This window comes from Alphaproteobacteria bacterium (assembly GCA_041396705.1).
Taxonomy (GTDB): Bacteria; Pseudomonadota; Alphaproteobacteria; order CALKHQ01; family CALKHQ01; genus CALKHQ01.
Map to the genome: position 1 here is coordinate 1 of JAWKYB010000020.1, position 55140 is coordinate 55140.

Annotated in this window: 56 protein-coding genes, 1 tRNA gene and 2 pseudogenes; 34 read left to right on the plus strand and 25 right to left on the minus strand. The window is 71.0% G+C overall.

Annotated elements, in window-relative coordinates; all coding sequences use genetic code 11:
* The 4 genes from R3F55_22855 to R3F55_22870 all read right to left on the minus strand — a co-directional run.
* Positions 1–885 (minus strand): Gfo/Idh/MocA family oxidoreductase (locus R3F55_22855; GenBank protein MEZ5670214.1); only part of this gene is annotated, 885 nt, incomplete at its 3' end.
* A gap of 52 nt (positions 886–937) precedes the next feature.
* The gene (locus R3F55_22860; protein ID MEZ5670215.1) at positions 938–2215 is read right to left on the minus strand and encodes a TRAP transporter large permease; all 1278 of its coding nucleotides are present in this window, start codon (positions 2213–2215) and stop codon (positions 938–940) included.
* Positions 2212–2724, minus strand: coding sequence for a TRAP transporter small permease (locus tag R3F55_22865; protein ID MEZ5670216.1), 513 nt, complete (start codon positions 2722–2724; stop codon positions 2212–2214). Before R3F55_22865 ends, R3F55_22860 begins: the two co-directional genes overlap by 4 nt.
* A 73-nt stretch (positions 2725–2797) precedes the next feature.
* On the minus strand, positions 2798–3781 hold the full coding sequence (locus R3F55_22870) for a C4-dicarboxylate TRAP transporter substrate-binding protein (protein ID MEZ5670217.1): 984 nt from the start codon (positions 3779–3781) through the stop codon (positions 2798–2800).
* 177 nt (positions 3782–3958) lie between these two features.
* Here R3F55_22870 and R3F55_22875 point away from each other — a divergent pair, with 177 nt between their 5' ends.
* Entirely contained in the window at positions 3959–4627 is a 669-nt protein-coding gene (locus R3F55_22875) for a GntR family transcriptional regulator (GenBank protein ID MEZ5670218.1), read from the plus strand.
* A gap of 168 nt (positions 4628–4795) precedes the next feature.
* Positions 4796–5494: pseudogene (locus R3F55_22880) on the plus strand (bifunctional D-altronate/D-mannonate dehydratase).
* Between the two features lie 126 nt (positions 5495–5620).
* On the opposite strand, the pseudogene R3F55_22885 reads toward R3F55_22880, so the two are convergent.
* A pseudogene (locus tag R3F55_22885) lies at positions 5621–5977 on the minus strand (transposase).
* Positions 5978–6185: 208 nt separating this feature from the next.
* On the opposite strand from R3F55_22885, the gene R3F55_22890 reads away from it, so the two are divergent.
* The 7 genes from R3F55_22890 to R3F55_22920 all read left to right on the plus strand — a co-directional run bounded on the left by R3F55_22890 (position 6186) and on the right by R3F55_22920 (position 12715).
* Positions 6186–6836, plus strand: coding sequence for a glutathione S-transferase family protein (locus R3F55_22890; GenBank protein MEZ5670219.1), 651 nt, complete (start codon positions 6186–6188; stop codon positions 6834–6836).
* A 94-nt stretch (positions 6837–6930) separates the two neighbouring features.
* On the plus strand, positions 6931–7788 hold the full coding sequence (locus R3F55_22895) for an alpha/beta fold hydrolase (protein ID MEZ5670220.1): 858 nt from the start codon (positions 6931–6933) through the stop codon (positions 7786–7788).
* Positions 7789–7830: 42 nt separating this feature from the next.
* On the plus strand, positions 7831–8121 hold the full coding sequence (locus tag R3F55_22900; GenBank protein ID MEZ5670221.1) for a Dabb family protein: 291 nt from the start codon (positions 7831–7833) through the stop codon (positions 8119–8121).
* 416 nt (positions 8122–8537) lie between these two features.
* Positions 8538–8843: a hypothetical protein gene (locus R3F55_22905; GenBank protein ID MEZ5670222.1), complete on the plus strand. Its 306-nt coding sequence runs from the start codon at positions 8538–8540 to the stop codon at positions 8841–8843.
* A gap of 10 nt (positions 8844–8853) precedes the next feature.
* Positions 8854–10071, plus strand: a complete 1218-nt coding sequence (locus tag R3F55_22910) for a hypothetical protein (protein ID MEZ5670223.1) — start codon at positions 8854–8856, stop codon at positions 10069–10071.
* A 467-nt stretch (positions 10072–10538) separates the two neighbouring features.
* Positions 10539–10982, plus strand: coding sequence for a glycosyltransferase (locus R3F55_22915; protein ID MEZ5670224.1), 444 nt, complete (start codon positions 10539–10541; stop codon positions 10980–10982).
* Positions 10979–12715 (plus strand): glycosyltransferase family 4 protein, encoded by a 1737-nt coding sequence (locus R3F55_22920; GenBank protein MEZ5670225.1) that lies wholly within the window; start codon positions 10979–10981, stop codon positions 12713–12715. The genes R3F55_22915 and R3F55_22920 overlap by 4 nt, the downstream gene beginning before the upstream one ends.
* Here R3F55_22920 and R3F55_22925 read toward each other — a convergent pair.
* From R3F55_22925 to R3F55_22965, 9 genes are all read right to left on the minus strand, one after another.
* Positions 12701–13450, minus strand: a complete 750-nt coding sequence (locus tag R3F55_22925; protein ID MEZ5670226.1) for a class I SAM-dependent methyltransferase — start codon at positions 13448–13450, stop codon at positions 12701–12703. The genes R3F55_22920 and R3F55_22925 overlap by 15 nt on opposite strands.
* A gap of 197 nt (positions 13451–13647) precedes the next feature.
* Entirely contained in the window at positions 13648–14640 is a 993-nt protein-coding gene (locus R3F55_22930) for a Gfo/Idh/MocA family oxidoreductase (GenBank protein MEZ5670227.1), read from the minus strand.
* A complete protein-coding gene (locus R3F55_22935; GenBank protein ID MEZ5670228.1) occupies positions 14637–15524 on the minus strand; it encodes a sugar phosphate isomerase/epimerase family protein in 888 nt (295 codons plus the stop codon). Before R3F55_22935 ends, R3F55_22930 begins: the two co-directional genes overlap by 4 nt.
* 58 nt (positions 15525–15582) lie before the next feature.
* On the minus strand, positions 15583–16362 hold the full coding sequence (locus R3F55_22940; protein ID MEZ5670229.1) for a carbohydrate ABC transporter permease: 780 nt from the start codon (positions 16360–16362) through the stop codon (positions 15583–15585).
* Positions 16363–16415: 53 nt separating this feature from the next.
* Positions 16416–17327, minus strand: coding sequence for a sugar ABC transporter permease (locus R3F55_22945; GenBank protein ID MEZ5670230.1), 912 nt, complete (start codon positions 17325–17327; stop codon positions 16416–16418).
* Positions 17328–17385: 58 nt separating this feature from the next.
* Complete coding sequence (locus tag R3F55_22950; GenBank protein ID MEZ5670231.1) at positions 17386–18609, minus strand: sugar ABC transporter substrate-binding protein; 1224 nt, start codon at positions 18607–18609, stop codon at positions 17386–17388.
* Complete coding sequence (locus tag R3F55_22955) at positions 18597–19595, minus strand: alpha/beta hydrolase (protein ID MEZ5670232.1); 999 nt, start codon at positions 19593–19595, stop codon at positions 18597–18599. The genes R3F55_22950 and R3F55_22955 overlap by 13 nt, the downstream gene beginning before the upstream one ends.
* On the minus strand, positions 19592–20305 hold the full coding sequence (locus tag R3F55_22960) for a GntR family transcriptional regulator (GenBank protein ID MEZ5670233.1): 714 nt from the start codon (positions 20303–20305) through the stop codon (positions 19592–19594). The genes R3F55_22955 and R3F55_22960 overlap by 4 nt, the downstream gene beginning before the upstream one ends.
* A 95-nt stretch (positions 20306–20400) precedes the next feature.
* Positions 20401–20796, minus strand: a complete 396-nt coding sequence (locus tag R3F55_22965; protein ID MEZ5670234.1) for a GFA family protein — start codon at positions 20794–20796, stop codon at positions 20401–20403.
* A 583-nt stretch (positions 20797–21379) separates the two neighbouring features.
* Here R3F55_22965 and R3F55_22970 point away from each other — a divergent pair.
* The 5 genes from R3F55_22970 to R3F55_22990 all read left to right on the plus strand — a co-directional run bounded on the left by R3F55_22970 (position 21380) and on the right by R3F55_22990 (position 26096).
* Entirely contained in the window at positions 21380–22561 is a 1182-nt protein-coding gene (locus tag R3F55_22970; protein MEZ5670235.1) for an extracellular solute-binding protein, read from the plus strand.
* A gap of 54 nt (positions 22562–22615) precedes the next feature.
* Positions 22616–23485 carry a sugar ABC transporter permease gene (locus tag R3F55_22975; protein MEZ5670236.1) on the plus strand — a complete coding sequence of 290 codons (870 nt, stop codon included), beginning with the start codon at positions 22616–22618 and terminating at the stop codon, positions 23483–23485.
* Entirely contained in the window at positions 23485–24309 is an 825-nt protein-coding gene (locus R3F55_22980) for a carbohydrate ABC transporter permease (GenBank protein ID MEZ5670237.1), read from the plus strand. The genes R3F55_22975 and R3F55_22980 overlap by 1 nt, the downstream gene beginning before the upstream one ends.
* Positions 24310–24337: 28 nt before the next feature.
* The gene (locus R3F55_22985) at positions 24338–25180 is read left to right on the plus strand and encodes a TauD/TfdA family dioxygenase (protein MEZ5670238.1); all 843 of its coding nucleotides are present in this window, start codon (positions 24338–24340) and stop codon (positions 25178–25180) included.
* Positions 25181–25253: 73 nt separating this feature from the next.
* Entirely contained in the window at positions 25254–26096 is an 843-nt protein-coding gene (locus R3F55_22990) for a TauD/TfdA family dioxygenase (GenBank protein MEZ5670239.1), read from the plus strand.
* A gap of 55 nt (positions 26097–26151) precedes the next feature.
* Here the strand turns inward: R3F55_22990 and R3F55_22995 are convergent, their stop codons facing one another.
* Positions 26152–26844, minus strand: a complete 693-nt coding sequence (locus R3F55_22995; GenBank protein MEZ5670240.1) for a class I SAM-dependent methyltransferase — start codon at positions 26842–26844, stop codon at positions 26152–26154.
* 83 nt (positions 26845–26927) lie between these two features.
* A tRNA-Ser gene (locus tag R3F55_23000) sits at positions 26928–27017 on the minus strand.
* A 241-nt stretch (positions 27018–27258) separates the two neighbouring features.
* Between R3F55_23000 and R3F55_23005 the strand changes: the two genes are divergently transcribed.
* On the plus strand, positions 27259–28512 hold the full coding sequence (locus R3F55_23005) for a calcium-binding protein (GenBank protein MEZ5670241.1): 1254 nt from the start codon (positions 27259–27261) through the stop codon (positions 28510–28512).
* Positions 28513–28533: 21 nt separating this feature from the next.
* Here R3F55_23005 and R3F55_23010 read toward each other — a convergent pair whose 3' ends face one another.
* A complete protein-coding gene (locus R3F55_23010) occupies positions 28534–29436 on the minus strand; it encodes a polyamine aminopropyltransferase (GenBank protein MEZ5670242.1) in 903 nt (300 codons plus the stop codon).
* Positions 29437–29879: 443 nt separating this feature from the next.
* On the opposite strand from R3F55_23010, the gene R3F55_23015 reads away from it, so the two are divergent.
* The 12 genes from R3F55_23015 to R3F55_23070 all read left to right on the plus strand — a co-directional run bounded on the left by R3F55_23015 (position 29880) and on the right by R3F55_23070 (position 41679).
* A complete protein-coding gene (locus R3F55_23015) occupies positions 29880–30137 on the plus strand; it encodes a DUF1344 domain-containing protein (protein MEZ5670243.1) in 258 nt (85 codons plus the stop codon).
* Between the two features lie 313 nt (positions 30138–30450).
* Complete coding sequence (locus R3F55_23020) at positions 30451–30705, plus strand: DUF1344 domain-containing protein (protein MEZ5670244.1); 255 nt, start codon at positions 30451–30453, stop codon at positions 30703–30705.
* A 113-nt stretch (positions 30706–30818) separates the two neighbouring features.
* Positions 30819–31736, plus strand: a complete 918-nt coding sequence (locus tag R3F55_23025; protein MEZ5670245.1) for a TraB/GumN family protein — start codon at positions 30819–30821, stop codon at positions 31734–31736.
* 114 nt (positions 31737–31850) lie between these two features.
* Positions 31851–33875 (plus strand): lysylphosphatidylglycerol synthase domain-containing protein, encoded by a 2025-nt coding sequence (locus tag R3F55_23030; protein ID MEZ5670246.1) that lies wholly within the window; start codon positions 31851–31853, stop codon positions 33873–33875.
* 64 nt (positions 33876–33939) lie between these two features.
* Positions 33940–35373 (plus strand): glycosyltransferase, encoded by a 1434-nt coding sequence (locus R3F55_23035; GenBank protein MEZ5670247.1) that lies wholly within the window; start codon positions 33940–33942, stop codon positions 35371–35373.
* A gap of 10 nt (positions 35374–35383) precedes the next feature.
* The gene (locus R3F55_23040; protein ID MEZ5670248.1) at positions 35384–36127 is read left to right on the plus strand and encodes a class I SAM-dependent methyltransferase; all 744 of its coding nucleotides are present in this window, start codon (positions 35384–35386) and stop codon (positions 36125–36127) included.
* Between the two features lies 1 nt (position 36128).
* Complete coding sequence (locus R3F55_23045) at positions 36129–37499, plus strand: glycosyltransferase family 39 protein (protein MEZ5670249.1); 1371 nt, start codon at positions 36129–36131, stop codon at positions 37497–37499.
* Positions 37500–37642: 143 nt separating this feature from the next.
* Entirely contained in the window at positions 37643–38317 is a 675-nt protein-coding gene (locus R3F55_23050) for a 50S ribosomal protein L21 (GenBank protein ID MEZ5670250.1), read from the plus strand.
* 3 nt (positions 38318–38320) lie between these two features.
* Positions 38321–38587 carry a 50S ribosomal protein L27 gene (gene rpmA / locus R3F55_23055; protein MEZ5670251.1) on the plus strand — a complete coding sequence of 89 codons (267 nt, stop codon included), beginning with the start codon at positions 38321–38323 and terminating at the stop codon, positions 38585–38587.
* Between the two features lie 122 nt (positions 38588–38709).
* Entirely contained in the window at positions 38710–39762 is a 1053-nt protein-coding gene (obgE, locus tag R3F55_23060; protein ID MEZ5670252.1) for a GTPase ObgE, read from the plus strand.
* Positions 39755–40915, plus strand: a complete 1161-nt coding sequence (proB, locus tag R3F55_23065; protein MEZ5670253.1) for a glutamate 5-kinase — start codon at positions 39755–39757, stop codon at positions 40913–40915. Before obgE ends, proB begins: the two co-directional genes overlap by 8 nt.
* Positions 40912–41679 carry a phosphatase PAP2 family protein gene (locus R3F55_23070; protein ID MEZ5670254.1) on the plus strand — a complete coding sequence of 256 codons (768 nt, stop codon included), beginning with the start codon at positions 40912–40914 and terminating at the stop codon, positions 41677–41679. The genes proB and R3F55_23070 overlap by 4 nt, the downstream gene beginning before the upstream one ends.
* A gap of 10 nt (positions 41680–41689) precedes the next feature.
* Here R3F55_23070 and R3F55_23075 read toward each other — a convergent pair whose 3' ends face one another.
* The 3 genes from R3F55_23075 to R3F55_23085 form a co-directional block, all read right to left on the minus strand.
* Positions 41690–42250, minus strand: a complete 561-nt coding sequence (locus R3F55_23075; GenBank protein ID MEZ5670255.1) for a hypothetical protein — start codon at positions 42248–42250, stop codon at positions 41690–41692.
* Positions 42251–42323: 73 nt separating this feature from the next.
* Positions 42324–43655, minus strand: a complete 1332-nt coding sequence (gene glcF, locus R3F55_23080) for a glycolate oxidase subunit GlcF (GenBank protein ID MEZ5670256.1) — start codon at positions 43653–43655, stop codon at positions 42324–42326.
* Between the two features lie 2 nt (positions 43656–43657).
* Complete coding sequence (locus tag R3F55_23085; protein MEZ5670257.1) at positions 43658–44917, minus strand: FAD-binding protein; 1260 nt, start codon at positions 44915–44917, stop codon at positions 43658–43660.
* Between the two features lie 238 nt (positions 44918–45155).
* Between R3F55_23085 and ihfB the strand changes: the two genes are divergently transcribed.
* The 5 genes from ihfB to R3F55_23110 all read left to right on the plus strand — a co-directional run bounded on the left by ihfB (position 45156) and on the right by R3F55_23110 (position 48996).
* A complete protein-coding gene (ihfB, locus tag R3F55_23090) occupies positions 45156–45437 on the plus strand; it encodes an integration host factor subunit beta (GenBank protein MEZ5670258.1) in 282 nt (93 codons plus the stop codon).
* A 112-nt stretch (positions 45438–45549) separates the two neighbouring features.
* Positions 45550–45903 carry a lipopolysaccharide assembly protein LapA domain-containing protein gene (locus R3F55_23095; protein ID MEZ5670259.1) on the plus strand — a complete coding sequence of 118 codons (354 nt, stop codon included), beginning with the start codon at positions 45550–45552 and terminating at the stop codon, positions 45901–45903.
* 27 nt (positions 45904–45930) lie between these two features.
* The gene (locus R3F55_23100) at positions 45931–46869 is read left to right on the plus strand and encodes an ornithine cyclodeaminase family protein (protein ID MEZ5670260.1); all 939 of its coding nucleotides are present in this window, start codon (positions 45931–45933) and stop codon (positions 46867–46869) included.
* Positions 46859–47989, plus strand: a complete 1131-nt coding sequence (locus R3F55_23105) for an FAD-dependent oxidoreductase (protein MEZ5670261.1) — start codon at positions 46859–46861, stop codon at positions 47987–47989. Before R3F55_23100 ends, R3F55_23105 begins: the two co-directional genes overlap by 11 nt.
* 146 nt (positions 47990–48135) lie before the next feature.
* Positions 48136–48996, plus strand: coding sequence for a hypothetical protein (locus R3F55_23110; protein ID MEZ5670262.1), 861 nt, complete (start codon positions 48136–48138; stop codon positions 48994–48996).
* 50 nt (positions 48997–49046) lie between these two features.
* Here R3F55_23110 and R3F55_23115 read toward each other — a convergent pair whose 3' ends face one another.
* Both R3F55_23115 and R3F55_23120 read right to left on the minus strand, forming a co-directional pair.
* A complete protein-coding gene (locus R3F55_23115) occupies positions 49047–49655 on the minus strand; it encodes a hypothetical protein (GenBank protein ID MEZ5670263.1) in 609 nt (202 codons plus the stop codon).
* Positions 49656–49847: 192 nt separating this feature from the next.
* Complete coding sequence (locus R3F55_23120) at positions 49848–50513, minus strand: hemolysin III family protein (protein MEZ5670264.1); 666 nt, start codon at positions 50511–50513, stop codon at positions 49848–49850.
* Here R3F55_23120 and R3F55_23125 point away from each other — a divergent pair.
* Positions 50458–51369, plus strand: coding sequence for a phosphoribosylanthranilate isomerase (locus R3F55_23125; GenBank protein MEZ5670265.1), 912 nt, complete (start codon positions 50458–50460; stop codon positions 51367–51369). The two genes, R3F55_23120 and R3F55_23125, sit on opposite strands and share 56 nt — an antisense overlap.
* Positions 51370–51389: 20 nt before the next feature.
* On the opposite strand, the gene R3F55_23130 is transcribed toward R3F55_23125, so the two are convergent.
* Together R3F55_23130 and R3F55_23135 are read right to left on the minus strand one after the other, a co-directional pair.
* A complete protein-coding gene (locus tag R3F55_23130; protein MEZ5670266.1) occupies positions 51390–51614 on the minus strand; it encodes a hypothetical protein in 225 nt (74 codons plus the stop codon).
* Between the two features lie 140 nt (positions 51615–51754).
* Complete coding sequence (locus tag R3F55_23135) at positions 51755–52492, minus strand: SDR family oxidoreductase (protein ID MEZ5670267.1); 738 nt, start codon at positions 52490–52492, stop codon at positions 51755–51757.
* Positions 52493–52669: 177 nt separating this feature from the next.
* On the opposite strand from R3F55_23135, the gene R3F55_23140 reads away from it, so the two are divergent.
* Positions 52670–53923 carry a dienelactone hydrolase family protein gene (locus R3F55_23140; GenBank protein ID MEZ5670268.1) on the plus strand — a complete coding sequence of 418 codons (1254 nt, stop codon included), beginning with the start codon at positions 52670–52672 and terminating at the stop codon, positions 53921–53923.
* 76 nt (positions 53924–53999) lie between these two features.
* On the opposite strand, the gene R3F55_23145 is transcribed toward R3F55_23140, so the two are convergent.
* On the minus strand, positions 54000–54869 hold the full coding sequence (locus tag R3F55_23145) for a dienelactone hydrolase family protein (GenBank protein MEZ5670269.1): 870 nt from the start codon (positions 54867–54869) through the stop codon (positions 54000–54002).
* Positions 54870–55140 lie beyond the last annotated feature (271 nt).

Here is a 55140-nt window from a genome sequence, read left to right on the forward strand (position 1 = left end):
GCGGTGATAGTCGTGCGGGAAGGCCATCGGGTCGGCGCCGGTGCCGCCGGGCGAGGCGTCGGCGGCGATCCGTTCGACCGTGCCGTTGTGGCGGTGGACGGCGAGCTCGGTGCCGGCCAGCACCGCGGTCGCCCGCTCGAAGATCAGCTCGATCCGCTCCGGATAGCCGGGGTAGGCGGCGGTGGTGGCGTCGATGGTGCCGAGTGCGCCGTTGGCGAAACGCACGGCGGCCGCGACCTGGTCCTCGGTCTCCATCCGGTGCACCGGCGAGGTGCGGGCATAGGCGGCGACATCGGCCACCGGGCCGGTCAGCGACAGCATCAGGTCGAGCGTGTGGATGCCCTGGGTCAGCAGCACGCCGCCGCCGTCGCGGGCCAGCGTGCCGCGGCCCTCGACGTCGTAATAGCTCTGCGGCCGCCATAGCCGGATGCCGGTGGAGCAGCCGATCAGCGCGCCGAGCCCGCCCTCGGCCATCAGCGCGCGCAGCCGGCGGCCGGCCGGGCGGAAGCGGTGCTGCAGCACGATGCCGAGCACGATGCCGGCGGCGTCGCAGGCGGCGACCAGCATCTCGGCCCGCGCGGTGGAGACCTCCAGCGGCTTTTCCAGCAGCAGGTGCTTGCCGGCGGCGGCGACCTGGCGGGCGATGTCGAGGTGGGTGTTGGGCGGGGTCAGCACCAGCACGCTGTCGACGCTGTCGTCGCCGAGGATGGTCTGCAGGCTGTCGCAGGTCGGAAAGCCGAAGCGTTCGGCGATGGCCTGGCGCCGCGCCGCGGTGGGGCTGTAGGCCCAGGCGACCTCGACCCGGTCGGCGAGATCCTGCAGGCCCTTGGCGTGCGGGGTGACCGCCATGCCGAGCCCGACGATGGCGAGCCGATGTCGTGCCATGCGGATTTCCCCGTTCGTTTGCGGCCGGCGCGCGCCGCCGCCCGCCCTTCCCCTACATCAGCAGGTTGGGCAGGAACAAGACCAGGCTGGGCGACAGCGTCAGGATCACGACCAGCAGCAGGACCGCGCCGATCAGCGGCAGCGATTCGACGACGTATTTTTCGATCGGCGTCTTCAGCAGGCTGCACACCGTGTACATCGCCACGCCCACCGGCGGCGTCATCGAGCCGAGGGTGACGATGGTCATCATCAGGATGCCGAAGTGGACCGGGTCGACGTGCAGCTGCTTGACGATCGGCAGGAAGATCGGGGTCAGCAGCAGCACCAGCACGGTGCTTTCGACGAACAGGCCGGCGACGAACAGGAACACCAGGATCAGGGCGACGATCAGCACCGGCTCCTGGGTCAGCGTGGTCATCGCGGTGGCGATGCTCTGCGGCGCCTGCTCGATGATGATGGCATAGCCGACCATGCCGGACATGAGGATGATCAACATGATCATGCCGGTGTCGACCAGCGCCTCCTTCAGCGCGGTCCGCAGCCCCGCCCAGTCGAGTTCGCGGTGGGCGAGGAAGCCGACCAGCCCGGCATAGACCACCGCGAAGGCGCCGACCTCCGACGGGGCGAACACCCCGCCGCGGATCGCCACCAGCAGCGCCAGCGGGAACAGGATCGCCCACTTCGCCTGCCACAGCGCGGTCCCCACCTCGCGCGCGTTCGGGCGCCTGGCCATCTCCGGCCGGTAGTTGCGGCGCTTGGCGATGATCCAGACCGTGACCATCAGGAAGGCCATCATCAGCAGGCCGGGGACCAGCCCGGCCAGGAACAGCCGGCCGATCGAGACCTCGCCGACGAAGCCGTAGAGGATCAGGCCGAGGCTGGGGGGGATGGTGGCGGTGATCAGCGAGGAGACCGCGATGACGGCCGCGGTGAAGCCGCGCGAATAGCCGCGGGCGATCAGGCTGGGGCCGAGGATTCGCGCCTCCATCGCGGCGTCGGCGACGGCCGAGCCGGAGACGCCGCCCATCAGCGTCGACAAGACGATGCTGACCTGGGCGAGCCCGCCGGCCATCCACGACACCAGCACGTTGGAGCAGTCGATCAGCCGCGCGGTGATGCCCGACTTGTTCATCATGTGGCCGGCCAGCACGAAGAACGGCACCGCCAGCAGCGGGAAGCTCTGCGAGGCGGTGGCCACCTGCTGCACCGCGATCGACAGCGGCACCGAGCCGGAGAACAGGAAGAAGCTGAAGCCGGCGATGCCGATGGCGAAGGCGATCGGCATGCCGAGCAGCATCAGCACGAAGAAGGTGACGGCGAGCAGGGTCACAGCACGTCCTCGATCTCGCCGTGGTCCGGGTCGGAAAACACCAGCGTCGGCGCGCCGCGCCAGCGCCGTATGACTGCGATCATATGGCCGGCCAGGGTCAGCGCCAGCAGCAGGCAGCCGGCCGGCACCGCGCCGGTGACCCAGGCATAGCTGATGCCGCTGTCGCCGTAGATTCGCTCGATATTCTGCATCATCAGCCCGTAGCCCTCGACCGTCATGGTCAGCAGGAAGGCCAGGGCGGCCAGCGCCAGCAGCAGCTCGACCGCGATGCGCAGGCGCAGCGGGAACGGGCGCACCAGCAGGTCCATGCCGATGTGCACCTTGCTGCGCAGCGCGATGTCGGCGCCGATGAAGCTGGTCCAGATGAACAGCAGCTGGGCCATGTCGACCGACCAGATCAGCGGGTGGCCGAAGCTGCGCAGCAGCCCGGCGGCGAACACCAGGCAGCAGATCGCGGCCAGCAGCGCCATGCCGATCGCCACCTCCGCCCGGGCCAGCCATTTCAGCATCGCGCGACCCCTTGCGCGGCAGGGCCGGCCCCGCGGGGCCGGCCCGGTCGTCCCGGTCCCGTCGGAACCGGCGCTATTGTTCCAGGATCGGGCGGATCTGCTCGCGCAGCGCGGTATAGCCGAGGGTGTCGTAGACCGACGCGGTCGCCTCGACGAACGGGGTCACGTCGATCTCGTCGATGGTGACGCCCTGCTCGGCGAACAGCCGCTCGTACTCGGCCAGCGATTCCTGGGTCAGCCGCGACGCCTCGTCGCCTGCGGCCAGCGATTCCTCGCGCAGGATCGCCTGGTACTCGGCCGGCAGGCTGTCGAACCAGGCCGCGCTGGTGACCACGCCGGTGATCAGGTTGATATGCCCGGTCTTGGTGATGTGGTCGATCACCTCGTACAGCCGCTGGCCGTAGCTGGCCGGATGCTGCGCCTCGGCGGCGTCGATCACGCTCTGCTGCAGGGCGGTGTAGACCTCGGTCCAGCCCATCGGCGTCGGCTCGGCGCCCATGGCGCGGATCGTCTCCACCCACACCGGCGCGCCGGGGGTGCGCATGCGCACGCCGGCCAGGTCGGCGGGCGTGCTGACCGGGACGTTGGTCAGCAGGTGCCGCTCGCCCTGCCACCAGTTGAACGACAGCACCTGGTGGCCGGAGGTGTCGTGCAGCTTCTGCACCCACTCCTCGAACAGATCGGAGGTGACCACCTTGCGCACGCCGTCGAAGCCCTGGGCGAGATAGGGCGCGCCGAGGATGCCGAACTCCGGCACGAACACCGCCAGCCGGCCGCCGTCGACCACCACCGCCACGTTGGTGCCGGCGCGCGCCTGCTCCAGCACGTCCTCGTCCTTGCCCAGCTGCGAGGACGGGAAGATGCGGATCTCGAGGTCGCCGTTGGTGCGCGCCTCCACCCGCTCCTTGAACATCTCCAGCCCGCGATACAGCGGGTCGTCCTGGGTCAGCGCGGTATTGACGTTCAGCACGTAGCTTTCCGCCGACGCAGCGCCGGCCGCGAACGCCACGCCGAGTCCGAGTGCCAGCGCCGCCGCGGCGCGGGTGAAGCCTGCCATCGTTTCCTCCCGACAGTTTCTGTTTCGATTGACTGGTATGGTAGTATGGCAGATAAATTTCCGCAATGGCCGAAATCGGCCCGGGCTGCCGTCGATCGCCTTGCCGGCGGGACGCGGCGGCGGCACAACGGCGCGACCGGCGCAACGGCGCCCGACCGACGACGGGGAGCGAACAGGATGCGGGCGCGGCCCGACCTCGACAATCTGGGCGACGCCCCCGGCGACGACGCACAGGCCGGGCCGGAACCGGCGGCGCGGCGGCTGTTTCGCGCGCTGCGCAACGCCATCGTCAGCATGGAGCTGAAGCCCGGCCAGGCGCTGTCGGAGAAGGACATCGCCGACCGCTTCGGCGTCAGCCGGCAGCCGGTGCGCGAGGCGTTCATCAAGCTGAGCGAGGCCGGGCTGGTGCAGGTGCGCCCGCAGCGCGGCACCTTCGTGGTGAAGATCTCCGCCAAGCAGGTGCGCGACGCCCGTTTCGTCCGCGAGGCAGTGGAGATCGCGGTGGCGCGCCGCGCCTGCACCGCCATGACCGCGGCCGGCATCGCCAGGCTGCGCCAGATCCTCGACGCGCAGCGCCGCGCCGCGACCGACGCCGACCCCGCCCGCTTCCTGGCGCTGGACGAGGCCTTCCACCGCGCGCTGGCGCTGGGGGTGGAATGCGACTACGCGTGGCGCGTGGTCGAGGAGGTGAAGGCGCAGATGGACCGCGTGCGCTATCTCAGCCTGCCGCAGGCCACCCCGGTGGCGCGGCTGATCGACCAGCACGCCGGGATCGTAGACGCGGTCGCGGTCAGGGACGCCGCGGCGGCGGAGGCGGCGGTGCGGGTGCACCTGGCCGAGATCTGACCTCGCTGCCGGTGCTGGAGCGGCGCCACGCCGACCTGTTCGAAGCGAGAGACGCAGGCCAGACTGGCGCGCGCCCCGCGCGTTCGCCGGCCGCACGATCGCTGGCCGGCGTCCCGCCACTGTAGGCGCCGACGCGGCCCCACTCCGCCACCAAGCCAGGAACCGCCCATGGCGAAGATCACCGACGCCAAGGTCATCGTCACCTGCCCCGGCCGCAACTTCGTCACGCTGAAGGTGCCCGGCCGACCAGGAAGGCGTGCACGAGGCTGGAGCGACGCCACGCTGAACGGGCGCGAGCTGGCACGGTGGCGGCCTGTCTCGCCGACCACGTGGTGCCGTGCCTGATCGGCCGCGACCCCCAGCAGGTGGAGGACACATCTGGCGATGCAACCCAAGGAGTGCCTACTGGCGGCGCGTTGTGGTATGTCGGCGATCGCCGCAGTCGACACCGCGCTGTGGGACATCAAGGCGAAGCTGGCCGGCCAGCCGCTCTATCAGCTGCTCGGCGGCGAGCCCACTCCGGCGTGATGGTCTACGGGCATGCCAACAGCCGCGACGTGGCCGAGACGGTGGACGGTCAGCCGAGTATCTGGAGATGGGCTACAAGGCGGTGCGCGCGCAGTCCGGCATTCCCGGGCTCGACACCGCCTACGGCATCGCCCGCGGCAAGCTGTTCTACAGCCGGCCGGCAAGGGCCTGCCGGAGGAGCAGATCTGGTCGACCGAGAAGTACCTGGACTGTCGCGCCGACGCTGTTCGCGGCGATCCGCGAAAGCGGCTTCGGCTTCCACCTGCTGCACGACGTGCACCACCGGCTGACCCGATCGAGGCGGCGCGGCTGGGCAAGAGCCTGGAGCCCTACCGCCTCGTCCGGGTGGCCGCCCCAATCCCCGGGCAACACGCCCTCGCGCACGAAACGATGAAAGGACGAGTGCGGCCAATCCGCGACGCGAGAGACCAGGCCATGCTTCACCGGATTGAAATGCACATAGTCGACGTGTCGTTCGTAGTCGGCTTCGTCGCGTATCGTGTGCTCCCAGAATCGCGGTTGCCACGGCGACGCGGAACGCCCCTCGCCCGCTCGCGAGACTGCGTGCGTGAATAGCGCCTTGATCTTGCGCCACCGGCCGGAATAGTCGGCGTCGCCAGGCGGCAGCGTCAGGACCGCGTGCAGATGATCCGGCAGGATCGCTATGGCCTCGGTAGCGAACGGCCTTTCCCACGCGCAGCGCTCAAGCGCGTCGCAGAGTACGGCCACATTGTCGACCAAGGCGGTCGACTGCCGGTCGCGCAGGGTTAGCGTGAAGAAATAGGTCCCGCCCGGAACCCGATTGCGGCGGTAGCGCACCATGGTTGTAACGAGCCATGACCAAAACCCGCATCGATTGTAGCCCGGATGGAGCGGAGCGCAATCCGGGACGGCGGCGCGTGCGGCCGCGGCCCGGTCCCGGATTACGCTGGCGCTGCATCCGGGCTACGTTCCGGGCTACGTTCGGCTGGGCCGGCTCGCGGCGACGCGGCGCCGATACCCGACACCAACGAATGCAGGGCGATCCGACATGTCTGAGTTGATCATCTGGACCCTGGACTGGGTGCCGGAGGGCCCGCGCGGCTTCGTGCGCGATCTTCGGCTGAGATGGGCCTGCGAGGAAGCCGGGCTGCGCTATGCCGTCCGAACGGTCGCGTTCGATGACCGCGCGACCAACCATCTCGCGCGCCAGCCGTTCGGCCAGGTCCCGTTCCTGGACGACGGCGACGTGAAGATGTTCGAGAGCGGCGCGGCACTGCTGCATCTGGCGCGCAAGAGCGACCGGCTGATGCCGTCCGATCCGGCCGGGGAGGCGGAGACGCTGCAGTGGGTGATCGCCGCGCTCAACTCGATCGAGATGGTGAGCGTGCCGTGGTGGTTCCTGGAGGTGACCGGCGCGAAGGAGAACCATCTGACCGGCTGGCTGGAAAGCCGCCTCGGCCATCTGGAGCGCGTGCTGAGCGAGCGGGAATGGCTGGCGGCCGGCCGCTTCACGGTCGCGGACCTGCTGATGGCGGATGTGCTGCGCGTGGACCGGGTGCGCTGCTTCGGCAGCCGGCCGGCCACCGAGGCCTATGTCGCACGCGCGACGGATCGCCCCGCATTCGCCAAGGCCTACGCCGACCAGATCGGCCATTTCGAAGCGGCCGACGCCGTGCGGCGGGCAAGGCCGGCGGACTGAGGCGCCGTGCCGGCCGCTGCGCCACCGGCCGGCGAATTGACACTCCTCGGGGTGCGGGCGTAGCGTCGAAGCCTGCCACGAGGGAGAACGAGCCATGCTGCGCACCGCTGCCGCGTTCGTCGTCGCATTCGCCGCCTTGCCGGCCATCGCCCCCGCGATGGCGTATGATGAGGACCGGTGGATGACGATCCCCGAGCCGGCGCCGATGCCGGAGCCGGCGTCGACCGGCATGGCGCCGGTCAACGGCATCGAGATGTACTACGCCACCTACGGCGCCGGCGACCCGGTGCTGCTGATCCACGGCGGGCTCGGCTATGCCGACATCTGGGGCGCGCAGGTCGCCGACCTGATGCAGGACCACCTGGTCATCGTCGCCGACAGCCGCGGCCACGGCCGTTCGACCCGCACCGAGGAGCCGTTCGGCTACGACCTGATGGCGTCGGACTACGTCGCCCTGCTCGACTATCTCGGCATCGACCGGGTCGACCTGGTCGGCTGGTCCGACGGCGGCATCATCGGCATCGACATCGCCATGAGCCATCCCGAGCGGCTCGGGCGCCTGTTCGCCCATGCCGCCAACATCACCACCGACGGCGTCGACCCGGCGGTCGAGACCGATGCGGTGTTCGGTACCTATATCGAGCGGATGGCCGAGGTCTACGCCCGCGTCTCGCCGACGCCCGACCAGTTCGACGCCTTCGTCGAGCAGATCGCGCACATGTGGGCCAGCCAGCCGAACTGGACCGACGCGCAGGTCGCCACGATCACCGTGCCGACGGCCATCGTGCTCGGCGACCACGACGAGGCGATCACCCGCGCCCACACCGACCACATGGCCGCGGTGATCCCGGGCGCGGAGGAGATCATCCTGCCGCAGGTCAGCCACTTCGCCATGCTGCAGGCGCCCGACGAATACACCGCCGCGGTGCGGGCGTTCATCGACCGGGAGTAGGACCGTGCACCCGTCCGAGGCCCGCGCCGGAGCGGGCGTGCCATGATCCGCCACGCCGCCCTGTTCCGCCTGCACCATCCCACGGGTTCGGCCGCCGAGGCCGATTTCCTGCGCGCGCTCGCCGCGCTGGATTCCATTCCCGGCGTCGAGGATTTCCGCATCGCGCGCGAAACCAGCCCGAAGAATCCCTACACCTACGCCGTCTCGATGAACTTCGCCGACCATGCCGCCTACCGGCACTACAACGACCACCCACAGCACGTCGCCTTCGTGCAGGACCGCTGGCTGCCGGAGGTGGCCGAGTTCATGGAGCACGACACGGAAGCGCTGTAGCGGCTCCTTGGCGTCCGTAGCCCGGATGGAGCAGAGCGCAATCCGGGGTGGCGCTGCGGGCCGGCGCGGCAGGGTCCCGGATGACGCGGACGCTTCGCCCGGGCTGTGCCTGGCGGGTGAGACCCGAGGCTCCCGTCGTTCCCATTGGAGCTGACGCGAAGGCGTCGGGTTGCCGTCGGGCAGGGCATCGACCGCGCGGCGAAGGGTCGGGCCCGTTGCAGTCAGTCGGGTGAATTCTCGGAGGTGTTGCAGTCCGGCCGCGGTTCGACTGCGACGGTTACAATAATATGCAACCGGGCCAGAGTAATTCACGCACAGTCCCGTGGAATATTAGCAAGTATGAGCGATTTTTCATCTGCGCGGCGCGCCGCGGATCGCTAGGATTTGGCGCAAATTGCAGGTAGGAGTGCAGGACCTTGGACCCCCGAGCAAGGTTTCTGTCGGCGCTGGCGCTGGTTGCGGCCACGGGCGCCTATGGACGCGGCGCAGCGGCCCAGGATGTGGCCGGCCAGTGCTTCGGCGACGAGACGCAGCTCTATGAGCAGTGCCTGGCCGCCGACGTGCCGATTGCCGAGCGCATCCTGGCCTGCACCTGCTTCCTGCAGAGCTTCCCGCTGAGCCCGCGCGCGCCGGAGGTGGTCAGCCAGGCGGTGGCGCTGGGCGCGCAACCCGACCTCGCGGCCCTGGAGCCGGCAGCCGGCACGCCGACCCCGATCTACTGAGGCGGGCGGGGTGAGCGAGGCCATCGCATCGCCCGCCGGCGTGGCATCCTTCACCGGGCCGCGGATGGGCCCGGCGGTCGACGTGCTGTACATCGGCGATCTCACCCGGCGCGCCGAGGCGGTGGAGCGGGCCGTCGAGGAAACGCTGCTGAACGCCCGCATCGGGCTCAGCACCGGCCTGCTGCATCTGTCGTCGCGCAACGACGACGCGGCGGTGGTCGAGCCGGTGCTGCAGCTGGTCGAGACCGGCGCCGCGCTGAGCTGCGACGCCGACTGGCGCGTGGTGGCGCAGCTTATCGTCCTGCTCGACCCGGAGCTGCTGCTCAACCGCCGGCCGGACACACCGTTGAAGCCGATCGCCGACCGCGTGCTGGCGGTGGCCGACCGGCCGATCGACGACGAGCGGCTTGCCTTCAAGCGCACCCGCCTGCGCGAGCTGTTCGGCGACGCGGTGATCTGGACGGCGACGCGCTACGACGTGCTGGCCGCGCTGCGTGCGGCCGGCGTGCCGACCACGGGCGGAATCTGGGAATCCTTCGCCGGCTGCCCGGCCAATCCCGACCGGTACGGGCCGGCCATGCGCGGACGCCCGGTGGTCGGTGCGGTGATCCCGGGCGGCGAGGGCCAGTGGCCGCGCGACGAAGCCGTGGCCGCGCTGTGGGACACCCAGCGCCATACCGTGCGTTTCCTCGGCCCGACGCCGCCGGCGCCGCTGGCCGGCCAGGCGGAACTGGTCGCGCCCGGCGAGCGCAGCCATGCGCGCTTTGTCGCCGGGCTGCACGCCTTCGTCTATTTCCCGGAGGCGGTGCCGAGCGAGCTGCCGCTGACCGCGATCGGCACCTGCCTGGCCAACGACATCCCGGTGCTGCTGCCGCCGGCGCTGCGCCATGTTGTCGGCAAGGGTCCGGTCTATGTGGCGCCCGAGCGCGCGGCGGCGACGCTGCGCGAGACGCTGGCGGCGCGGCGCAACGATTCCAGTGCCGGCTTCGACCCGGCAGGCGCACCGCCAGCGGATGGCCGACTGGGTCGACGTCCCGGCCGGCCAGCGCCAGCGCCGCGCGCGCCCTCGCATGCGCGCGATGCTGTTTCCCGTCCAGCGGGGTCGGGCTGGGCCACGTCACCCCGGCTGCTGGCGCTGGCGCGCCGGCTGCCGGCGGTCGAGCCGGTGTTCGTGTCGCTGAGCCAGGCGGTCGGGCTGATCGAGGCGGCGGGCTTCCCGTGCGGATGATCGCCTCGCACCGCTATGCCGGCCTCGACGAGGCGGCGGCCTATCCCTGGATGGAACGCGAGCTGCGCGGGCGATCCGCCGGCACCGGCCCGGCGTGTTCGTGTTCGACGGCGGCAATCCCTGCCTCATGGCCGACCTGGTCGCCGCCGAGCGCGGCGTCGCCGCCGTCTGGGTGCGGCGCGGCATGTGGCCGGGCCAGGACCAATGCAGCCGTGCTGCGCAAAGCGGCGCCTGTTCGACGCGGTGATCGAGCCGCGCGACCTGGCCGAGGCGTTCGACCGGGGCGCCAGCGCCCGGCGCGCGACGGCGTCAATCCTGGTCGACCCCGATGCTGCTGCTGGACGCCGACGAGCTGTTGCCGCGCGCACAGGCGCGCGCGCGCCTCAGGCTGCCGGCGGACGGGACTGTCGCACTGGTCCAGCTCGGCGCCGGCAACGACCGCGACCCTGACCGTGTCGCAGCGCCAGGTGATCGAGGCGCTGCGCGCGCGTCCGGAAATCCTCGCCGTCAACCTGCACTCGGCGCTGGGCCGGTTCCCGCCGCAACCGGCGGCCGGCGATGACCAACCTGGCCGGCTTCCCGATCTCCCGCGCTACCTGCGCGCGTTCGACTTCGCGGTTTCCGCCGCCGGCTACAACTCGTTCCATGAGCTGGCGCAGAGCGAGCTGCCGACGCTGGTCGTGGTGCAGATGACGGCGGAGATGGACGACCAGGGCGCGCGTGCCCGCCATGCCGAGGCGGCCGGCTGGGCGATCGACGCGAGCGGCATCGCCGCCGCCGAGCTGCCCGCCGCGATCGACCGCATCACCGATCCGGAGGCGCAGCGGGCGATGCGCTTCAATGCCCGCCGTCAGCCCCTCGGCAACGGCGCCGGCGACGCGGCCGCGCTCGTCGCGGCGTTCGCCCGATGACGGGCGCGCCGATCGGCGGCATCGCGCGCCCGTCGCAGCGCGAATGGGAGCGTTGCGTGCGCGAGCTGGAGGCGCACGCCCAGGCGCTGGAGCATCACTGGGCCGCCAATGCCGCGCGGCCGGCGGATGCCGCCGGCACACGCACGATCGACTTCGGCGTCGGCCTGGATGGCGCGCCGGCGCGCCGGCCGCCGGCCGCCCAGGAACCGGCTTCGATCGCGCCGTGGGCGCGCCGGCGGCACGGACCCGAGCCGGCGCCGCTGGCGCCCTATCCCGGCCACGGCGCCGCGTCGGTGCTGCTGCGCCCGCATGTCGCCGTGGGATTCTATATCGCCCGGGCGGATGCGCCGATCCTGGAGGACATCGTCCGCTCGGTGTTCCTGGCCCAGCGCGACCGGCAGGACTTCTCGCCGGTGTTCATCACCGAGTGCAGCGACGTCCGCCCGTTCCTGGCGCGGGGCTATGTGTTCGAGTATCTGCCGCCGGCCGAGACGGTTGCGGCGGACGACGCCGCGGCCGAGGCGTGGCGCGCGGGCCGGCTCGACTGGATCCGTCGGAAATGGGGCCTGTCGCACGTGGTGCGCGAACCCGGCCACCGGCTGGACCGGCCGCGCGCGCTGCTGGCGACCGACCGGCCGCGGATCGTCGTGTTTCCCGACTACGGCCCGGGCAACCCCTATATCGACCTCGCCTACCGAGCGGTCCGCCAGACGGCCGACGTCGCGTTCGGCCCGGTCGACGCGGCGATCGCGGCGGCGGACTTCGGCCCGGCGGTGTTCCACCTGCACTGGGAGGACGCGGTCTATCGCGGCGAGCGCGACGACCGGGTGCCGGCGCGGATGGCTGAGTTCGTCGCGGCCATCGACCGGCTGAAGGCGCGCGGCGGCCGCTTCCTGTGGACCGTGCACAACCTGATGCCGCACGAATGCCGCGACGAGGCCCTGCATGCCGAGTTCATGCGCCAGTTGGCGCTGCGCGCCGACATCGTACACGTCAACAACGCCTGGACGGCGGACGGCGTCGCCGAGGCGCTGGGCGCCGACCTGCCGATCCGCGTCGTCGAGCACCCGTCCTACGAGGGCTGCTATCCCGCGCCGGCGGACCGCGACCTGGCCCGGCGCCAGCTCGGCATCGACGGCCGGCCCGACGAGACCCTGTTCCTCTTCGTCGGCAACGTACGCCGCTACAAGGGCGTGGCCCGGCTGCTGGAGGCGGCGGCGCGGATCGCCGAGCCGTGCCGCTTCGTCATCGCCGGCCGCTCCGGCCGCTACGACCCGTGCGAGGCGATGCCGGCGAACTGCATGCGCGTCGACGGGTTCGTCGACGACGACAAGCTCGCCAGGCTGTTCGCCGCCGCCGACTTCGCCGTGCTGCCGTTCGAGACGCTGTCGACCTCGGGCAGCCTGCTGCTGGCGCTGTCCTTCGGCGTGCCGGTGATCGCGCCGCGCGTCCGCCCGGTGACCGACCTGGTTGAGGACGGCCGCGATGCGCTGCTCTATCCGCGCGGCGGGCGCGACGGCCTGTACGGGGCGCTGTGCCGCGCGCTCGACCTGCCGCCGTGGCAGCGCCGCGCGATGGCCAAGGCGGCCGAGGCGACCGCGGCGTTCCGGGCGCCGGAGGCATTCAGCGCGGCCATGCGCGCCTTGTTCGAGGACCTGCTGCAGCCGCCGACGCCTGCCGCCGATGCCGCGGCCCCGGCCAGGCCGCGGCGGGCGCGGTCAGACGCGACGTAGCAGGGCGCGCACCGCGCGGACCGAGAGGTCCCGGCGGCTGTAGCGCTCGCCGTAGCGGGCCAGCACCTGGGCGGCCGCCGTCTCGTCGATCGCATCGAGCGCGCGCTCGTCCCACTGCTCGATGCGGAACGGCGAACGGCGCACGATCTCATGGGTCTCGCCGGGCGACAGCCGCGACAGGTCGGGCCGTCGGTAGATCTTGCGCACGCACTCGGCAGTCTCGAACGGCCGGTCCGGGATCGCATCCAGATAGGCGCGCATCTGCACGGCGTCGAACAGCAGATGCTGGTACGCGTCCAGATGCCGGGTCACCGCCGGCTCGTCGTGGCGATAGTGGTGGCCGGAGGGGCTGGTCCAGAACGGCTCCTGGTGGAACCAGTAGGCCGCGCCGGGACGCAGCACGGCGTGCAGCCGCGCCAGGAACGGGTCGAGCGCGGCGACGTGCTCCATCACCGCGATCGAGAAGGCGAAGTCGAAGCTGCCGTCGGCCAGCAGCCGCAGCGGGTCCGGATCGCGCAGGACGTTGACGTTGTCGAGCGCCAGCAGCGACGGCAGGCCGTCGCGCGCGGCCGGCGAGAACACCAGATCGACCGAAAGGAACCGCTTGTCCGGAAACCTTTCCGCCAGCGCGCGGACCCGGCCGAAATCGCCGCCGCCGATCTCCAGCACGCTGCCTGCGGCCGCGAAGTCCGGCAGCTGCGCTACCGTCCGGCAACCCCAGTCGAGCCCGCTCATCGCCGCTCGACCCCCTCGTCGCGCTCCCGTCGTGGCGTGATCACCAGCACCAGCGTCCCGCGTCCCTGCGAATGGCGGCATGATGCTCTTACCTGTTAGACTCGATCAACTTTGCCGTGACCGCAGGCGGCCGGCGGAACCGGGGCCGGCCGGTCCCTGGGGGCCGAAAGCGCGCGTGGCGGCGCGGCGCGCGCCGCTCACACCTGCGCCACCATCCGCTCCAGGTTCGCCATTGCCGCCACGCCGTCGGCGATGGTCGGGGCGTCGCTCGGCTCGCCCTTCATCGCCGCCACGGCGGCGGCGATCAGGGCGCTGTAGCCCTTGTGGTCCTCGTTGGCGGCGGCGGTGAAGTTCGGGGTCCAGCTCAGCGTGTCGGCGGCCGGGTCGAGGGTGGCGTCGGCCCGGTCGGCCTTGAACGGCGGGTCGCGGTAGTAGGCGACGTTGATGACGTTGTCGATCTCGACCCGGCGGTGGTCGCCCATCACCTGGACGAACTCCATCGGCGTGCCGCGCGACTGTATTGTGCCCATCACCATGGTGCCGATGGCGCCGGAAGCGCAGGCGAAGCCGACGTGCAGCAGCAGCCGGCCGGGCGCCGGCTCGGCCTTGCGCACGCTCATCTCCACGATCGGGCTCATCGCCAGCCATGGCATAAGGTCCATGTAGTGGACGCAGTGGTGCAGGAAGAAGCCGTTGTAGTCGACGGCGCCGGCGAAATAGGTTGGCGCGGTCATGTAGGTGCCGACGACGCCCAGCACCGGGCCGAACGCCGGGTCGGCGATCACCGTGCGGGCGATGCGGTTGCCGGTGGCATAGCGCTTCATGAAGCCGACCACGACCGGCTTGCCGGCCCGCTCGGCGGCGGCGGCCACCGCTTCGGCGCCGGCGCGGTTGGCCGCCGGCGGCTTTTCCATGAACACCGGCAGGCCGCGGCCGAGCGCGGCGATGCCGGCCTCGCCGTGCAGCTCCGGCCCGACCGCCATGAACACCCCGTCCAGGCCCGGGTGCGCGAGCAGCGCGCGCCAGTCGCCATAGGCGGCGCCGACGCCATAGGTCGCCGCGACCCGGCCGGCGGCCGCGGGGTCGCGGTCGCAGACGGCGGCCAGCTGCACGTCGTGGCGGCCGAGCTGGGGCAGCAGCATCTGGGTCGCGTGGCGGCCGCAGCCGATCCAGCCGATACGGAAGCTCATCGCCCGCGCCCCGCCATCGCCAGGCAGGCGCGGATCAGCGCCAGGCTGGCCTGCAGCGGGACGGTCTCGTCGTCGAGCGGCGGCCGCCAGGCGGCCAGCGACACCGCGACGCGCTCGTCCTCGCGGCGGAACGGCTCCAGCGAGATCGGGCCGCGATAGCCGACCTCGGCCAGCGCGCCCGTCACCGCCGGCCAGTCGATGTGGCCGGTGCCGGCGAAGCCGCGATGGCTCTCGTTGGCCTGGAAGTGGACGATGCGGCCGCCGGCGCGGCGGATGGCGCCGGGGATCGACGGGTCCTCCATGTTCATGTGGAAGGTGTCGAGCAGCAGGCCGAGCGCCGGGCTGCCGACCGCATCGACGATGGCGATGCCCTGTGCGGTGGTGGAGCAGATGTCGGTCTCGAACCGGTTCAGCGGCTCCAGCGCCAGGGCGACGCCGGCATCGGCGGCACGGCCGACGACGGCGGCCAGCCCCTCGAGCGTGCGTGCCTCGCGCGCCGCCCGCTCGGCCTCGTCGACCGGCGCCGGCGCGCGGCCGGCGAACACCAGCGGCTGGCCGTAGAGCGGGCCGCCGACGATGCGCGCGCCGACCGCCTGCGCCGCCGCGACGCAATGGCCGAGATAGGCGACGCCGCCTGCGCGCGCCGCCGGGTCGGCGCCGGCGATGTTGCGCTGCAGGTTGACGCGGGCGGCGAGCACGACGTCGAGGCCGGCGTCGGCCACCGCGGTGCGCACCGCGGCGAGATCGAGGTCGTCCTCCGGCTCGGGCACCAGCAGCTCGACGAAGTCGAAGCCGAGCGCGCGGATGCGGGCGAACAGCCCGAAATGCTCGCGCCGGAACGGGCGCACGAACTGCATGGAGATCAGGCCGATGGGGTTGGTCACGGTGGCGTCGGTCCTTCCGCTCGGGTCATGGCGTCTCTGCGTGGCGGGGCGCATCGGCTCAGCCCTTGACCGCGCCCTGGGTCAGGCCGCTGATCAGGCGCTTCTGGATGATCAGGAACAGCACGGTGGCCGGCATCGCGCCGACGATGCCGCCGGCGGTGAGCAGGCCCCATTCGATCTGGTACTCGCCGATCAGGGTCTGGATCGCGACGGTGATCGGGCGCACGTCCGAGCCGCCGAGGGTGAGCGCGTAGAGATACTCGTTCCAGGCGGTGATGAAGATGTAGATGCCGGTGGCGACGATTCCGGGCGTGCACAGCGGCAGGATCACGCGCCGGAGCGCGCCGAGCCGTGTGCAGCCGTCGGTCATCGCCGCCTCGTCCAGCTCGGTCGGGATCGCGTTGATGTAGCTGGTCATCATCCAGACCGAGAACGGGATGGCGACGGTGGCGTTGGCGACGATCAGCGCGGCGTGGGTGCCGATGATGCCGAGCCAGCGCATCAGGATGAACAGCGGCAGGATCAAGAGCACGATCGGGAACATGTTGATCAGCAGGAACTGCAGCAGCAGCAGGCGGCGGCCGGGGAAGCGGAAGCGGGAGAACGCATAGGCCGCGGTCACGCTGAGCGTCAGCCCGACCGCAACCGTGCCGCCGGCAATAATCAGGCTGTGCAGCAGGTTGATCTCGAAGCCGACCGTGCGGAACAGCCGCTCGTAGTTGGCGACGGTGGCGTCGGCCAGCGACGGGCCGGTGGTGAACAGCTGCTCCTCCGGCGTCAGCGAGGTGACCGCCATCCACAGATAGGGCCCCAGCGCGAAGCCAAGGATCAGCAGCATCGGCAGGTGCAGGGTGACCAGCCGTGCAGGCGCGAAGGCGGTGGCGCCGCGGCTCACTGGATCGACCGTCCGGCGCGGCGCAGATAGACCACGACGAAGCCGAGCAGCAGCAGGGTGAACAGCACCGCCAGCGCCGAGCCGTAGCCGTAGTCCAGGTTGGTGCGCGCCTTGACGAAGGCATAGAGCGGCAGGGTGTAGGTGGCATAGCCGGGTCCGCCGCCGGTCATCACGAAGATCACGTCGATCGAGTTGGCGACCCAGATCACCCGCAGCAGCACCGCGGTGGTCAGCACGCCGGCGATGCCGGGCAGGGTGATGTGCCAGAACTGGCGCAGCGTGCCGGCGCCGTCGATCGCCGCGGCCTCGTAATAGGTCGCCGGTATCGACTGCAGGCCGGCCAGGATCATCACCGCGAAGAACGGGAAGCCCTGCCAGGTGAGCGTGAGGATGATGGCATAGAGCGCGGTGTCCGGATCGGCCAGCCAGGGCACCGACTGCCGCAGGATGTCGACCCGGAGCAGGAACTCGTTGAGCACGCCGTAGTTGGAATCGTAGATCCAGGCCCACATCAGCGCGATCACGACGCTGGGCAGCGCCCACGGCACGATGATCAGCGCGCGGGCCAGCGGCCGCCACCAGAACTGGCGGTTGAGCAGCAGCGCGGTGGCCAGCCCCAATAGCAGCTGGGCCGGCACCGTCAGCCCGATCCAGATCGCGGTGTGCCACAGCGCGGTCCAGAACACCGGGTCGCCCAGCGCGGCGACGAAGTTGTCGAACCAGACGAATGCGATGGCGTTGGGCTTGAACAGCACATAGTCGTGCAGACTCATCCACGCCGCCTGCAGCATCGGCAGGAACACGATCGCCAGCGTGACCAGCACGGCCGGCGACAGCAGCGCATAGGGCAGCACATGGCGGCCGAGCGAGCGGCCGCGGCCGGCGCGGAGCGTGGTGGCGATGGCCATGGTGGCGGCGTGGCGCGGGTGCGGGATGCGCCGGCGGCGCACCCCGCGGGTCTCGTCCCTACTGTGCGTTGAACAGGGCGTCGATCTCGGCGTTCATCTCCGCCGCCCCGATCTCGCCGGTCAGCGCGCGCTGCATCGCCACCGGCCACACCGTGTTGACGAAGTCGGACGTCGCCGCGACGTTCGGCAGCAGCCGGGCATAGGGCAGCGAGGCCACCGTCGCCTCGACGAAGCGCGTCTCATGCCGGTCCCACGTCGCCGAATCGGTCCGGGTCACCGGCAGCTGGCCGGTCGCCTCGTTGAAGCGGGCGTTGGCGCCGGCGCTGGACAGGAAGGCGATCCATTCCCAGGCCGCGTCCTTGTTCGAGGCCGACGACAGGATCGCGGTGGATTCGTCGCCGAAGGCGGTCCAGTGGCCGCCGCCGCATTCCGGCACGGGCACGGCGGAGACCTTGTCGCCCAGCGCCTCGACCATGCCGGCGGACGAGCCGATGTGGTGGATGGTCATGGCGGTGACGCCGGCCTGGAACGCGCCGACGATCTCCTGGAAGCCGTCGTTGGGGGCCGACGGCGGGAACACGCCGTCCTCGCGGAACAGGTCGACGACGAACTGGGTGCCGGCCACCGCGGCGTCCGAGGTCATCTCGCCGGGCCCGAAGCCGACGCCCTCGCGCGACAGCACCAGGCTGGCCCAGTGGTCGTGGCCGCCCTTGCCGCCGCGGAAGCCGAAGCCGTAGACGTCGGTCTGGCCGTCGCCGTCGGTGTCGCGGGTCAGCGCCTGCGCCGCGGCACGGAACTCGTCGCAGGTGGTCGGCGGCTCGAGGCCCAGCTCGGCGAACATGTCGGCGCGGTAGTAGAGGTAGAGCACCACATACTGCACCGGCATGTAGTAGGTCTGGCCGTCGCTGGCCGCGGTCAGCTCGAACAGGTTGTCGAGGATGTCGTCGCGGCCGGCCCAGGCGGCGACGCGGTCGCCGATCGGCTCCAGCGCGCCCATCTCGATCAGCCGCGGCTGGGCGAACATCTTCACCATCGCCGCGTCGGGCGCGTTGCCGGCGACGATCGCGGTGTAGAGGTTGTCGTAGTAGCTGTTCCAGGGAACGTTCTCGGCCTCGACGGTGATGTCGGGGTGGGCCGCCTCGAACTCCGCGACCAGGTCGGACATCGGATTGTCCGGGTTGTCGAAGTGGTACCAGAAGCGGACGGTCTCGGCCGCCGAGGCCTGGCCGGCCATCAGGGCCAGGCCGGCGGTCAGGGTCGCGCCGGTGATCAGGGTGCGCATCGCGGTTCTCCTCCCTTTTGTGGTTCGATCGTTGCAGGCAAGCCCGCCATCTCGCGAAAGGCCGCGCCGGCCTCGGCGAAGGCCGCGCGGGCGGCGGCCAGGGACGTGGTCATCTGCATGAAGCCGTGCACCACGCCGGGAACCACGGTCAGGCGGTCGCGGCGGCCGAGCGCCGCCAGCCGGCCGTGCAGCGCCGCGCTGTCGGACCGCAGCGGGTCGATCTCGGCAGCGTTGAGAAAGAGCGGCGGCAGCGCGCGCAACGCGTCGTCGCCGGCATGGATCGGCGCGGCCAGCGGGCTCTCGCGCTGCGCTGCGGCCGGCGCATACCAGTCCCAGTAGCGCATCATCTTGGCGCGGGTCAGGCCAGGCCCGTCGGCGCACTGGCGGTAGGACGGCGCATCGAAGTCGGCCGCATAGACGCCGTAGAACAGCAGGGCGCAGTGCGGCAGGGGTCGGCCCGCGGCGAATTCGTGCAGCATCAGCGCCAGCGCCAGGTTGGCGCCGGCGCTGTCGCCGGACACCGCCAGCGGGCCGCCGCCATGCAGGTCCACGGCCGCCGCGGCGCCGCGCCAGACCGCCACGCAGTCGTCGAGCCCGGCGGGGAACGGATGTTCCGGCGCCAGCCGGTAGTCGAAGGTCGCGACCGCCACGCCGCAGGCCAGCGCCAGCATCCGCGCCGCGCGCTCGTGGGTGTCCGCGCTGCAGAAAGCCCAGCCGCCGCCGTGGATGTAGAGCAGCAGGCCCGGGCCGGCGTCCGGCGGCGTCAGCAGCCTGAGGTCGCGGCCGGCGCATGCGACCGTGCGCACGTCGGCCATCGGCGGCAGCTCGACGTTCCAGCGCCGGTTGGTGCGCGCGGCGAGTGCACGGCCCTCGCTCGGCGGCAACAGGGTCGGGTCGCCGAGGCCGGCGTCCTCGACCGCCAGCCGGTCGAGCACCAGCCGCATCTCGGGCGACGGCAGCGGCGGCCGCGGGGCGGTCGCCGTCATCGCGTCCGCGCCGCCGGGACCACCGGGTCGAACAGGTGCGGCCCGAGATCGAAGATGGTGGTGATGTGGTGCGACAGCGCGGCCGCGGCGCGGTCCGGGTCGCCGCTGTCCAGCGCCTCCAGGATGGCGACGTGCCGCTCGGCGGTTTCGGCCAGCGCGCGCGGGCCGTCGGCGTTGAGGATCTTGTAGCGGTGATTGTGGATCAGGCAGCGCTGCAGGATCGGCTGCACCGTCGGCAGGCCGGCCGCCTCGTGCAGCGCGAGGTGGAAGGAGCGGTCGTGCTGCGACAGCAGATACTCGTCGTCGGCCCGCGCCGCCGCCCGCATGTCGTCGATCAGCCCGGCCAGCGCGGCGCGCAGGGCCGGATCGTAGCGCTCCAGCACGCGCACCACGCCGCGGCATTCGATGTCGTGGCGCAGCCGGACCAGCTCGCCGGCATCGTCGGCGGTGCAGTCGCAGACATGGGTGCCGCGGTGGGCGGCGCGCTGCACCAGGCCCTCTTCCTGCAACAGCAGCAGGGCCTCGCGCACGGTCCCCTGGCTGCAGCCGAAGCGCTGGGCGAGCTCCAGTTCCAGCAGCGGCGTGCCCGGCTTGAGCAGGCCGAGCACGATGTCGCGCTGCAGCCGGCCAAAGACCACCACGCTGCGCCGGCCGCCGAGCGGCCGGTCCGCATGGGCCGGCATTCCGGGCGAGAAGCTCTCGACGGCCACCTGGCGCGTTTCCCTATCGTTATCGTTATCGATAATTGATGGCGATCGCTTCGGCGATGCAAGCGAAATCGGATCGGCGGCCGGGCGACGGCCCGCTAGAACCACATGTCCTTCACGCAGCGGCCGTCGCGCGGCAGGTCGTCGAAGGCGTCGAGCCCGTCGAAGTGATCGATCGGCAGCGCGGCGACGCTGGCGGGGTCGTCGACCAGGCGCAGGTTGACGGCGATGCGCCGGCGCCCGTCCGCGCCGGCTGCCATGCCCCGCCAGGCCGCGACGCAGCCGCAGGTGGGACAGAAGTGGAAGCCGATATGCGCCCCGCCGCGGGTATAGACCCGGGTCGGGCCGTCCAGCGCGATCTCCTCGCCCTCATAGCCATAGGCCCACAGTGTGCCGTAGCGGCGACACACCGTGCAGTTGCATGCCGTCGTGCTCTCCAGCGGGCCGTCGAACCGCCACCTGACCGCGCCGCAGTGGCATGAACCGTCGAGCATCGGATCCTCCCGCACATTCGCCACACCGGGGCGGACTTCCGCATCGCGCAGGCCGCCCGACGGCACGATAGCAGCAATCCGCCCTGCGCCCGCAACGCCGATGCCATGCGAATGCTCCGGCCGGGTGTCCGCCACGACCGGCGCAATTGCACCTGGCAACGCGATCGGACGGCGGGCCAGCCGGCCGCTGAGGCGGCGCCGTGCCCGATCGCCGGCCACGGAGTGCAGATCCGGCCGGTCCCCGGCGTCGATGGCCGGTTTCGATGCAATGACCGGTTCCGGCGCGCATGCCGGGTTGCCGTGTCGCGCTCGCGGATCGACCGTCGCCGCCGCCGACCGACCATCCGGGGATGTCGGTTCGAATCGTTTCAACGGCTTGACTCGTCCGGTGGCCGCCTTCTTACTCAACGGGGCCCGTGATCTGAAACGAAAATCCGGGTACAGGCGGCCGCGGAACGATCGCGATTCCGGGGCCGAATAAAGAATTGGGGAGGATCAGATGCGTGCATTCGGTCGTGTCTCACGACAACATATCAATTCGACACTGGCGGCTGTGCTTGGCGCTGGCCTTGCAGCCGGTGCGATGACGGCACCGGTGCTTGCCCAGGACACGGTCCACATGATCAGCCACCGCTATCCGGCGCTGGAGTATTATGCCGAGCGGATGAAGGAGGCTGTGCCCGGCGTCGAGGTCGACACCCAGCTGATGCCCCACGACCGGGCGATGGAGCTCGCCAACATCGCGATGTCGAGCCAAGCCGACACCATCGACATCCTCTATCTCAACGATAGCACGTTCCTGACATTCGCCAAGAATGGCTGGCTGCTGCCGCTGGACGATCTCTGGGCGCAGTACACCGAAGAATTCGGGCTGGACGACATCCCGCAGTCGGTGGTCGATACGTTCACCTACGACGGCCACATCTACGTGATGCCGCACACGATGAACACGCAGATGTTCTTCTATCGCAAGGACCTGTTCGAGGAGGCGGGCGTGGCGCCGCCCACCACCTTCGAGGAATACCGGGCCCTGGCGGAGCAGTTCAACAGCCCGCTCAGGGCCGGCACCATCAGCTGCCAGAAGCCGGTCGACGCCGGGCTCAACGAGACCCACTGGTACATCAGCGCGCTCAGCGACGGCTGGTTCGACGCCGACATGCACCCGATCTTCAACAACGCCTCGGGCGTCGCCGCGATCGAGATGCTCGACGCGATCACCGACAACGCCCAGCCCGGCTTCACCTCGGCCGCGAACGACGAGTGCACCATCGCGCTGCAGCAGGACGTGGCGGTGATGGGCATGCAGTGGGCGACGCGGGCGGCCGCCATGGACGACCCGGAGAAGTCCAACGTGGTCGGACTGATCGACTGGGTGGCGCCGCCGCAGGGCCACCATCGCATCGCCGCCGACGGCTATGCGATCTCGGCCTTCTCCGGCCAGGACCCGGACCTGCTGTTCCGCATCATCGCGACCTCGGCCAACCAGGAGAACATGCGCGGCGCGGCCGCCATGATCCTGCCGCCGCGCGCGTCGCTGCTGAACGACCCGGACCTCGCGGCGAACAACCGACACTATGCGGCGGCGCTGGCGTCGCTCCAGGTCGGCGAAGCCTTCCCGCGCCTGCCCGAGTTCTACGAGGTCGGCGAGTTCATCACCCGCCGGGTGCTCCAGGCCCTGACCGACGAGATGTCGGTGCAGGAGGCGCTCGACGCCGCCGCGAAGGAGACCGAGGAGCTGCTGGCCAGCCGCGGCTACTACCAGTAATCCGGCCGGACAGCTCGATCCCAGGACGGGCCCCAGGACGGGGCGGGGAACGCGATGCAACTGCAGCGCCGCCTGTGGCTGTTCCTCGTCCCGAGCCTGCTGGTCCTCACCGCCGTCCTGCTCTGGCCGCTCGCCTACGCCTTCTGGCTGAGCCTGCACAACTACTACCTGGGCAACGCGGTCAAGACCTGGGTCGGCCTGGACAACTACATCACGCTCCTCGGCGAGGAGCGGTTCTGGGCCACGCTCTACCGAACGGTGGTGATCGTCGGCTGTGCGGTGACGCTGGAGTTCGTGGTCGGCCTATTGGTCGCCTATGCGCTGTACAAGCTGCGCCACGGGACCAAAACCTTCAGCCTGCTGCTGTTCCTGCCGCATATCGTGACCCCGGTGGTGGCGGCGCTGTTCCTGCGCTGGATCTTCATGGGCCGGTGGGGGCTTCTCGACGGCATCCTGATCAGCCTCGGCATCTTTCCGCCGGATTGGCTCGGCGATCCCCACTTCGCGCGGCTCACAGTGGTCCTTGCCGACGCCTGGCAGTTCACGCCGTTCATGATCCTGGTGCTCTATGCCGGGCTCAACACCGTCGACAAGAGCCAGATCGAGTCCGCACAGATGGACGGGGCGGGCAACTGGCGCCTGCTGACCGAGGTGATGCTGCCGGCGATCCGGCCGCTGATCTTCTTCGTGCTCGCCGTGCGGACGATGGATGCGTTCCGCTTCTTCGACTCGATCTATGTCATGACCGCCGGCGGCCCCGGCACCGCCACGGAAACCATCACGCTGTACACCTACGCGCTCGCCTTCCGCGTGCTCGAGGTCGGCAAGGCGTCGGCGCTGGGCGTGCTGACGCTGCTGATCGTGGCCGGGCTGGTGGCGCTGATGATCGCCGTGCTCTACCGCAAGGAACGGGGGGCGTTCTGATGAACAGCCGCGCCAGCACCCAGGTGGTTCTGTTCCTCGGGCTCGCCGTGTTCACGGCGATCAACCTGACGCCGATCATCTGGGCCTTCCTCACCTCCATCAAGCTGCCGGTCGACGCCTTCGCCGTGCCGCCGCGGCTGTTCTTCGAGCCCACCTTCGCGTTCCACGAGCAGGTCTGGGTGGAGAAGGACTTCTGGAAGTTCCTGATCAACAGCGTGGTGATCTCGGTCGCGACCGTGCTGATCTCCGTGCCCATCGGCACGATGGCCGCCTACGCCCTGTCGCGGATGCGCAACGTCTCGACCCGCGGGCTGCTGTTCGGGCTGCTGGCGATCCGCATGTTCCCGCACATCCTGCTGGCGATCCCGTTCTTCGTGCTCGCCACCTTCGTCGACCTGATCGACACCTACGGCGTCATGGTGCTGGCGCTGGTCGCGATCAACCAGCCGTTCACGATCTGGCTGATGCGCAGCTTCTTCGTCGACGTCCCGATCGAGCTCGACGAGGCGGCCGTGATCGACGGCGCCAACCTGTGGCAGGTGTTCACCCGCGTCGTCGTGCCGGTGGTCCGTCCCGGGCTGTGGGTGACGTCGCTGTTCAGCATGCTGCTGGCCTACAACGAGTTCCTGTTCGCGCTGGTGCTGACCGGCCCGGACACCAAGACCCTGCCGGTGGCGATCGCCGAGTATGGCGGCGAGGACATCAACTACTGGTCGCTGTCGGCGGCGGCGGCCATCGGCATCATGCTGCCGATCGTCGCCTTCATGATGCTGTTGCAGCGCCACCTCGTCCGTGGCATCGCCTTCGGTGCGGTGAAGGGGTGAGCGCAATGGTCCGGGGAGGGACCGCGCGATGACGTATGACCACATCGGGGTCGCGCCGATCAGCCCGGCGCTGGGCGCGGAGATCACCGGCGTCGACCTCGGCGCCGATCTCGGCAACGAGGTCTTCTCCGAAATACACCGCGCCTTCGTTGCCCATTCGGTGATCTTCTTCCGCGGCCAGACCATCACGCCGGAGCAGCAGATCGCCTTCGCGCGCCGGTTCGGCCCGCTGAGCGAAATCCCGTTCATCACGCCGTGGGCGGACCATCCTGAGATCGTGCGCGTGATCAAGGAAGCCGACGAGGGCGCAAAGTTCAATTTCGGCGGCAGCTGGCATTCGGACTTCAGTTTCCTGCCGCGCCCGCCGATGGCGTCGATGCTCTATGCGGTCGAGTTGCCGCCGGTGGGCGGAGACACGCTGTGGGCGAGCATGTACAGCGCGTATGAGCGTCTGTCCGACGGCATGCGCCGCCTGCTCGACGGCTTGCAGGTGGTCCATAGCGGCCTCGGCGCCTACAAGCGGTCGGAGGACCTGCGGTCGATGAAAACCGTCACCGACGCCCGCGCCGAAACCGAGGTGCTGCATCCGGCCGTGCGCACCCATCCGGACAGCGGCCGCAAGGCCCTGTTCATCGACCCGGCCTACAGCAGGCGCTTCGCCGACATGACCGAGGCGGAAAGCGCGCCGCTGCTGAACTGGCTGCACGAGCAGGCCGTGCAGCCGGAGAACTGCATCCGCTTCCGCTGGACCCCGGGCACGCTCGCCATATGGGACAACCGCTGCCTGGAGCACTGGGCACTGAACGACTATGCCGGCCACCGCCGCGAGATGCACCGGATCACCATCGCGGGTGAGCGGCCGTATCACTGACGAGGCGCGGGGGCGCGTGGCCGGGCGGAGGGGCCCGGCGCCCCGCGTGGAGCGAGAGGGAGGAGTCCGCACGATGCGCTACGACCACATTCGGGTGGAGCCGATCAGCCCGGCGCTCGGCGCCGAGATCAGCGGCGTCGATCTGAGCGGGGACCTCGGCAACGAGGTGTTCGCCGAGATCCACCGCGCCTTCCTGGCCCACTCGGTGATCTTCTTCCGCGGCCAGACGCTGACCCCGGAGCAGCAGATCGCGCTCGCCGGCCGGTTCGGTCCGGTCAGCGAGATTCCCTTCATCGAGCCCTGGGCCGAGCATCCGCAGATCGTGCGCGTGATCAAGGAGGCCGACGAGGGCGCCAAGTTCAACTTCGGCGGCAACTGGCACACCGACTTCAGCTTCCTGCCGCGGCCGCCGATGGCGTCGATGCTCTATGCGGTCGAGCTGCCGCCGGTGGGCGGCGACACGCTGTGGGCCAGCATGTACCTGGGCTACGAGGCGCTCTCGCCCGGCATGCGCCGCATGCTCGACGGCCTCAACGTCATCCATTCCGGCGCCAAGTCCTACAAGAAGTCGGCCGACCTGCGCTCGATGAAGACCGTGACCGACGAGCGCGCCGAGGTCGAGACGGTGCACCCGGCGGTACGCACCCACCCCGATACCGGCCGCAAGGCGCTGTTCACCAACCCCGGCTACGCCACCCGCTTCGTCGACATGACGGTCGCGGAGAGCGAACCGCTGATGAACTGGCTCAACGAACAGGCGGTACGGCCGGAGAACTGCATCCGATTCCGCTGGAGCCCGGGCACGCTGGCGCTGTGGGACAACCGCTGCCTGCTGCACTGGGCGCTGAACGACTATGCCGGCTGGCGCCGCGAGATGCACCGCATCACGATCGAGGGCGAGCGGCCGTTCCATTGACGGCCGCCGTCGACCGCCGCGATGCCCGGGCGACCCGCCGATGCAAGGGCGGCGCCTATTGCGGGTTGCAGGCGACCCAGCCGCGGAAGGTGAAGCCGGCGTAGAACAGATCGACGCCATGGAAGCCGGCTTCCCTTAGCAGCGCCGCGTCGCGCTGCGGGCTCAGCACCGGCAGGCGGGCGGCGATGGCGTCGGCGGCGCTCCGTGCCTGCGCGGCCGGCACGCCGGACGCGGCGGCGAAGGCGGCATAGTGGGCGAGCCACGCCGCCTTGTCGCCTTCGGCCTGCGGGAAGCTGTGATGGGCGACCACCAGCGGCGCGCCGGGCTTCAGCCGGCGGCGCAGGCCAGCCAGCGTTGCCAGGCGCTCCGACTCCGGCACGAAGTGCAGGGTCAGCAGGCACGTCGCCCCGTCGAACGGCCGGTGAGGCGCGGTGTCGATCAGGCCCTGGTGCAGGTCGACGCGTTCGGCCAGCGGGCCGAGCATGCGCGCCGCCAGCGCCAGCATCTCGGCCGACGGGTCGACGCCGACGAAGCGCAAGCCCGGATGCCATTCGGCGAACGCCTTCAGCTCCAGCCCGCCGCCCGCCCCGAGGACGAGGATGCGGGCATCGCCGCCGCAGCGCTCCGCCAGCAGCAGCGCCGCCATCCGCTGCAGGTCGCGAAAGCCGGGCACGAGCCGGACCGGCCCCTCGGCATAGCGCGCAACCGCGGCGGGGTCGCTGAACGACGAGACGGGTGAGGCGGACATGGCATGTCCTCGCCGGCGCGCCGGTCGATATCGCTACCGACGACCGGCCCGACCGCGCGAGGCGCTGCTTGGTGACGGCGCAGTGGCGGAGAGGGAGGGATTCGAACCCTCGGTACGCTTGCGCGCACAACGGTTTTCGAGACCGCCCCGATCGACCACTCCGGCACCTCTCCGCGGGGCACGCGCGGGCCGGGTGACGGCTCGCGGCGCGGTGGCGGACCATAGTCAAAGCCCCGGCCGGCCGCAAGTCCATCCGCTATCGGCTCGCCGGTGCGGGCGCGATGGCAGAAGCGGCGGGATTACCGCGTGTTCGTTTGACTCGGCCGCGGCCGCGGCGGAGGCTGGGGCCAAGGCGACGGGCCGCTCGGCGGCGTGGGGCGCGCCGACGCGATCCTCTGTCCGGGAGCCGCCGCCATGTCGCAAGCCCCATCGCCGCAGGGCACCCCTGCATCGCTGTCGTTCACCTTCCACGGCGTCGTCGAGACCGTCGCGACCGAGTTCCCCAACCGCGGTGCCGCCGGCTTCGGCTTCGCGGAGGGCGAGCACGTCACCGCGACGTTAGCGCTGAGCGGCGCCACCGCGGCGGGGGCGGCAGCCGCCGTCGGCGGCGGCACGGTCTTCGTGCCCGTCGACCCGGACGAGGTCGCGCTCGACGTGCCGATTCCACGGCGGGTCAACTGGGACGAACGGTTCATCGCCGGCACGTTCGACGAAGCCGACACGGCCTTCCTGCCGGACGTGTTCCTGTTCGCGGCCGCGGCGCTCGACCGGCCGCTGGACGGGCTGAAGTTCCTGCTGGCCAACGGCGACCTCGATCCCGACGGCCCGAACGGTCGGGTCGACCAGTCGGAATACCGCATCCGCCTGACCGACGACGACGACAACGAGGCGGCGATGAACGGGCTGTGGCTGCCGGACGGGGTCGCGCTGAACCGGGTCTACGGCACGGCGGACGCCGACATCCTGCGCGGCACCGGCGATCTCAACGCGATCTGGGGCCTGGAAGGCGACGACCAGATCCTGGTCAAATCCGGCGTCGGCTATGCCTGGGGCGGGTTCGGCGACGACACCATCAAGGGCAACGACGGCGGCGACGTGCTGATCGGCTGGTCCGGCGACGACAGGATCCTCGGCCGCCGCGGCGACGACAGCCTGCTGGGCGGCGACGGCAACGACCTGCTGCGCGGCGAGCCGGGCGACGACGTGCTGCGCGGCGGGCGCGGCGACGACAGCCTGAAGGGCGGCAGCGGCGACGACCTGCTGTTCGGCGACGACGAGGCCGACATCCTGCAGGGCAACGACGGCACCGACAGCCTGGACGGCGGCTTCGGCGACGACACGATCGACGGCGGCAGCGGCGACGACGTCATCGTCGGCGGCAACGGCGACGACACCCTGGACGGCGGCCCCGGCGACGACCTGTTCCTGTTCGACGTGCGCAGCGACAACGCCGATACCATCCTGGGATTCCGCACCGGCGCGGGTTCGGACGACGTCGTGCGGATCGCGAACTACGCCGGCGACCTGGCCGACCTGTTCGCCGGCGCCTTCGACGGCCCCGACGGCGCGGTGTTCAACCTGCGCGCCGCGCCGGGCTCGTTCGTCGGCCTGACCTTCGTCGGCCGCGCGGTCGCCGACTTCGACGCCGACGACTTCGTGCTGGTCTGACCGCGCCGGCCGGCGCCGGGGTCAGACGAGGCCGAGCCAGCGCCGCTGCCACGGCGGCAGGGCGAAGGCCGCGCGATGGACGGCCGGGTCGTAGTGCCGGCCGGTATGGGCGGCAACCGGCTCGGCCAGCGAAGCGCCGTCGCGGCTGTAGAGGAAGAAGCAGAAGTCGGCGCCGGGGTAGAGCGGCACCTTCTCGCGATAGACCTGCATGTGCGGCAGCAGCCCGGTGCGGCGCATCGCGTTGACCAGGTTCTCGCCGCCGGCGCTGACCTCCTGCAGGAAGCGGCCGCCGTTGCGGTCGAGGAAAATGCTGTCGGAATCGACGATCACGCCGTGCGGCGCCACCAGCGCGCACAGGTCGGCGAGGAAGGCCTCGGTGAACAGGTTGGCCGACGGGCCGACCGGCTCGGTCAGGTCGAGCAGGATCACGTCGTAGATCTCGCCGCGGGCGCGGGCGTCGCGCACCGGCCCGGCCGCGTCGGCCACGATCAGCTGCACCCGCGGGTCGTCGTAGGCGCCGTTGACGCCAAGATAGCGGTTGGACAGCTCGATCACCCGCCGGTCGATCTCGACCATCGTCACGCGGGCGACGAAGTCATGCACCAGCGCCTCGCGCAGCGCGCCGCCGTCGCCGCCGCCGATGATCAGCACCGCGGCGTCGCGGCGCGCCCGGCCCAGCAGCGGCACGTGCAGCGCCATCTCGTGATAGATGAACTCGTCGGCCTGCGAGGCCTGGATCAGGCCGTCGAGCACGAGGATCCGGCCATAATCGGCATGTTCGAGGATCTCGATGGCCTGATACGGGCTCTGCTCGCGGTGCAGTCGTCGCACCTCCAGCGAGAGAGCGGCGGGGATGGCGTCGCTGCGCTCGCGCCACCAGAAGGGCGGCGACGGCGCCTCGGCGGCTGACGGGTCCTGGGTCATCGCGCGGTGATAGACCGAGCGGCGCTGCGCCGCATCAGATTCCTTGCGGCACCACGCGCGAACGCGCCGCGATCGCCCGATGGACGTCGGCACGCCGATCGCACGATCGAGGGAAGACGCCACCCTGCCGCCCTCATCTTCGGAGTCGCGGTCCGCCGGCCCGGGTCGGAGCAGGTCGGGTCCGCAAGTGAATTATCGACCAGACCGCAAGATTGGATCCTAGATTACACAAATAAAATATTGCGAGCGAATAATGAATGCAAAATGAAATGGATTTACTTTGAAAACATCCGGCACGCCCCCTAGCTGAGTGCGGCGAGGCGAGGGCGTTCTTCCGGTCGCGATCTTGGCGGTCGCCGGCCGGTGCCTGGATCGCCTCTGCAGCAAGGCACGGAATCGGCCGGCAGGCATGCCGGGGCGTGCCGCATCACTTGGAGGACGCAATGATTCGTCAATTCGCACTTCCCGCCGCCTTGGTCGCGCTCGCGGTTTCGGCGCCGCTGGCCCAGGCCGAGGAGGCATCGGGGGTGGTGATGGCGGTGGATGTCGCCAGCCAGACCCTGACCCTGGAAGACGGCACCGTGTTCCAGCTGCCGGCGGGCTGGAACGACCCGGCCGTGGTGCCCGGTGCCCTGGTCGCGGTGACATACGAGACCGAAGGCGACGTTCACATGGCCAGCGCGGTCGAGGTCTCCAACTAGGCGGGCCGCAGGCGGGCGGAGGGCTCCCTCCGCCCGCCGTGCCGCCGCGGCTGCCATAAATGGCCGCGCCATCACATAGCGAAGCGGGCGGAAGGGCAACCTTCCGCCCGCTTCGCGTTCGACCGTGCGTCGTTGCCGGCCGGCGAGCCGGGGCGCGTTGCCGCCACGCCTTCGCCACATTCCGGCGCTCCAATCGCGATCGGGCGGACGGCCGGTCGTTCCGGCGCTTGCCGGCGGCGGTACAGCGCGACGCCGCGCCCGGCCAGGGCCGAAGCAAGGCCGCTCGGCCGCCCGAACGAGAGGGGAGCGGAACATGCGCCGTTTCATCGGTCCGGTCATCGCCGCGGCGATGCTCGCGTCGGTGCCGTTCGTGCTCAGCGACGAAGCCACCGGCGTCGTCCGCGACGTCAATCCGGTCGAACACACCCTGACGCTCGAGAACGGCATCGTCTTCCAGCTGCCGGCCGACCGCATCGGGTCGGACGTCGCGCCCGGCCAGCGCGTGCGGGTGAAGTACGAATCGCGCGGCGGCCACAACGTTGCCAGCGACATCGTCCTCGATATCTGAGCGCGCGCGGCCGCTGTGCAAGCGCTGCCGCGGTGCCCGGCACCGCGCCGCGATCTGGATCGGCCGATGCCGAGGTCCTATGGTCCGGGGCATGACGCGCAGGAGGTGAATCCATGCCCCGCATCCGCTTGTTCCTGGCCGGTCTGTGCACGGCGCTGGCCGCGCTGGCGCTTGCGGCGCCGGCATCGGCCGCCGCCGCCGACTATGCGCTCTACGGCGACACCCTGCTGTGGCGGCTCGATCCGCCCGGCGGCGGCGCGCCGAGCTATGCCGTCGGCACCATCCACATGGTCGACCCGGTATTGGAGCCGAGCCTGCAGCGGGCGCGCGACCGGCTGCGCGAGGCCGGCGCGCTGATCGTCGAAACCGACGTCTCCGACGCGGCCCAGCTCGATGTGGTTGCGGCGATGATCCTGACCGACGGCCGCGCGCTGCCGGACCTGATCGGCAAGGAGGCGTTCGACCGGCTGGCGGCGATCGCCGAGGACTACGGGCTGCCCGGGATCTTCCTGCGCACGCTGGCGCCGTGGGGCGCCGCCCTGATGATCAGCGTGCCGGCGGAGCAGATGCAGCGGATGGCGGCGGGCGACGCGGTGTTCGACCAGGCGCTGATCGATTCGGCCCAGGCCTGGGGCCTGCCGGTGGAGACGCTGGAGTCGATCGACGAGCAGATCGACGCCTTCGCCGGCCACTCCGAGGCCGACCAGATCACCATGCTGCTGCACGCGATCGAGGTCCACGACCAACTGGACGCGATGGTCGAAGCGATGCTGGCACGCTATGTCGCCGGCGACCTTGCCGGCCTCGCCGAGCTTGCCCTGGTCGAGATGAGCGCCGGCGACGAGACGCTCGACGCGCGGGTGCTCGACGCGCTGATCACCGACCGCAACCGACGGATGGCAGAGCGCATGCTGCCGCTCCTGGCGCAGCACCCGCATCTGGTCGCCATCGGCGCCATGCACCTGCCGGGCGAAGAGGGCGTTCTCAACCTGCTTGCCCAGCAGGGCTGGAAGATCAGCCCGGCGCGCTGACCGGGCCGCCGGCGGTATTGCCGGCGGTCGATACAAAATCGAACAACCGCCGGTAACGGCTGCGGCGCGCAATGCGCTATTGACGTGTCACCGCGTTCCGACGTGAGGGTTGACATGGTGCAGGCAGCGAATTGGCCAGGCCGCATCCGGCGGGCGGCGGCAGCGGCGGCGGCCTGGGCCTTTGCCGCGGTCGCCCCGGCACTGGCCGGCGCCGGGCCGGACTTCCTCGACGGGCCGCTGATGTGGCGCCTGGACCCACCTTTCGGCGGCGAGCCGAGCTACATCGTCGGGACGATGCATGTGGCGGACGCGCGCCTGGACCCGGCGCTGGAGCGGGCGATAGCCCGGCTCGGCGAGACCGGGGCGCTGATCGTCGAGGCGGTGCCGGACCAGACCTTCAGCGCGCGCTATCAGATGGCGACGTACATGGTCGACGGCCGCGACCTGGCGGAGATGCTCGGCCCGGATCGCTTCGCGCGCCTCGTCGAGGTCGCCGCGCCACTGGGCATACCCGACATCCTGCTGCGCAAGATCGAGCCCTGGCGGTTGATGTTCGAGCTGCTCTACTCCGATGAGCAGCTGGCGCGCATCGCCGAGGGCGAGCCGGTCTTCGACCAGAGCCTGATCCAGTCCGCCCAGTCCGACGACCTGATGGTCGTCGGCCTGGAGACGGCGGACGACCAGATCGCCGCGTTGCGCGCCATCCCGCCGGAACTGGCGCTGCAGATCCTGATCGGCCAGATCGAGGACCGCGGCCTGGTCGCACGCACGCTCGACCAGGCGACCGAAATCTATGTCGCCGACAATCTGGGCCAGGTGGCCGCCTTCACGGCGGATGGCATGGGCGAATATTGGGGCGACATGGACCAGGCGCGTTCCTGCGCCCGATGGTCGAACAGCGCAATCTGCACATGGCGGAACGGCTCAAGTGGTACCTGGTCCAGCGCCCCTATCTGGTGGCCATCGGCGCGATGCATCTGCCGGGCAAGACCGGCGTCCTCAGCCTGCTGGTGCAGCAGGGCTGGACGGTGCGCCCGGCGCCCTGAGCCCGCGCGTGCGGCCAAGGCCCGGCATCCTTGCGCCGCAAGGCATGCGTCGCTAAGACGGGCGCCGGCGGCCGACTCGCTCGCGCCGTCGGACGGCGTGGGAGACGGCATGGGGCGGTGGATCGCGCTGGCGGGCAAGATCGTCGTCACCGGTCTGCTGGCCTGGCTCGCGGTGCGGACGGTCGATTTCGAGGCCGTCGGCGCGCGCTGGGCCCTGCTCGACCCGCTCTGGCTGGTGCCGGCCGCCGCGCTGATCGCGATCCAGCTCGGCGTCGCCGCCTGGCGCTGGTACCGGATCGGGCTCGGCCTGGGCGCCGCCACACCGCTCGTCCGCTGCAGCTGGATCACGCTGGTCTCGATGTTCTTCAACCAGACCCTGCCTTCGGTGATCGGCGGCGACGCGATCCGCGTCTGGCTGACCCGTGACGTCGCCGGCGGCATCCGCATGGCGGTGCACACGGTGCTGGTCGACCGCGGCGCCGGGCTGCTCGGCCTGCTGCTGCTCGGCACGCTGTGCCTGCCGGGGTCGCTGGCGCTGGTCGACGACGATGCCGGGCGGCTGACGCTGATCCTCATCGTCAGCGGCGGCATTGCCGGCGCGGTGGTGTTCTTCCTGCTCGGTCTGGCGCCGTCGGCCGGCGTGCGGCTGCCCGGGTTCCTGGTCGAGATCCGGCGCTTCGTCGCCGGCGCCACCCGCGTGCTGCTGCGCCTGCGCCCCGGCGTCGCGGTGTGGTCGGCGGCGCTGACGGTCCATCTGCTGACCGTCGCGATCCTGCTCTGCCTCGCCCGCGGCATCGCGGTGCCGCTGTCGGCGCCGCAGGCGCTGTACCTGGTGCCGCCGGTGCTGATGATCACGGTGCTGCCGATCACGGTGGCCGGCTGGGGCCTGCGCGAGGGTGCCATGATCGCCGCGCTGGACTATGTCGACGTGCCGGCCGACGACGCCTTCGCCCTGTCGGTGCTGTTCGGAGTCGCGTATCTGATCCTCGGCGCCATCGGCGGGCTGACCTGGCTGGCGGCGCGGGGCGAGCGGGAACGCGCGCGGTCCGCACCCGCGGTGGCGCCTTCGCCGGTCGATGCCGGCCGTGGCTGAGGCCGTGCGGGCGGTCGCGGCGTCGCCGCATGCGGCCGACGAAGCGCAGGCCGCCGCAGGCGCGGTGCCGGCGCTGTCGTCGCGCAAGCGCGCGCTGCGCGAACTGGTCGACCGGCTTGCCGGCCGCTACGACCGCTGGCGCCGGCGCAACCGCTATTTCTATGCCGAGGATGCGCGCTACATGCGCTTCCTGGTGCCCGAGGGCGTCTCGGTGCTGGAGCTCGGCTGCGGCGCCGGCGACCTGCTTGCGGCGCTCAAGCCCGAGCGCGGCGTCGGCGTCGACTTCAGCGAACCGATGCTGGCGCTGGCGCGCGCGCGCCATCCCGGCCTCGGCTTCCACCTCGGCGACGTCGAGGCGCTCGACCGGGTCGCCGGGCTGGACGGCACCTACGACGCCATCGTGCTGTCGGACACCATCGGCGCGCTCGACGACTGCCTGTCGACGCTGAAGCAGCTGCACGCTTTCAGCCACCGCAACACCCGGGTCGTCGTCAGCTACTATTCTCGGGCTTGGGGGCCGATCTTCCGGCTGGCGGCTTGGCTCAGGCTGAAGCAGCCGAGCCGCCAGCAGAACTGGCTGTCGACCGACGACATCGCCAACCTGCTCGACCTTGCCGACTTCGAGGTGATCAAGCGCGAGTGGCGGGTGCTGTCGCCGCGGCACATGTTCGGCCTCGGGCGGCTGATCAACCGCTTCGTCGCGACGCTGCCCGGCATCCGGCGGCTGTGCCTGCGCAACCACATCGTGGCGCGGCCGCGACCGCGCCAGCCGCTGGGAGGCCTGTCGGCGACCGTGCTGATCCCGTGCCGCAACGAGCGCGGCAACGTGGAGCCGGCGGTGACCCGCCTGCCGCGCTTCTGCGACGACATCGAGGTGCTGTTCGTCGAGGGCCACAGCAAGGACGGCACCTGGGACGAGATCCAGCGGGTGATCGCCGCCTATCCGGACATGGACATCAAGGCGCTGCGCCAGCCGGGCAAGGGCAAGGGCGACGCGGTGCGCGCCGGTTTCGCGGCCGCCCGCGGCGACGTGCTGATGATCCTCGATGCCGACCTGACCATGCCGCCGGAGGACCTGCCCAAGTACTACGAGGCGCTGGCGAGCGGGAAGGGCGAGTTCGTCAACGGCTCGCGCCTGGTCTATCCGATGCAGCACCAGGCCATGCGCACGCTGAACCTGATCGCCAACCACATCTTCTCGATGCTGTTCACCTACCTGCTGAACCAGCGCTACACCGACACGCTGTGCGGTACCAAGGTGCTGCTGCGCGCGGACTATCTGCGCATCGCGGCCAACCGCAGCTATTTCGGCGACTTCGATCCGTTCGGCGACTTCGACCTGATCTTCGGCGCATCGAAGCTGAACCTGAAAACGGCGGAGGTGCCGATCCGCTATGCCGCGCGCGACTATGGCGAGACCCAGATCTCGCGCTTCCGCCACGGCTGGCTGCTGCTGCGCATGGTCTGCTTCGCCTTCATGAAGCTGAAGGCGCTGTGACGCCGGCACCGTGAGCGGCGACGACCACGATCCGGCCCGCTATCGCGACCGCTGGCTGGCCAAGCCGGTGCTGCGCGCGCTGTACACCGACATGTACCGCCGCATGGCGGCGCGGCTGGTGCCGGGCCCGACGCTGGAGCTCGGCGGCGGCTCGGGCAACTTCGCCGCCTTCGCCCCCGACGTGGTGGCGACCGACATCGTGCCGGCGCCGTGGCTGGCGGCGGTGTGCGACGCCCAGCAGCTTCCCTTCGCCGACGCCAGCTTCGCCAACATCGTGCTGTTCGACGTGCTGCACCATATCGAGCGGCCGCTGCGGTTCCTGCGCGAGGCGGCCCGCGTGCTGCGGCCCGGCGGGCGCATCGTGCTGTGCGAACCGGCGATGACGCCGCTCAGCCGGCCGTTCTACACCCACCTGCACCCGGAGCCGGTCGACATGGCCGCCGATCCGCTGGCCGATGGGCCGCCGACGCCCGGCCGCGACCCGTTCGACGCCAACCAGGCGATCCCGACGCTGCTGTTCCGCCGCCCCGCCGGTCGCGCCGGGCTGGCCGCGGCGGTGCCCGCCCTGGCGCTGGCCGAATGCCGGCTGCTGTCGCTGTGGGCCTATCCGCTGTCGGGCGGCTTCAGGCGCTGGTCGCTGGTGCCGGCTGCGCTGGTGCCGGCGCTGCTGCGGCTCGAAGGGCTGCTGCTGCCGCTGCTGGGTCCGCTGCAGGCCTTTCGCCTGCTGGCTGTGGTCGAGAAAAGGGTGGGTTGAGATGGCGGACGACGGCCATCTCGGCCTGCGCGCGCGGCTGCAGCGGCTGGCGCCGCTGTTCGCCATCGCCTTTGCGGTCCGCGCGCTCTACGCCTTCGCGATGGTGCTGATCGACGGCGACGCCGCGCTGATGTCGCCGGATTCGCATGGCTTCGCCGCCGCCACCGGGACCTTCGTGCGCGCGTTGGAGCGCGGTGCCGTTTCGGGCTGGGACTGGCTCGGGCCGGAGCTCGACCGCATGCCGATCCCGCACTGGCTGATGGCGCTGACCACCGCGCAGTTCGGGCAGGGCGGCATCTTCGGCTACGTGCTGCTGCAGGGCGCGATCGACGCCGCCACCTGCGTGGCGATCGCCGCCACCGCGGCGGCGCTGCGCCGCGACCTGTTCCGGCCCGCAGCGGTCGTGGCCGTCCTCAACCCGACCATGATCGCCGTGTCGGGGCTGTATCTGACCGACACCGTGTTCGTCTTCTTCGTCGCGGTCGCGTTCCTGGCGGTGGCCCGCTGGCTGCGCGCGCCCGACTGGTCGTGGGCGCTGGCCATCGGCATGGCGCTCGGGCTGGCTGGGCTCAGCCGGACCATGGCCGTCGCCTTCATCCCGGTGCTGGCGCTGGCGATGGCAGCGGCCGCGCTGGTCCTGCGCGGGCGGCTGCTGCGGCGCCTGGCCCAGGCCGCCGCCGCCACCGCCGTTGCCGCCGCCTGTTTCGCGCCGATCCTGGCGCGCAACGTCGGCGTCTACGGCGCCTGGGCGGTGACGCCGCAGTCCGGCGTGCACATGCTGCTGTGGCAGGCCTCGCTGGTGCGCGAGGGCATCGACGGAACCCCCTTCGCCGAGGCGGCGCGACAGGCGCTCGACGAATTCGATGCGCGCAACCCCGACCTCGACCGGTCGAATCCCTTCGTCGTGTCGGCGGCGATGCAATCGCTGGCGGTGGAAAAGCTCGCCGCATACGGGCCGGCCGCCATCGCCCGCGCCTGGGCCAAGGGCGCGATCATCAACCTGGCGGCACCGGCGGCGACCGTCGTGCCGACCTTCGCCGCGCTGTCCGGCACCAGCTTCTACGAGACGCGCGGCGACGGCATCGTCGACAAGATCGGCACCTTCCTGTTCGACAACGCCAGTCCGCTCTATGCCTGGATCGTCGGCCTCGGCATCCTCGGCGTCGCGGTGCTGCGGCTGGTCCAGCTGCGCGGGCTGTGGATCTGGCTGCGCACGCCCGGCGCGCGGCTTTTTCTCGGCTTCGCCGCGCTGTGGGTCGGCTTCGTGCTGGCGGTCAACGGGCCGGTGGCCTCGCCGAAATACCGCTTGCCGATCGAGCCGATGCTGGCGGTCGCCTGCGCCTTCGGCCTGTCGCGCCGTCGCCCGGCCTGAACCGGTCGCGAAATCCGCCGCACGCCCGCCAATTCGGTTGACTCGGGGCCGGCCGGCCGTATAGTGCGCCGCTCGCACCGCGGGGCCGACGGTGCAAGGGTTTCTATTGTCCGGCTCGAACGCAGACGAACGGTTTCTGACAGATGTACGCAGTCATCAAGACGGGCGGCAAACAATATCGGGTTTCGCCGAGCGACCAGATCGTTGTTGAGCGCCTGGCCGGCGAGGCCGGAGATCAGGTGCGGCTCGACGCCGTGCTCGCCATCGGCGAAGGCGCCGAGCTGAAGGTCGGTTCGCCGACCATCGCCGGCGCCGCGGTCGACGCGACCGTGGTCGACCAGCCGCGCGCCCGCAAGATTCTGGTGTTCAAGAAGCGCCGCCGCCAGGGCTCGCGCCGCCTGAACGGCCATCGCCAGCTGCAGACGGTGCTGCGCATCGACGCGATCCACGCCGAGGGCGCGCCCGCACTGACCGAGAAGGCGCCGGCGAAGGCGAAGGCCGAAAAGCCCGCCAAGGCCAAGGCCGCGGACAAGCAGGCGGAGCCAGCGCCGACGGCCGAGGAAGCGGTGGCCGGATCCCCGCCGGAGCTGCTGACCGCGCCGCAGGGCGAGGCCGACGATCTGAAGAAGATCTCCGGCGTCGGCCCCAAGCTGGAAAAAACGCTGAACGAGCTCGGCATCTATCATTACGCGCAGATCGCCGCGTTCACGCCCGAACAGGTCGCCTGGGTCGACGAGCGCCTGAAGTTCAAGGGCCGGATCGAGCGCGAGGACTGGATCGAGCAGGCCAAGACCCTGGCCGCCGAGAAGGAGGGCTGAGACATGGCGCACAAAAAGGCTGGCGGCAGTTCGCGCAACGGCCGCGACTCTCCCGGCCAGCGCCTGGGCGTCAAGCGCTTCGGCGGCGAGCTGGTGCGGGCCGGCAACATCATCGTGCGCCAGCGCGGTACCAACTTCCATCCCGGTACCAATGTCGGGCTGGGCCGCGACTACACGATTTTCGCGACCGCCGACGGCCATGTCGAATTCCGGCAGGGCTTCAAGCGCCGCACCTACATCTCGGTGGTGCCGGCGAAGGCCGCCGAATAGCGCATCGCGCCGTCCGCGGCGCCGCGAACCGATGCGACGGGGAATGGCATGCCATTCCCCGTTTTTGCGTGGAGCCCTCGTGCTATCCTCGCGCGCGGCGCGGGCCGGGGGACCGTTGAACGATGAAATTCCTCGACGAAGCCAAGATCTTCATCAAGAGCGGCGACGGCGGCGACGGCTGCGTCGGCTTCCGCCGCGAAAAGTTCATCGAGTTCGGCGGGCCTGACGGCGGCGACGGCGGGCGCGGCGGCGATGTCGTCGTCGAGGCGGTCGACGGCCTCAATACCCTGATCGACTTCCGCTACAAGCAGCATTTCAAGGCCGAGCGCGGCCATCACGGTGCCGGCCGCGGCCGCACCGGCGCCAGCGCGCCGGCGGTGGTGATCCGGGTGCCGGTCGGTACGCAGGTGCTGGACGAGGACAAGGAGGACGTGCTGGTCGACCTGACCCGGGTGGGCCAAGCGGTGGTGCTGGCCCGCGGCGGCGACGGCGGTTTCGGCAACATGCACTTCAAGACCTCGACCAACCAGGCGCCGCGCCGCGCCGATCCCGGTTGGCCGGGCAAGGAGATGTGGGTCTGGCTGCGGCTGAAGCTGATCGCCGATGCCGGGCTGGTCGGCCTGCCCAACGCCGGCAAATCGACGTTCCTGTCGGCGATCAGCGCCGCCCGGCCGAAGATCGCCGACTATCCGTTCACCACGCTGCATCCCAACCTGGGCGTCGTCCGGCTGTCGGAGGGCGAAAGCTTCGTGGTCGCCGACATCCCGGGCCTGATCGAGGGCGCCAGCGAGGGCCGCGGGCTCGGCACCCGCTTCCTCGGCCATGTCGAGCGCTGCGCCGTGCTGATCCATCTGATCGACGCCGCATCCGGCGATATCGATGCCATCGTCGATGCCTACCGCATGGTCCGCAGCGAGCTCGAGGCCTATGGCGCCGGACTTGCCGACAAGCCGGAGCTGGTCGCGCTGAACAAGTGCGACGCCCTTGCCGACGACGACGTGCCGGTGCTGCGCGAGATGGTGGCCGAGGCGCTGCCCGGACGCCGCGTCCTCACCCTGTCGGCCGTCTCGGGCCAGGGCGTGACGCCCCTGCTGCGTGCGGCCTGGACCATGATCCGCGCGCGTCGCGGCGACGAAGCCGACACCGCCGCCGAGCTCGTGTCCGGCCATGGCTAGCCGCGCCCGCCGCATCGTCGTCAAGATCGGCTCCGCCCTGCTGGTCGACGACCAGGGCCGCGGCGCGCCGCTGATCCGTCGGACCTGGCTGGAGGCGCTGGCCGACGACGTCGCCGCGCTGCACGCCGACGGCGCCGACGTGCTGATCGTCTCGTCCGGCGCGATCGCGGTCGGCCGTGGGCCGCTCGGCCTGGCCCGCTCGCAGGTGCGGCGTGCGCTGACCCTGGAGGAAAAGCAGGCCTCGGCCGCGACCGGCCAGATCCGGCTGGCCCACGCCTATCAGGATGCGCTGGCCCGCCACAGCATCGTCGTTGCCCAGCTGCTGCTGACCTTCGACGATACCGAGCGCCGCCGCCGCCACCTGAACGCGCGCGGCACCGTCGCGGCGCTGCTGAAGCGGCGGGTGGTGCCGGTGATCAACGAGAACGACACGGTCGCCACCGAGGAGATTCGCTTCGGCGACAACGACCGGCTGGCCGCGCGGGTGGCGCAGATGGCCAGCGCGGACACCCTGATCCTGCTGTCGGACATCGACGGCCTGTACGAGCGCGACCCGAATGCCGATCCGCTGGCGCCGTTCGTGCCCGAGGTCGGCGAGATCACGCCGCGGATCGAGGCGATGGCCGGCGCCGCGCGGCCCGGCTATTCCTCCGGCGGCATGGTCACCAAGCTGGCGGCGGCCAAGATCGCGATGGCGGCCGGCTGTCGGATGGCCATTGCCGACGGCCGGGCCGACCATGCGCTGGCCCGGGTGATGGCCGGCAGCCGCTGCACCTGGTTCGTGCCCAGCCAGACGCCGCTGACGGCGCGCAAGCAGTGGATCGCCGGCAGCCTGAAGCCCGTCGGCACGCTGGTGGTCGACGCCGGCGCGGCGCAGGCGCTGCGCGCCGGACGCAGCCTGCTGCCGGCCGGCGTGGTCGCGGTCGAGGGCCGGTTCGAGCGCGGCGACCCGGTGGTGGTGCGCGAGGGCGGCGGTGCCGAGATCGCCCGCGGCCTGGTCGCCTACGATGCCGACGACGCCCGCCGGATCATCGGCCACAGGTCCGCCGACATCGAGGAGGTGCTCGGTTTCCGCGGCCGGGCCGAACTGGTCCATCGCGACGACCTCGTCGTCACCGCGTCGGCGGCACCGGCGGTCCGCGTCGGCGCGTGAGGCCCGCCATCAGGCTGCTGCCCGGCCTGGTCGCCGATGCCGTGGCGACCGCCGCGGTGCGCGGCGTCGCCGGCACGGTGCTGGCGTGGCGGCGTGCGGCGGCATGGTGGCAGGCGGAGATCGGCCGCCATGTGGCGCCGGCGGTGTGGGCAGCGCTGGCGCTGACGGTGGTCGCCATCCTGGCCATCGACCGGCCGGTCGCGGAAGCCGTGCGCCAGATCGACCCGGACCTGCGCGCCGTGCTGGAGGTCGTCACCCAGCTCGGCGATTCGGCCGGCTATATCGTCGGCGGCATCGTGCTGGCGCTGGTACTCTGGGTGGTTGAACGGGCGCGCCCGGACCTTGGCGCGCGCTGGCGGCTGGCGCTGTGGTCGCGCCGCTCGGCCTATTTCGCCGCCTGCGTCGTGGTCAGCGGCCTCGCCTCGATCCTGCTCAAGATCGTGTTCGGGCGGCCGCGGCCGCGGATGTGGTTCGGCGAGGAGCTGTTCGCCTTCCATCCGTTCACCATCGACACCTCGTCGGACTTCGCATCGATCCCGTCCGGCCATTCCACCACCATCTGGTCGGTGGCGGTGGCGTTGCTGGTGCTGTTCGGCGTTCGCCGCGTCGGCTGGGCGGTGGTGCCGGTCGCGCTCGCCGTCTCCGCCACCCGCGTCCTGCTGACCGACCATTTCGTCGGCGACGTCATCGCCGGCGCCGCCCTCGGCGGGCTCACCGCCGTCCTGCTCGCCCCGCCGTTCCGCGTCGGCCGCGGCCGGAACTGAACCGGCGCGGCTACGCCACCGCCGCCGTGGCCGGTTGCTTCAGCCAGTCCAGGGCTTCGCCCAGCACGGCGGCAAGCCCTGCGGTATCGTGTTTCTGCAGGTCGTCGGTCATCACCTTGCCGTCGACGATGACGATCAGCGCCACCCGCGGCACGCCGCGCAGCGTTCGCGAGAAGATCAGGGTCAGGCCGCGGCCGACCAGCAGGGTCCTGTCGATTCGCGGCGCGAAGGTGATCAGGTCGCGGATCCGGCGCAGCGGGCCCGGCTGGTAGGAAAGCTCGGTCATCAGCCTGTCGTTGGCGGGCAACGGAATGGGCTCCGCCGGCCGGCCGCGCGAGGCTATCCAGGCTGCGGCCTGGCGTGCGGCGACATGCAGCCGCGCCGCACAGGCACGCTCGACGCGGATCGTGACCGCATCGCGGAACAGCGCCAGCCGGATCACCAGGCTGCGCCGGCCGTCCGGCGCCTCGTGGCAGTGCACCTCCAGCACGTTGGGCACGCGCCCGGTGTGGACGATGATCCCCTTGGGGATCGCGGTCAGGGTCTCAAAGGGCTGCAGGTCGGACGCCACGGATCTCGCCTTCTCGGTTCGGCCGGACGTCCAGCATGGGCAGGACCGCTTAGCGTTCGGTAAGCGGGCGGCGTTAGTGCGGGCGCACGCGGCCGGCCAGCGCCTCCGGCGCCGGCCCGCCGGTGGCCCAGTCCAGTAGCTCGACCGTGTGCACCACCGGCAGGCCGGTGCCGCTGCCGATCTGGGTCATGCAGCCCAGGTTGCCGGCGGCGATCACGTCCGGCTGCAGCCGCTCCAGGTTCGCCACCTTGCGGTCGCGCAGGCGGCTGGCGATCGCCGGCTGCAGCAGGTTGTAGGTGCCCGCCGAACCGCAGCAGATGTGCGATTCCGTGGCCTCGCGCACCTCGAAGCCGGCCTGCTTCAGCAGCGCCTTCGGCGCCTCGCGCACCTGCTGGCCATGCTGCAGCGAGCAGGCGGCGTGATAGGCGACGGTCAGCGCCGGCCGGCCGTCGGCCATGCCGGCCAGCCCCAGCTCGGCGACGAACTCGGTGATGTCGCGGGTCAGCGCCGAGACCGTTGCGGCGATGCCGGCATAAGCGGGCTCGTTGCGGAACATGAAGCCGTAGTCCTTCACGGTCGTGCCGCAGCCGGAGATGTTGATCACGATCGCGTCCAGGCCGGCCCCGTCGATCTCCGCCGCCCAGGCATCCAGGTTGCGCCGCGCCAGCGCATAGGCCTGCGCTTCCTTGCCCATGTGATGGACCAGCGCGCCGCAGCAGCCGGAGTTGCGCGCGATCACCACCTCGACCCCGTGCCGCGTCAGCAGGCGTACCGTCGCCTCGTTGATCGCCGGCGCCAGCACCTGGTTGGCGCAGCTGTGGATCAGCGCCACCCGCTTGCGGCGGGGCCCGACCGCCGGAAACACCTGCGGCGCGTCGACCGGCGACGGCGTCGGCAGGCGCGCCGGCGCCAGCGCCAGCATCGCCTTCACCCGCGGCCCCAGCGTCGGCCCCAGCAGGCGGCCGGCCAGACCGGTCAGCGGGCGGGCGAGACCGGCGGCGAGCAGCGCCGGCCGGAACCAGCGCGGCCGCACCAGCAGCCAGGCCAGCAGCGCGCGCAGCGCCCGGTCGTGCAACGGCCGCCGGAATGTCGCTTCCACATGGGCGCGGGCATGGTCGACCAGATGCATGTAGTGCACGCCGGACGGGCAGGTGGTCATGCACGACAGGCACGACAGGCAGCGGTCGATATGGCGGGCAACCTGGGCATTGGCCGGCCGGTCGTTCTCCAGCATGTCCTTGATCAGGTAGATACGGCCGCGCGGGCTGTCGAGCTCGTCGCCCAGCAGCACATAGGTCGGGCAGGTCGCGGTGCAGAATCCGCAATGCACGCATTTGCGCAGGATCTTTTCGGATTCCGCGATGTCCGGGTCGGCGAGCTGGGCGAGCGAGAAGTTGGTCTGCATGGTCAGAGTCCGGCCACCATCCGTCCCGGGTTGAACAGGCGCAGCGGATCGAACTGGTCCTTCAGCCGCTCCGCCAACGCCGCCAGCGCCGGCGGCTGCGGCTGGAATACCGGCACGGCGGCGCGGATCGCGGTCGGCGCGCGCACCAGCGTGGCGTGGCCTGAGCTGGCCTCGGCCGCAACCGCCGCGCGGACCGCCGCCGCCCCGCCGTCGTCCTGGCCCGAGACCGCCGCCCAGACCAGCCCGCCGGCCCAGTCGAAGAAGCAGCTGCAGTCCGCCCGCGCCGCGATCGCCGCCGCGACCGCCGGCCCCTGCGTCGGCGGTACGCTGAGCCGCCAGACCATGTCCCTGGCCGGGTCGGTGTGCGGCGGCGCCAGGTAATGCACGTCACGGACCTCGACCCACAACGTGCGCGAAGCCTCGTCGTCGAGGACGTCGACGGCACCGAACGTGGCGAGCTCGCCGGCCAGCGCGTCGACCCGGGCCGCGACCGAGGTCGGGAAGCCCTCGATGCGCAGCAGCGTCGCCGCGCCGGCGCCGCCCAGCACCGGCGAACGCCCGGCGATCTGCGGCGGCAGGTGGGCCGCGCCCGATACGTCGTGGCTGCTGTTCATGGCGGCGGCCAGCGCCCGCTGGCCGCGCACGGTGTCGAGGCCGTGCAGCAGCAGGGTCCGCGTCGTCTCCGGCGCCGGCAGGGCCTTCACCGACAAGGCGTCGAACGCGACCAGGGTGCCCCAGGCGCCGGCGACCAGCTTGCTGACGTCGTAGCCGGTGACGTTCTTCACCACGCGGCCACCGGCCTTGAACGGCGTGCCGCGGCCGCTGACGCCGCTGAAGCCGAGCAGGTGGTCGCGGCCGGCGCCGGCCCGGATGCGCCGCGGCCCGGCGAAATCCGCGCTCAACGCGCCCGCCAGCGTGCCGCCGCCGGCGCCGCCGCCGAGCAGCGGCCCGAGGTCCACCGGCTCGAAGGCGAACATCTGCCCGGCTTCCTCGAGGGCGGTGGCCAGTGCGCGCATCGGCGTCGCCGCGCCGCAGGTCAGCACCAGCTCGGCGGGGTCGTAGTCCTGGATGCCCGACAGCCGGTCCAGCGCCAGCACGGCGGCCGCCTGTACCGGGCGGCCGACCGTGCGCCGGGTGCCGGTGCCGACCAGCTCCAGCGGCTGGGTGCCGCCGACGGCCTCGGCGACGGCCTCGGCCAGCTCGGCCGGGGTGCCGGGGCGGAAGGATGCTGCGATCTGGGTCTCGGGCTCGGTCTCGGTCATCGGTCCTCGGTCCGGCGTCGACGGCTACGCGATCCTAGCGCGCCGGGCGCCGCTGGCGAGCGCCATTGCATGTAATCGCTTACCTGTCGCGCCGAAGCAAGCCGCCTGCGCGCCAGTCGGGAGCGAAAATCCCTTGCACAGCATAGGCTTATGGTTGACCGCCGGCCATCGGCCGTGGCACGCTCGGCCACGGGTCTGCGGCCGCCCTGGCCGGCACCGGCAAATGAGAACGAACCGGATGACAAAATCGGAACTCATTCAGCGGCTGGCACAGCGCAATCCGCACCTGTATCAGCGCGACGTCGAGCGGATCGTCAGCACGATCTTCGACGAGATCACCGAGGCGCTGGCGCGCGGCGATCGGGTCGAGCTGCGCGGCTTCGGCGCCTTCTCCGTCAAGCAGCGTGGCGCGCGCACCGGGCGCAACCCGCGCACCGGCGAATCCGTGGCGGTCGACGAAAAGAGCGTGCCGTTCTTCAAGACCGGCAAGGAACTGCGCGAGCGGCTGAACACCGACTGACCGCCGCGTCCCGGCCGCGACAACGCGGCCGGCCATGCCGGCTGACAAGCCGGGCGCGAAGTGCCAGTGTGCAGGGCATGAACCCGCAACCGCGACCGGGGCCGATGCCGTCATGATCCGATTCCTGCTCTGGCTGATCGTCGGCCTGCCGGTCGGCTTCGTGCTGGTCTCGCTGGCCGTTTCCTCGTCCGACGACGCCGCGCTGCGGGTGTGGCCGTTGGCCTATGAGCTGCGCGCGCCGGTCGGGCTGGTCGTGCTGGCCACGCTGATCGTCGCCTTCTTCGTCGGCATGGCCTGCGCCTGGCTGCTGGGCGGTCGCACGCGCCGCCGCCTGCGGACCCAGCGCCGGCAGATCGAGGACCTGCGCGACGAGATCGCCGCCACCCATGCGCGGCTGGGCCAGGCGATGGCCGGCCAACAGGGTGGCGCCAGCCAGCGGGCGCTGCCGCCGTCGAAGGCGGCCTGACGGCACAGGGACCGGCGCGGACCGATCATGCATCTGATCGATGCGCGCGCTGTCGCGGACATCCTGACCGAGGACGTGGCCCGGGCCGCGCTGGCGGACGCCTTCCGTGCCGGCGCGACCGAGGCGCCGCCCCGGCACGTGCACGATCTTGACGGCGGCACCTTGTTGCTGATGCCGGCATGGGACGTGCGCGCCGTCGGCGTGAAGCTGGTCACGGTGGTGCCCGGCAACGCCGCTCGCGGGCTGCCGGCGGTGCATGCGCAGTACCTGCTGTCGGACCGCGCGACCGGCCGGCCGCTGGCGCTGATCGACGGCGAGATGCTGACCCTGCGCCGTACCGCAGCCGCGTCCGCGCTGGCCTCCAGCTTTCTCAGCCGGCCGGACAGCCGCCACCTGGTGATGGTCGGCGCCGGCGCGCTGGCACCGCACGTGGTCGCGGCCCACTGCGCGGTGCGCCCGATCGCGCGGGTGACGATCTGGAACCGGACGGCTGAGCGGGCGCGGGCGCTGGCCGCCCGGCTCGACCGGCCGGGCCTGCATGTCGCCGTCGCCGACGACCTCGAGGCCGCGGTCCAGGCGGCGGACATCGTCAGCTGCGCCACGCTCAGCACGACGCCGCTGGTCCGCGGCGCCTGGCTCAGGCCCGGCACCCACCTCGACCTGATCGGCGGCTTCCGGCCCGACATGCGCGAGGTCGACGACGATGCGGTGGTGCGCTCCACCCTGTTCGTCGACACCCGACCGGGCGCGTTGGCCGAGGCCGGCGACCTGGTCCAGCCGATCGCCGCCGGCCTGATCGCGGCGACGGCGGTGCGGGCGGACCTCGCCGCGTTGTGCCGGGGAACGGCTGCCGGCCGGACCGGGCCGGCGGAGATCACGCTGTTCAAGTCGGTCGGCGCGGCGCTCGAGGACCTGGCGGCCGCCCTGGTCGTTCATGACCGCGTCGGAGGTTCGCATGGCGGTTGAGCATTGTGCGACGCTGGTGGTCGGCGGCGGGATCATGGGCCTTGCCGTCGCCTGGGCGCTGGTCCGGCGCGGCCAGCCGGTGACGGTGGTGGAGCAGGGCGCCATCCCCAACCCGCTGGGCTCGTCGGTCGACCGGCATCGGCTGATCCGCTACGCCTATGGCGCGGAGACCGGCTACATGCGCATGGTCGCCGACGCCTATCCGGCGTGGGAGCGGCTGTGGGTCGACCTCGGCGTGAGGCACTATGCCGAGACCGGCACGCTGATCCTCGAATCCGGCGGCGGCGACTGGGCGGCCCGCTCGGCGGCGGCGATGGCGGCCGACGGCCTGGCCGTCGAGGCGGTGTCGCCTGCCGCGGCGCACCACCGCTGGCCGATGCTGCGCGCCGACTTCCCGGGCGAGATCCACTATGCGCCGTCGGGCGGCGTGCTGTTCGCCGAGCCGATCGTGCGCGCGCTCGGCGCATGGCTGGACGCGCGGCCGGAGCTGGCGACCCTGGTGACGGCATCGCAGGTCGTTGCGGTCGACGCCGCCGGCGCGAGGATTGCGTTGCGCGACGGGCGCACGCTGGCGGCGGATAGGCTCGTCATCGCGGCCGGTCCGTGGACCGGGCGGCTATTGCCCGAGTTGGCCGCCGCGCTGTCCCCGTCGCGCCAGGTTGTGGTCTATTTCGCGCCGCCGGCCGACCTGGCGGCCGCGTGGGCCGGCGGCCCGATGATCCTCGATATCGGCACCGCCGATGCGCTCTATGCGGTTCCGCCGGTGCGCGGCACCGGGTTGAAGATCGGCCGGCATGCCTTCGGCCCGGCCGCCGACCCCGACATCGACCGCGAACCCGCACCGGCCGACATCGCGCCGATCCGCGCGGCGGCGGCCCATTGCCTCGCCGGGTTCGACCGCTATGGGGTCGCGTTCGCACGGACCTGCTTCTATACCGTCGCGGACGAGGAACGCTTCATCGTGCGCCCGGTCGTGCCCGACGGCCGGACCTGGGTGCTCGCCGGCTTTTCCGGCCACGGGTTCAAGTTCGGACCCCTGATCGGCGAGCGGCTGGCCGCGGCGCTGTGCGGCGAGGCTGCGGCAGCGAACGTGCAGGCCTGGGCTGCCGGCCGCGGCTGACCCGCAGGGGCAGTTGACCGCGCGGGGCGCCGGCGGTCTCGCTTTGCTTGTCGGTGCGTAACCGTCTGGTAAGGTGGCCGCAGTCAGCCGACCGCTGCCGTGGCGTTCGATCCGCGACAGCCTTCATTGGTTTGCGGGGGATATCGATGGGGCATCTTCTCTGCCGCGGCCGCGGCATGCTGGGCGCGATCGGCATAGCCGGGCTTGTCGGGACGCTCGCCGCCTGCGTGCCGGCAGGCGGACAGTCCGGCGGGCAGGCAGGTGGCCAGTCGGGCGGGCAGTCGGGCGGGATCGGCTTCATCCCGGTGACCACGCCCCCGGTCGGCGCATCCGGCGGTGCCGCCGCCCCGACCCGGCCGGCGGTGACCACGGGGCGCTTCGGCGAGATCGCTGATTCCGACCTGCGCAACCTGGTGTCCGGGATCAGCATTCAGGGCACCGACATCGCCGGCAGCCGGTTCTGCTCCTACTACGATCCGAACGGCACGGTGACGACGGTGACCCCCGGAGCCCCGTCGCGCAGCGGAACGTGGACGATCACCAACGGCCAGGTCTGCGAGAGCAAGGGCGGCACCGGCAGCTGCAGCCGGTTCGACTTCCAGCCGCCGACCTACCAGACGGTGACCATGACCGCCACCGACGGCTCCGGCGCCTTCCCGCTGACCGGCGCGGTGTCCGACGGCAATGCCTGCGGCTCGAGCGTCACGCCCGGCGTCTCGCCCGACCAGGTCAACGGCTACAGCGTCAGCCAGGTGACCTTCACCGACGCCCAGGGCATCCGCCTCGGCACCTATCGCAACAATGCGGCGGGTTCCTGGGTCGAAACCGACGCCTCGGGTGCCGTCACCTTCACCTTTACCGAGATGCAGCGCGACGAGTGGTCGGTCTATCTGCGCGACTACACCCGCAACGTCGACATCCAGCTCGACCTGTATACCCGCGAGGTGAAGTACGCGCCGGCCGGCCAGCAGCGCGCGGCGCTCTACCGGATCAGCGACGCGCGCTGAACGGCGATGCGTTGTTCGGCTCTGCCAACGCGCGGGCGCGGCCGGAAGGCCTAGCCCAGCGGCTTTCTGAAGGTTTCGAAGTCAGGATCCCAGGGCGTCTTTGTCTGCTCGACGTGGGTGGTGACCTTGCCCGTCACCAGGTCCTCGGTGCCGTGATAGGTCTCATGGGTCAGGTCGTAGTGCACGGCCTTCTGACCCAGATATTCATAGCGGTAGGTCTTGACCAGGCAGTCCTTGATGTCGCCGAAGATCGATTCGCGCGAGACCATCACGCGCATCGGTGCGGTCTCCGACTGTACCACCCGCATGCCGCCGCCGCAGCGCAGCAGGAAGTAGCCCCCGGCGACGAGCAGCGTGTTGATGTTGCCGAGGCTGTAGGTCAGCCGCTCGTCGAGGAACAGGTCTCCCGGCAGGTTTTCGCCGAGGATGAGGTTGAAGCGCTCCGACACCTTCGACGCGAAACCCAGCTCGGTGATGTCGCCGAGGATGTCCGGATACATCAGCGGGCTGATGTCCAGCGTGTAGTCGCCTTCCTCCTTCGACCTGTGCCGGTGGGTAATGTAGTTGGACGGACTCTCCATCGAGGAAGACGGGCTCGCCAGCGGGTTGTGAACCAGACTGGTGGCCCGGCCGCAGCCGATAATCAATCGCTTCGCCATGACATTCACCCGGAAACGCGGTGCTCCGGCGCGTCGACCGTGGTGCGCGTTGAATGCCTCGACATTGTGCGCAGGCATCGGCGCGACGCGGGCGGCCGGATCGGGAGCGAGCGGAACATGGGGCCCCGGCGGGCGCAGTGGCGTTTCGCACAGGGCGCCGCGCCGGCGATGCCGGCCGGCGCTTGCCGCCCGCTAGCTGGAGACCGGGATCACGTAGTCCAGCACCGAGAAGAAGTGCATGATCGAGCCGGCGAGCGTGAACAGGTGCCAGATGGCGTGGCTGAACGGCACCAGCCGCCAGAGATAGAACGGGGTGCCGACCGTGTAGAACACCCCGCCCAGCAGCAGGAACATGAAGCCGCCCGGGTGCAGCACGTCGACCAGCAGCCAGGCGCTGTAGAGGAAGCCGAACCAGCCCATCGCCACGTACAGGATGGTGGAGAGCAGGTCGAAGCGCTTGGGGTCGGGTCCGGCAAAGGCGATCACCTTGAACGCGATGCCGGCCACCGCCATCGCCCAGATCACGCCAAACAGCGGCCAGCCCAGCTCCGGCGGCAGGGCCAGCAGCGCGAACGGCGTGTTGGTGCCGGCGATCAGCAGGTAGATGGAGCAATGGTCCATCATGTCGAACCAGCCGTGGACGCGCGGGTGGTTGATGCTGTGGACCAGCGAGGAGCTGAGATAGACCAGGATCAGGCTCGATCCGAAGATGGTAACGGCCGTGACCGCCGTGCCCGAACCCACGTCGGAGGCGGACACGACCATAATCACCAGGGCAGCGATCGCCAGCCCGGCGCCGATCATGTGGGTTACTGCGTTGGCGGCTTCTTCGAGCCGCGCGATCCGCGCTTCGGCCATTGCGGTCTCCGCTGTCCTCGCTGTCCTCGCCTCGCCAGTGAATATAAGTTCCGCGGCGGGGGCTGCAAAGCGTTCGCAATCACATTGCCGGGAAGCCCGGTCGAATTGTGGCGCGGGCGTTGCGCGGGCGCAATCCAGGCTGCCGATCGCCCGCAGCCATTGCTTTTCCGTGGCGCCGAGGGCACATGGGGCGCAACCGGAGGACCAGCACGTTGCGCCCGCTAGCCAAGATCTGCGGCCTGAAGACGCCCGACGCGGTCGATGCGGCGGTGGCGGGGGCGCCGCCTTCCTCGGCTTCGTGTTCTACCCGCCGAGCCCGCGCGCGATCGCCCCGGACGAGGCGGCCGCATTGATCGACGCCGTGCCCGCGGGGATCGAGCGTGTCGGCCTGTTCGTCGATCCGGACGACGACCTGCTCGCTGCGGTGCTGGCTGCGGCGCCGCTGTCGATGATCCAGCTGCACGGTCACGAACCGCCGGAGCGGGTCGACGCCATCCGCGCCCGTTTCGGACTGCCGGTCATGAAGGCGCTGGCGGTGGCCGAGGCCGGCGACCTGGCCGCCGTGCCGGCCTATGCGCCGCACTGTGCCTGGCTGCTGTTCGACGCCAAGCCGCCGCACCGGGCCGACGCGCTGCCGGGCGGCAACGCGCTCAGCTTCGACTGGCGGCTGTTGCGCGACGGTCCCGGCGTGACGCGCTGGATGCTGGCCGGCGGGCTCGATGCCGGGAACGTCGCCGAAGCGGTCAGGCTGACCGGCGCGCCGGCCGTCGACGTGTCGTCGGGCGTGGAAAAGGCGAAGGGGGTCAAGGACCCGGCGCTGATCGCGGCGTTCCTGCGCGTCGTCGCCGGCCTGTAGCCGGCGAGGGCGCCGTCGCGTCAGGCCTTGGCGCGCAGCGGGTCGGCGTGGGTGCCGTTGACGAACTGCAGCGTCGCCCGGGCCAGGCCGGCGGGATCGCCGTGCCCGTCGCAGATCGCGTTCAACGCGCCGACCAGCACGTCGTGGCTCTCGCACACGCGGTAGACGTCGAGCATTTCCGCCCCGCGTTCCTCGCGAATGCGCCGGATCACGTCGTCGATGCCTTCCACGAACACACCCCCCACGTCCGTGTCGCCCGCCAGCGCGCCGCTGTGCGCATGTCGGAAGCGTAATGTATCAACATAGCTATTGTTCATGCCCCCATGCAACCATGGGGTCGTAAATGGTCCATGAATTACGACCGCAGCCGTGTGCGCAACCGCACTCAGCCCTTGACGGAAGCGGCGAATTCGCGCTCCACGCCCTTCGGATCGGCCGCCAGACCGGCGGAGACGCCCTGGGCCATGCCGCCGGGATAGCTGTCTTCCTCGCCCGCCTCGACGGCGGCCAGGATCGCGGCCGCCATCTCGGCGGTCGTCATCTTCGGGATGTCCAGATGCGCGGTGACGTGGGTGGCGACCGCGCCCGGCATCATGCCGATCACCGCGGTGCCCTGGCCGGCCAGCTCCGCGCGCGTGGCCTGGGTCAGCGACAACAGTGCGGCCTTCGATGCGCAGTAGGTCGCCATGATCGGCAGGTTGCAGCGGGCCAGGATCGACAGCATGTTGACGATGCAGCCGCCGCCGTTGGCCTTCAGCACCGGCGCGAAGGCGCGGGTCGTCCTCAGCGTGCCGAAATAGTTGACCGCCATCTCGCGCTCGGCCTTGCCGATGTCGGGCTCGGCGAACAGGCGGGTGTTGCTGTTGATGCCGGCGTTGTTGACCAGGAGGGTGGTGTCGGGCGCCGCGCCGGCCGCGGCCGCAACGTCGGCGTCGCGGGTCACGTCCAGGGTGATCGGCACCACGCGGCCGCCGCCCGCCCTGACCAGGCCTTCCAGCGCAGCCGGGTCGCGCGCCGCCGCATAGACCCGGGCGGCGCCGGCGTCGAGCAGGGCCTGCACCAGGGCGCGCCCGATCTCGCCGTTGGCACCGGTGACGAAGGCGACCGCATCCTTGACCTGCATGGCGTTTCTCCCCCTTGGCCTCCGCGGCATTGGGCCCGGCCCTGCGACGGCCTGTCAAGCGGCGCCGCCGGCCATTGACCGCGATTTTCCGGGCCGACTAGAGTCGGCGCCGAGCAAGCAGACAACCAGTTGACGCCGGCCCGCGCGGCCGGTGCGCCATTCCGGGGAGACCAGCCGATGACCGGCAAGATGATCGAGATCAGCGCCAGCGACGGCGGCACCTTCCAGGGCTATCTGGCGATGCCGGAATCCGGCGGCGGCCCCGGCCTGGTGATGCTGCAGGAGATCTTCGGCATCAACGAGGGCATGCGCTGGGTCGCCGACTATTTCGCCGAGGAAGGCTATTGCGTGCTGGTGCCCGACCTGTTCTGGCGTCTGGAGCCGGGCGTCGACCTGACCCCGAACGAAGAGGGTTTCGCCAAGGCGCTTGACCTGATGGGCCGGTTCGACGTCGACCAGGGCGTGCGCGACATCGCGGCGGCGGTGGAAACGCTGCGCGCGCTGCCGGCCGTGTCCGGCAAGGGCGGCGGCAAGGTCGGCGCGCTCGGCTTCTGCATGGGCGGCAAGCTGGCCTATCTGACCGCGGCCCGCACTGATGTCGATGTCGCGGTCGGCTACTACGGCGTCGGTATCGAGCAGCATCTGGGCGAGGCCAAGTACATCAGCTGCCCGCTGGTGCTGCACTTCGCCGGCGCCGACAAATACGTGCCGGCCGAGGCGGTGGACCGGATCCGCGCGGCGCTGGCCGATCACGACGACGCCGAGATCCACGTCTATCCCGGCGTCGACCACGCCTTCTACCACCCGCAGCGGCAGAGCTATGACCGGCCGGCGGCGTGGATGTCGCACAGCCGCACCATCGCCGCGCTGCGCCACGCGATGGGCCCGCGCTACGACCTGTCGACGCTGTGGGACAAGCACTGCGAGTACGAGTTCGCCACCCGCGACGTCGACGCGACCATGGCGACCATGGTGGCCCAGCCGTACGTCAACCACATCCCGACCATGACCGGCGGGGTCGGCTACGACCTGTTGCACCGGTTCTACAAGAACCACTTCATCCCGAAGACGCCGAAGGACACCCGGCTGGTGCCGATCAGCCGCACCATCGGCGCCGACCGGGTGGTCGACGAGATGCTGTTCTGCTTCACCCACGACATCGAGATCGACTGGATGCTGCCGGGCATCCCTCCGACCGGTAAATACGTGGAGATTCCGCTGGTCGGCATCGTCTGCTTCCGCGGCGACAAGCTGTACAACGAGCACATCTACTGGGACCAGGCCAGCGTGCTGGTGCAGATCGGCCTCCTTGACCCCAAGGGCCTGCCGGTCGCCGGCATCGAGACCGCCCGGAAGCTGGTCGACGAGACCCTGCCGTCGAACACCCTGATGGCGAAGTGGGCGGACAGCGCGCCGAAGGCGGCGGAGTAGGCATAGCCCTGGACCGGCGTACCCATGCCCGGCGCACGGCCGGGCATGGTACGCCGGAGGGTGGGGTGGCGCCGCGCTACCCCTTCAGGTGCCGGTCGAAGAAGGCGATGGTCCGCTCCCAGGCCAGCGTGGCGGCGGCCTGGTCGTAGCGCGCCTCGTTGGTGTCGTTGTGGAAGGCGTGGTTGACGCCGTCGTACATGTGCATCTCATAGGCGATGCCGGCCGCGTCCAGCGCGGCGGTGTAGGCGGCGATGCCCTCGTTGATGCGCTCGTCCAGCCCGGCGTATTGCAGCATCAGCGCGGCGCGGATCTTGGCGGCGTCCTCCGCCGCCGGCTGGCGGCCGTAAAAGGCGACGGCGGCGTTCAGACCCGGGTCGTTGACCGCCAGGCTGTTGACCTGGCCGCCGCCCCAGCAGAAGCCGACCACGCCGACCTTGCCGGTGACGTCGTCGCGTCCGGCACGCGCGTATTCCAGCACGGCGAGGCCGTTGGCCAGCGTCTCGCCGGCGTCGAGCGCCCCGATCTCCTCGCGCGCCGTGTCCTCGTTCTCCGGCGTCGGCGTGCCGTCGGCGGACAGATAGTCGGGCGCGATCGCCACATAGCCGGCCAGGGCGGCGCGGCGGGCGACGTCGCGGATGTGCGGGTTCAGCCCGCGGTTCTCGTGGATCACGACGACGGCCGGCAGGCTGCCGGCGCCGGCCGGCCTGGCGACATAGGCCTGCAGCGCGCCGGCCTGCACCGTCTCGGTCGCCAGCGCGGGGTCGTCGGCTGCCACCATCTCGGCATGGGCGTAGTTGTTCTCCAGCAGCGGCAGCAGCGCGGCCGCCGCGGCGGTGCCGCCGGTCAGCCTGGCCAGCCGGTCGAGGAACACCCGGCGTTCGAGCGGCGCGTGGGTATAGGCGTCATAGAGATCGATGATGGCCTGCGGAATGGCTGGCTTGGTCATGGCTGTCCTCCCGTTGCGCGTGCGGCGGGCCGGCGCAACCGGCCCGGTTCCGGCGGGCTGCCGTCGCGCGGCACCCTTCAGGTTAACCCCATGGCGGCGGCTTTCCATGCCGGCGCCACATCACCATTGCGTGTGTGCCGCCGGCGGTCGTTGCGCCGCCGCCCCGGCCAATCGCCCATTGCCCGCCGCATCCTTTGCCCGCATCATGGCGCCAAGCGTCGCCGGCCCGGCCGGCCGCGAACGAGGGGGACGCCGCGCCGGCCTGCGCAGG

What these genes read in the sequence shown, in the direction of transcription:
- R3F55_22865 (MEZ5670216.1), bottom strand. Translation starts at nt 2,724, where the DNA reads ATGCTGAAATGGCTGGCCCGGGCGGAGGTGGCGATCGGCATGGCGCTG.
- R3F55_22870 (MEZ5670217.1), bottom strand. Translation starts at nt 3,781, where the DNA reads ATGGCAGGCTTCACCCGCGCCGCGGCGGCGCTGGCACTCGGACTCGGC.
- R3F55_22875 (MEZ5670218.1), top strand. Translation starts at nt 3,959, where the DNA reads ATGCGGGCGCGGCCCGACCTCGACAATCTGGGCGACGCCCCCGGCGAC.
- R3F55_22890 (MEZ5670219.1), top strand. Translation starts at nt 6,186, where the DNA reads ATGTCTGAGTTGATCATCTGGACCCTGGACTGGGTGCCGGAGGGCCCG.
- R3F55_22895 (MEZ5670220.1), top strand. Translation starts at nt 6,931, where the DNA reads ATGCTGCGCACCGCTGCCGCGTTCGTCGTCGCATTCGCCGCCTTGCCG.
- R3F55_22900 (MEZ5670221.1), top strand. Translation starts at nt 7,831, where the DNA reads ATGATCCGCCACGCCGCCCTGTTCCGCCTGCACCATCCCACGGGTTCG.
- R3F55_22920 (MEZ5670225.1), top strand. Translation starts at nt 10,979, where the DNA reads ATGACGGGCGCGCCGATCGGCGGCATCGCGCGCCCGTCGCAGCGCGAA.
- R3F55_22925 (MEZ5670226.1), bottom strand. Translation starts at nt 13,450, where the DNA reads ATGAGCGGGCTCGACTGGGGTTGCCGGACGGTAGCGCAGCTGCCGGAC.
- R3F55_22930 (MEZ5670227.1), bottom strand. Translation starts at nt 14,640, where the DNA reads ATGAGCTTCCGTATCGGCTGGATCGGCTGCGGCCGCCACGCGACCCAG.
- R3F55_22940 (MEZ5670229.1), bottom strand. Translation starts at nt 16,362, where the DNA reads ATGCTGCTGATCCTTGGCTTCGCGCTGGGGCCCTATCTGTGGATGGCG.
- R3F55_22945 (MEZ5670230.1), bottom strand. Translation starts at nt 17,327, where the DNA reads ATGGCCATCGCCACCACGCTCCGCGCCGGCCGCGGCCGCTCGCTCGGC.
- R3F55_22950 (MEZ5670231.1), bottom strand. Translation starts at nt 18,609, where the DNA reads ATGCGCACCCTGATCACCGGCGCGACCCTGACCGCCGGCCTGGCCCTG.
- R3F55_22955 (MEZ5670232.1), bottom strand. Translation starts at nt 19,595, where the DNA reads ATGACGGCGACCGCCCCGCGGCCGCCGCTGCCGTCGCCCGAGATGCGG.
- R3F55_22965 (MEZ5670234.1), bottom strand. Translation starts at nt 20,796, where the DNA reads ATGCTCGACGGTTCATGCCACTGCGGCGCGGTCAGGTGGCGGTTCGAC.
- R3F55_22970 (MEZ5670235.1), top strand. Translation starts at nt 21,380, where the DNA reads ATGACGGCACCGGTGCTTGCCCAGGACACGGTCCACATGATCAGCCAC.
- R3F55_22975 (MEZ5670236.1), top strand. Translation starts at nt 22,616, where the DNA reads ATGCAACTGCAGCGCCGCCTGTGGCTGTTCCTCGTCCCGAGCCTGCTG.
- R3F55_22980 (MEZ5670237.1), top strand. Translation starts at nt 23,485, where the DNA reads ATGAACAGCCGCGCCAGCACCCAGGTGGTTCTGTTCCTCGGGCTCGCC.
- R3F55_22985 (MEZ5670238.1), top strand. Translation starts at nt 24,338, where the DNA reads ATGACGTATGACCACATCGGGGTCGCGCCGATCAGCCCGGCGCTGGGC.
- R3F55_22990 (MEZ5670239.1), top strand. Translation starts at nt 25,254, where the DNA reads ATGCGCTACGACCACATTCGGGTGGAGCCGATCAGCCCGGCGCTCGGC.
- R3F55_22995 (MEZ5670240.1), bottom strand. Translation starts at nt 26,844, where the DNA reads ATGTCCGCCTCACCCGTCTCGTCGTTCAGCGACCCCGCCGCGGTTGCG.
- R3F55_23005 (MEZ5670241.1), top strand. Translation starts at nt 27,259, where the DNA reads ATGTCGCAAGCCCCATCGCCGCAGGGCACCCCTGCATCGCTGTCGTTC.
- R3F55_23010 (MEZ5670242.1), bottom strand. Translation starts at nt 29,436, where the DNA reads ATGACCCAGGACCCGTCAGCCGCCGAGGCGCCGTCGCCGCCCTTCTGG.
- R3F55_23015 (MEZ5670243.1), top strand. Translation starts at nt 29,880, where the DNA reads ATGATTCGTCAATTCGCACTTCCCGCCGCCTTGGTCGCGCTCGCGGTT.
- R3F55_23020 (MEZ5670244.1), top strand. Translation starts at nt 30,451, where the DNA reads ATGCGCCGTTTCATCGGTCCGGTCATCGCCGCGGCGATGCTCGCGTCG.
- R3F55_23025 (MEZ5670245.1), top strand. Translation starts at nt 30,819, where the DNA reads ATGCCCCGCATCCGCTTGTTCCTGGCCGGTCTGTGCACGGCGCTGGCC.
- R3F55_23030 (MEZ5670246.1), top strand. Translation starts at nt 31,851, where the DNA reads ATGGTGCAGGCAGCGAATTGGCCAGGCCGCATCCGGCGGGCGGCGGCA.
- R3F55_23045 (MEZ5670249.1), top strand. Translation starts at nt 36,129, where the DNA reads ATGGCGGACGACGGCCATCTCGGCCTGCGCGCGCGGCTGCAGCGGCTG.
- R3F55_23050 (MEZ5670250.1), top strand. Translation starts at nt 37,643, where the DNA reads ATGTACGCAGTCATCAAGACGGGCGGCAAACAATATCGGGTTTCGCCG.
- rpmA (MEZ5670251.1), top strand. Translation starts at nt 38,321, where the DNA reads ATGGCGCACAAAAAGGCTGGCGGCAGTTCGCGCAACGGCCGCGACTCT.
- obgE (MEZ5670252.1), top strand. Translation starts at nt 38,710, where the DNA reads ATGAAATTCCTCGACGAAGCCAAGATCTTCATCAAGAGCGGCGACGGC.
- proB (MEZ5670253.1), top strand. Translation starts at nt 39,755, where the DNA reads ATGGCTAGCCGCGCCCGCCGCATCGTCGTCAAGATCGGCTCCGCCCTG.
- glcF (MEZ5670256.1), bottom strand. Translation starts at nt 43,655, where the DNA reads ATGCAGACCAACTTCTCGCTCGCCCAGCTCGCCGACCCGGACATCGCG.
- R3F55_23085 (MEZ5670257.1), bottom strand. Translation starts at nt 44,917, where the DNA reads ATGACCGAGACCGAGCCCGAGACCCAGATCGCAGCATCCTTCCGCCCC.
- ihfB (MEZ5670258.1), top strand. Translation starts at nt 45,156, where the DNA reads ATGACAAAATCGGAACTCATTCAGCGGCTGGCACAGCGCAATCCGCAC.
- R3F55_23095 (MEZ5670259.1), top strand. Translation starts at nt 45,550, where the DNA reads ATGATCCGATTCCTGCTCTGGCTGATCGTCGGCCTGCCGGTCGGCTTC.
- R3F55_23100 (MEZ5670260.1), top strand. Translation starts at nt 45,931, where the DNA reads ATGCATCTGATCGATGCGCGCGCTGTCGCGGACATCCTGACCGAGGAC.
- R3F55_23105 (MEZ5670261.1), top strand. Translation starts at nt 46,859, where the DNA reads ATGGCGGTTGAGCATTGTGCGACGCTGGTGGTCGGCGGCGGGATCATG.
- R3F55_23110 (MEZ5670262.1), top strand. Translation starts at nt 48,136, where the DNA reads ATGGGGCATCTTCTCTGCCGCGGCCGCGGCATGCTGGGCGCGATCGGC.
- R3F55_23115 (MEZ5670263.1), bottom strand. Translation starts at nt 49,655, where the DNA reads ATGGCGAAGCGATTGATTATCGGCTGCGGCCGGGCCACCAGTCTGGTT.
- R3F55_23125 (MEZ5670265.1), top strand. Translation starts at nt 50,458, where the DNA reads ATGTGGGTTACTGCGTTGGCGGCTTCTTCGAGCCGCGCGATCCGCGCT.
- R3F55_23120 (MEZ5670264.1), bottom strand. Translation starts at nt 50,513, where the DNA reads ATGGCCGAAGCGCGGATCGCGCGGCTCGAAGAAGCCGCCAACGCAGTA.
- R3F55_23135 (MEZ5670267.1), bottom strand. Translation starts at nt 52,492, where the DNA reads ATGCAGGTCAAGGATGCGGTCGCCTTCGTCACCGGTGCCAACGGCGAG.
- R3F55_23140 (MEZ5670268.1), top strand. Translation starts at nt 52,670, where the DNA reads ATGACCGGCAAGATGATCGAGATCAGCGCCAGCGACGGCGGCACCTTC.
- R3F55_23145 (MEZ5670269.1), bottom strand. Translation starts at nt 54,869, where the DNA reads ATGACCAAGCCAGCCATTCCGCAGGCCATCATCGATCTCTATGACGCC.